This is a genomic window from Spirosoma fluminis, from assembly GCF_054778895.1.
In genome coordinates this window covers 689782-747452 of sequence record NZ_BAAGZD010000041.1, presented here as the reverse complement: position 1 = coordinate 747452, position 57671 = coordinate 689782, and the positions used below count along the sequence as shown (strand labels likewise).

Here is a 57671-nt window from a genome sequence, read left to right as displayed (position 1 = left end):
CCTGAGCAAGCAGTGGGCAGCTTCAACACGACGATCAGCGACAACTCGTACTCGATCACTGATCTGAAACCACTGACAGATGACCAGAAAGCGAAACTGCTGGCTCCACCAGCACCCGCTAAGAAACGCGCACCACGCCGTCGGGGTGGTAACAGCGGTCGCCGGTCAGATGCTATGTTCGGTGTTGAGTAAATAAAAAGAAGCACATGTAAAAAGCCGGGAGCCAACGCTTCCGGCTTTTTTGTTTGTATGCGATTGATAAGCTACTACTTCAGGATAGATACTTCGTACTTCCTATGTTTCCCTTCCCAAAGGCTACCTCTATCGTACTCCTCCTGCCTTCTTGGGGAGGAAAGGAGTAGTTAAGCGTAATACGATACGTATTTAAAAACCGGTATAATCACATGATGAGAAATCTGGTCTGGTTTATATCAGGTTCTATACTTTCAACCGTAGGGTTGCCGGTTGGATGGACAAAACATGTGGAAAATAAAGTCTTAGGAAGCTTCAACAGTTTTCTGACACCGTAATAAGGCCTAAGCGGTAGTTCGTAGTTGTAATACCCTCCTGCCAGGATTCATAACAGATATAGCACCCGGAAAACTAACTGTTTCATATGTGGAGCAGATCGTGGCCACTGGTTGATAATGCGACGTGCGAGGACAGTTCAGAAAAACTACTCTTTAACGACTGTAAACGAAGCTATTCCTTCAAACGATTTTACTCGTTCTGAGCGGGCTCCTTTGGGCTTTGCGAATACATACAGCGTAGAGCTACCCCGCTGTAAGATGGGTACAGCTAACTGGTAACTGTCACCTGATCGCCGAACGTTTACGGGTACATGCGTTGCTGTTGAGCCACCCAGGCGACTGACCGAGCATAAGAACTCAACATCAGTGGGGTTCTTGAGAGCTAACGTCAGCACATCGCTAGTACGTATTGTTCCGCTTTTAGGAAAGTTTGTGTCGAATCCCAGGCGGAAATAAGCGTCATAAAACTTAGGAAATTGGTCGAACTGACCTTTACTGATAGGTGAGCCAAGCAACTGCCATCGGGCGTCGGCCGGGAGATGGTTCGCTGCAAAGGCCACTGGCTCAGTCAGAAAGTAAAAGTCATTGGGTTGCAGTTCGCCATCAGCGCTTTTCTTCGCCGTTGTTTGCGCCCAGGCAATATCAAGTAAATACCAGTCGCCATCGAGCTTGACCGCGTTCCATTCGTGATCTATGCGCTGAATGGGCTGTCCTGCCTCACTGTCGTTGGTACGAGAATATCCTTTGACGTTCGCTACTTCAATGCCAGCTCGATTTAGTAAATGTTTATACAACAGCGCAAAGCCCGTACAGACTGCTTTTCGGCTACGTAACACCCGGTTTGCGTACTCGACCTCCGACGAATACCGTTGCCCGCTAAAGGCCGATTCATCGTAGCGTACATGGGATGTAATCCAGCTGTACACAGAACGGGCTTTCGCCAATTCACTACGGGCTGGCGAGGTCAGATAATCGCTTAAGGTGTTTAAAGTCCGGGCGCTCGATTCAGGTGTTGCCCGAGCGTAGGCGTCGATTGTACTATAGTCGATTTCAACGTACTTGGATGGTCGCGGAATGTCAGCTCCAGGCCCGGATGGAACTGTAAACGCAGCGCTAAATATAAAGATTGTAAAAGCCAGAACTGGCCGTGTTATGAAGTGTCGCATCCTCCTGTTCAGTATCACAATCTGATAACACAAACGTGCTATTTTTTATTGCAGATACCCCTCAGGGTTTAGTCGTCTACCCGATGCTCCGTTTTATAGCTTATTACGTATGTAAAAGCTCATTAGGGCTTATTGGGCAAATGCCATACTAGGGCACAAAAAAAGCCGTCTGATGGTCAGGCGGCTTAGTGTGGTATAATTTTAGTTAGTTGCGCTTACTCATTTCATCCCGAATCTTGGCCGCTCGCTCGTACTCTTCGTTGCCAAGGGCCTCTTCGAGCATGCGTTGCAGCTCTTCAGAAGACGCATTTTTTAATTGATCACTGAACGAACGGGTTGACGACCGGCTCGACGAACGAACCAGTTCTTCCTGCTCTTCGTCATCTTCGTTACCACTCGCCGTAATGCCAGCCTCCGAGAGGATCGACTCATTAGTATAAATTGGTACGTCAAAGCGAATACCGATCGCAATGGCATCAGATGGGCGAGCATCAATCACGCTTTCCCGAACCCCGTCAAAACAGACGATCTTGGCGAAGAAGATACCTTCGCGCAGGTCAGAAATCATGATCTCTCGGACCGTGAACTTGAATTGCTCGGCAAACTGCTTGAACAAGTCATGGGTCATCGGCCGATTCGGCACAATTTTCTCGATTTCTATAGCAATGGCCTGTGCTTCAAACATGCCAATGATAATTGGCAGCCGTCGGTTGCCATATTCTTCACCCAATACCAGCGCAAACGAGCCCGATTGCGATTGGCTAGGCGATAGTCCTAATATTTCCAGCTTAATCTTGTCCACAACGCGAAATTAACAGTTTGGCGGTTTGATTGTTCGGTTATGCGCTTGTTTTTCGAATTCAATATAAGCAAGCGAACCATCAAACCGCCAAACCGCTTTATAATTCCTGCACCGCTTTGGTCAGGCGTGGCAATACGTCGAATACGTCGCCGACGATGCCGTAGTCTGCCGATTTGAAAAAGGGTGCTTCCGGATCCTTGTTGATAACAACAATTACCTTTGAGGAGTTTACGCCCGCCAGGTGCTGGATAGCACCAGAAATACCGCAGGCAATGTATAAGTTAGGACTGATTTTGATACCGGTCTGACCTACGTGTTCAGAGTGGGGGCGCCAATCCAGATCGGATACTGGCTTCGAGCAGGCCGTAGCCGCGTGTAAAGCTTTGGCAAGATCTTCGACGATTCCCCAATTTTCGGGTCCTTTTAATCCCCGGCCCGCCGAAACCACCAGATCGGCTTCGGGCAGTAATACATCGCCCGATGATTTTTCGGTGTTTTTAACCGATATAACAAAGTCGGCGTCGTTGAGCGTTGGCGCAAAGTTTTCAACCGCTGCGGTAGACTCGGTTTCCTGGGGCGCAATGGTGTTCTTCTTGATCGCCACAATCTTCACATTTGCCTTCAGGTCATTGTAAGCAAATGCCTTACCCGTGTAAATGCTGCTCTTCACCCGGAACCCATCCGACAGATCCGGCAGCTCGACAACATTCGCGGCCAGACCCGCTTTTAATTTTCCGGCCAGTCGAGCCGTCATGGCATCCGCTAATGAGGATTTGGCCAGCACAATCACCGTAGAACCTTCCTGCTGGGCAGCCGCAGCGACAACCGTTGCGTAGGCCATGCCGTTTGGTTCATCCAGTTTTGCGTCGGCCGCGTGCAGGACTTTGCTGGCCCCGAAACGTCCGGCCGAAGCCAGTTCACTGTCGTCAGCCTGCCCTATCACAATGGCAGTAGCCGACGTACCTGTCATTTCGGCGACTTTGGCACCGTAAAATATGGCCTCCTGAGAGGACTTCTTGATTTTACCTTCGTCTAATTCAGCGAATATCAGTACGGACATTTTCTTAAGAAGTTATGGAGTTTTAGGGTGTATAGGTTCGTAGTACCAGGGAGCAACCTGTGTAACTATACAGCTTTACAACTCAGTATTAGATGATTTTAGCTTCGGTACGTAGTAACTGGATGAGTGTTTCGGCCTCTTCGGCTTTGATCATCTTCACGGCACCCCGTGGCGCAGGCAGTTCGTAGCTGCCGACCGTGGTAAGTTTATCCGTACCAACGGGTTCAACGATTTTGAGCGGTTTCGTGCGAGCCGTCATGATCCCGCGCATGTTCGGAATTTTCCATTCGGCAATAGGCTCCTGGCAACCAAGTACGAGGGGTAATTTAGCTTCCAGCTCTTCCTTACCGCCTTCAATTTCGCGGGTAATCTTAGCCGTATCGGCATCAATGTCGAGCAGCATTACCGGCGAGATGGAAGGCATACCCAGCATTTCGCCCACAATGCCGTGAACCTGACCACCGTTGTAATCAATGGATTCGCGACCCATCAGAATCAGATCGTAATTATTCTCTTTAGCAATGGCGGCAATCTGTTCGGCTACGAAATAAGCATCGGTGGGCTCGGCGTTTACCCGAATAGCATCATCGGCACCGATGGCCAGGCATTTGCGGATAACCGGTTCCGAGTCGGCTTCGCCTACGTTCAGCACCGTTACGCTGGCCCCGAGTTTCTCTTTGAGTTCAACGGCCCGGGCCAGCGCGTAGTCGTCGTAAGGGCCAGTGATGAACGTTACACCGGCTTTATTTAATTTGGTGTTGTTATCGGTAAAAGCAATCTTGGTGGTAGTGTCGGGCACACTCGTCACACACACTAAAATTTTCATTGGCTATGCGGTTTTAGTTCGTGGAAATTGGTTCGTTACCGACCAATTTTACGGGGCAAAAGTACAAACAGTCTTAAATAAAGTATGCATGCATACTATTTTTCTTCTTTATGAATAACGAACGTATCCAACAATTAATTCGATTTGTACAGGAAGAACCCGGTGAGCCGTTCAATGTTTACGCGCTGGCTATGGAGTATTTGAATCAGCAACCCCAGCAGGCAAAGACGTACTTTGATCAGCTATTGACGCAACATCCCGATTATCTGCCAACGTATTACCATGCCGCGGCTCTCTACGCCGATTTAGACGATCGGGATCGGGCGGCTAGCTTGTATGAAGAAGGTATAACGCTAGCCAGAGCGCAGCAAAATCAAAAGACACTACAGGAATTGCAGCGGGCTCAGAAGGCGTTTGAAGATGATGAAGACGAGTGGTAGTGACTAATTACCTGTTCCTGCTAAAGACAACTGATAAGAATTAATGCCCACGGCCATTACCGACGTTGGCGGTTTTTCTTTTGTTGGACCAAGTCCTGCTTAAATAACAGCGGTACGGTTGCCTGCTCTGGAATTGAATAGCTGATCGATAAGTATTTAGCGTTCAGAACTTTGGGCAGGTACACAAAGCCGCGTACCGATTCGCCGGGAGCCAGGGTGTTGGCTTTAAGCGCCAGTTCACGCCAGCGGTACTCTTCGTAATCGAACCGTTCCATCCGGTTGGCGAAGGTGCTGTGGTCGATAATGCGCTTGGCGGCAATGCCCTGATAGGCCAAATTGTGCGTAACGCGATTGTTGATGTATTCGCCGTACGAACGACTTTTATTCGACGACGATACGTCCGAGGCAATAACGGCTACCATCAGAACGGTGTTGAAAATTTTCGCCCGCTTCAATCGCTTTTCTTCGGCTTTCCGCTTCATGCCGATGCGACCCGATTCGTAAGCAGGGTCGGCGGCAGCTTTGGACAAGACCAGAGCCGGATTTATTGGATCGGTCAGCGTATCCTGGGCAGCGCCTAAGGCGACGAACCGAAAATCGGCCGGATTAACTTCAATGGAGCGGTCTGTGCGGTTCTTGACTTCCACATCCAACGTAACGAATTCCATATCCTCGCGCTCAAACGAAGCCACAACGCCAATACCGTTACGTTCCGCTTTCGTGACCGGCCGACCTTCAATGGTGGTCACATCACCCGAAACTGGTTCGAGTTTATAAGTCGTTACGGTAGGGGCGCAACTGCTAAGAAGACCAACCATCAGAAGAATGGCGGTTGTATTTCCGAACGTAAAGAAAGCTTTCATAACCTACACGTTGCCAGGGTTACAGACCTGCTTGCTGGCTATAAAGATACGCGGTAAGTTAATTCGGTTGCAACTCAATTGCCAGAAAACAAAAGCAATCGACCGATAAATAAAAACAAACTTAACTAGTTGTCATACAGCTGGATAAAAAGAGGAAATTCGGTAGCTCAAGTTAATTGTCTGACTATGTTTTACCGCAAGTTTGCTCCCGCTTCTCACTTGTCGCCTTTTGTGGAATGTTACTTCGTATGGAGGAAGCAGGACCAGTTAACGCGGCCCATGCAGATTGACTCCCCGCCAACGGGTTTTGCCTCCATGGTGTTTAATTACGGGGATACGTACCGGGTAAGAAACGCCAAGCATGATTCGCTGCTGGCTCCATCCATGTTTCTAACCGGGCAGGCTACCGAAAACTATACACTCGAGTTAAGCGGCTTCATCAACATGGTCGGCATCGTCTTCAAACCGGCGGGTATCTCGTCGCTGTTTGGCTTGCCTATGTATGAATTTACGGACGAGCGGACGAACTTGATCGACGTATTGGGCAGGCCAGTTCACATCTTGTACGAGCAGCTTGCCGACGTGATCGATCCGGCCGGATGCGTGCAGCTGCTCGACCAGTTTCTGAGTCGGCAGTTGCTCAGAAAAAGCGATCCATTCAATCGGACCGATTACGCGGCTAACTTAATCGTTGAGCAGAAGGGCATTGTGCCTATAAGCGCATTGATGGAAGATATGTATGTGTGTCGACGGCAGTTTGAGCGGCAGTTTCTGCAGAAAGTCGGTGTGAGTCCGAAATACTACGCCCGAATCCGGCGGATTAGTTATCTGTGCGCTAAACTGGCCAGTCAACGCTGGCAGGTAGCCGACTGGCACGACATTATCTACCACTGCGGCTACTACGATCAATCACACTTCATTCGCGAATTCACCCAGTTCATGGGAAAAAAGCCCACAGTATACGTCAAAGACAACGTTGAGCTGATGAATTACCTGAACTGATCAAATGTCGTATTTGTACAATTCTACGCCCTGAACACCCGGTAGCTTTGTCGTCATAATCCTCACTTTTTATGATCATGAAGCCAGTCATCATTCTTTTAGTCAACGTAGTATTATGCATGTCAACGGCCTACGCTCAGAAGCGCTGGACCGAAGCCGACCGGAACTATACGGTCGATAATCTCAAACGCACCCGCGACGAGTTAACCCGCGAAACCGAAAACCTGACGGATGCACAGTGGCATTTTCGCGAGTCGCCCGACCGCTGGAGTATTGCCGAAGTGGTAGAACACCTGGCGCTTTGGGAGATCATCTGGGCGCGGGAAATCAGTATGGGTATTCGCAGCACACCCCGCCCGGATCTGATTGCAACCAGCAGCCCCGACAGTTATTATATGGATTTCATCATGGAAACGAAAGCCCATAAATCACCCGACTTTTCGCGGCCAACGGGATTCATCCAGGGTAAAAACAATCTTCTGTTTTTTCAGCGATTGCGTAACCAGGCCATTGCTTTCGCCGACACGACGCAGGCGGATATGCGGGTGCAGTTTGAGCTGACAGCCACAAAGTACCCGCGTAATATGCACCAGGTGTACATCTATCAATGGGGGCACGTAGACCGGCACTTGCGGCAGATTCGCACCGTGAAGCAGCATCCTAAGTATCCATCTGTCAATATAACCAGCAAATAAACCAGGGAAGATTAGGCAAACTTACACTAAAGTACCGCGTCGATTCCGGCCTTGTGCTCATGTTATGCTTCAACGACGCTGATCAGATTCAGAGCTTCACTATCAGTTTGGAACACGCTAGTTTCGTAACCATTAAGTAATCCATAATTATGGCAAACGTGTTGAGCAGACAAAGAACCTGGGTCGGTTTTTTTGCTAAAAAAACCGAGGATGCATTTATTGCAGGAACAGATAAATACGACGGGATGATGTTCCGGATGGACGATCCTAGCCATAACATCCTAACATTTACCAGTGAAAACCTACGTTTAGGAGCCGGTGTAGGAGGTGTTTTTAGCTTTGGAATTATTATTTTCTTCAATGTTGGCTACAATTTAGGCTGGGTGGAAGGACAATCGCTGGGCCACGGGTGGAGTTTGGGGACTGATCTGCCGGTGGGGTACCCGGCTAAAATTCGAACGGTTCTCAAGGGGATTAAAGCCATAAAGGATTTTCACGAGATGGCTATGCAGATAGTTGAATTAATGTCACTGGCCGACCAACTCTGGGAGACTTCATATCAAGCTAACAGCAATCCTATCATTCACGTGGCGACGGAAACCAGTATGAGTATGTCACTCGGTCTGATGCGGAGCTTCAGTGGTAAAATTGATATTAAGATAGTACGTGGCAAGGGCGGTATCATATACAATTTCTAATTGTGGATTAGGAGTACCTATCAACGTCATTCCGTTTAATGCGCTGCAAAGCTATTTTTTACTTGTTAGCGCTTTGATAATCAGAGGGCTATCTTTAGGTGTGCCGCTGGTTATCACCTCAGTATATTGAATATAGCTCATCTGCCCGAACAAAATAACTACCAACATCTCAATCGTTGCACATCGTCTGAAACTGATTCGATTTGTTAGGTCATTACGTACTCATCAACTGCTCAGTAGACCAATTGGTAAGAACGTAACGACTGAAGTTCCGAACGTGATAAAAACTTTCATCGCCTGTACGTTATCCGGCTGATAGGCTTAGTTCAGACTTGTACAGATACACAATAGGTTAATTGGGCTGCCCACCGGATGTATAAAAACAGAGATATCTAACCAACAAATAAACCAGGTAAACTCATGCAAACTGTACAGCAAGATACTTCCGAATTAAGCCGCAAGGGGGCATGTCTGGCCTTTTTTACCGCCTACGACGATCTCGATACCGCCCGGATGATCGGGCTGGCGGCTCCCGATGCGCTCGTGCATTTTCTGCCGATGGGCGAGGACGGTCGTGGCTCGTTCTGGGAGTTTGGCAAGACCGTCTGGGATTTACTGATCGACTGCTTTCCTGACCTGAGCAACACCGTCGACAGCCTGAACACACAGGACCATACGATTGTAGCCAACGTAACAATCAGCGGTACGCAGGCGAACGATTTCATGGGCATTGTCAATCAGGGATGCCGGTTTAACTCGGACCATGTGTTTGTGTTCCGCTTTAACGACGCTGACCAGATTCAGGAACTGACCATTCACTGGGACCATGCCAGTTTCACAAAGCAACTGGGTAGCTAGGCAAATCCGTCCGCTTGCCTGACCCGTGGCGAGAGCCAAAGCATCTGTTGTTTCAAAAGCCAGATTACTTACCTACGCCAGGTGTATCAGTCAGCTATATTGCCGGCCAGGTACATCTGGCGTAATCTTGTTTTTGGTCGAATAGGCTTTTAAGACGAAAATAGTGATCAGTGCCTGGGGGTATTAGTCTTTAAGCCAGGACGTTATTAAACAATACGTTCAGGCTGATACCATGACCAGTCGCTAAAAGGTTTGTCGATTAAGGTCGTAAATACTACATCTTTGATCGATAAAGTTATTCACGCCTGACCTACGGTTCTGCTCTGTCCAATTCCCCTTACGAAAGGGCTATATGGGCGATACGGAGTGGAAAACGATTCCAACATAATGAGATGTTTATGGGTGCGCGGCTGGACTGCGTAGAGTTTAATATGTGCGCTGACTGACCGTTTAATCAATTATTCAGTACGTCTTATGCCGAACATCCTGATTGTTGACGACCATCTCCTGTTTGCCGAAGGCGTAAAATTCCTGATTGAGCATGCCATTCGGTACGAGGTAGCGGGCATTGTACATACCGGCTCGGCCGTTGCGCCTTTTCTGGCCAGCCATTCAATCGACATCGTATTGCTGGATATCGACTTGCCGGACATCTCGGGCTTTGACCTGGTGAAATTGATTCGGCACCAGCACCCGCACACAAAGGTGATTGCTCTCTCTATGCTGCATGATCTGCACGCCATCCAGCGGATGATGGAAGCGGGTGCTGCTGGCTACTGCATCAAAAGCGCTGGCCAGGAAGAGTTATTCACTGCTATTGAAAACGTATGTGCTGGAGGAAACTACCTGCCTGCGGCTTATTTTAAGCTGCTGACGGCACAAAAACGAAACGGGGAACGCCTGCTTACCGATCGGGAAACGGAAGTGATTCAGTTTATCAGCCGGGGGAGCACTACCAACCAGATTGCCTCAAAACTTTTTCTCAGCACCCGAACGGTGGAAACGCACCGCAAAAATATCTACCGAAAACTGGGCATTCACACCAACGTCGAGCTGACGCTGTACGCCAAGAGTAATCACCTGATCTAATAAAAATGGCTCGTTACGTCTTCATCGTCTTTCTGCTGGTTGTTTTCGGGGCTGAGGCTCAGCGGAAGGCGGTAAAGCCGCGTACAAGCGTAGAATCGCCTACTTCGCCCTTTTACTTTGAACACCATACGCAGACAAACGGCTTATCGCAGGGGAGCGGCTATGCCATAACCAGTTTTGATGGCTTTCGCTGGTTTGCCACCCAGGACGGTCTGAACCGCTTCGATGGCTACAATTTTGCCGTCTTCAGGGCCGACGGAGCCCGTTGCTTAAATGCCAATTTCATTCAGGCCTTACTGGCTGATCGACGCGGTCGATTGTGGGTTGGCACAACCCGGGGCTTGAATCTATATACAGCTAAACCCGGCTCACCCATACAGTTTGATACGTTCAGCAGGGTGTTTCAGGTCAATCACCTGGTCGACACCACCTCCATTGAAAAGTTGCTTGAAGATAAGACCGGGGGGATCTGGATCATAACCGACGAAAAGGGATTATACCGCTTTGATCCGCGTACCAAAGAGATCAAGACGTATCTGCCCGGGCAAAATACGTTGGCGGACTTTGCCCTAGCGCCCGATGGAACCCTATGGGTGGCTACCGACCGGGAAATTTATTACTTCGATGCTGTTCTGGACCGATTACAGCCGGTCGGCGTCGAGAAAACGTATCGGCTGCCGACCCGGGCAATCCTGCGGGCACTAGTGTTCGATACCAGCGGCCGTTTGTGGATTGGTACGTATGGAACCGGTATTTACGTCGTCGATAAGCCGTTTCAGCCTACGGCTATTCGTCAGTATAGCGCCGGGAAAACCGATCAGCACCTGAGCAGTAACGAGGTTGTCTGCTTTTTACGCGACCGGGCTGGGAGGATCTGGATCGGCACCCGTACGGGCGGTATCTCGGTGTATAGTCCGGTTCAGCAGTCGTTTACCCACGTCAGACACAGCGAGAACAATCCGCAGAGCTTGGGCGAGAACTACGTATTGTCGTTTTACGAGGATGAGCAGTCGATCGTCTGGGTCGGCCTGAGTGGGGGAGGTATCGATAAATATGATCCGCGTAAGTATTCGTTTCACCGCCTGCAACACGATGCCGATCAACCGCAGTCAAGTCTGGTTGATAATATGGTTTTCTCCCTGCTTGAATACGGCGATGATCTGTACATCGGCACGCAGACAGGTGGCCTGAGCCGGTATAACCTAAGCACAGAAAAACTAACAACGTTTCTACCCGACCCGGCCAATCCGAACAGCCTTCTGCACGGGCAAGTCTATGATCTGTCGGCCGATTCCAGCGGACGGATCTGGTTGGCGACGGGTAAGGGGCTGTGTGCGTACACGCTCCGTGATCAGTCGTTCCGGGCGTACCCGGACGATACGTCGGGCGGACTGATGTATCTCTATGCCGTGCAGGCGTTACGTAATCAGACCGAAGTCTGGACCGGTGGCGATCGGGGATTGGCGCGATTTGACAGGCAAACCAAACGCTGGAAAAACTGGGCCGACATACCGGCCCTGGCGGTCATTTCCCGGTACGTGATTCGCCTGATTCACGAAGATAACCAGGGGGGAATCTGGTTAGGCACGTTCGGCCACGGTTTAATTCGGTACGACCCGGCTACGAAGACAGTTGCCGCCGTAGGGGTGGGGAACGGCTTATGGTGTACCAATATTTTTGGTCTGCTCGAAGATGGGCCGTTGCTTTGGGTCGGCACCGACTGCGGGCTTTTTGCCGTGGAAAAAGCGACGCTGACGGTCCGCCAGCACGTATCAACCCGGCAGGGTAAGGCGGCTTTCCGGCTCCCCAACGATGTTATTTATGGAATGTTGAAAGATAACCAAGGGCTTCTCTGGCTGAGCAGCAACAAGGGTCTCACCTGCTTTTCACCGATCCGCGGTGTTATCAAAAATTATGACATAAACAACGGATTGCCCAGCAACGAGTTCAACGCTGATTGCGCGTATAAACGAGCCGATGGTACGTTGTTCTTCGGGGGCGTGAAGGGAATCAGTTATTTCAGACCGGAAGCGCTGCAACGAAATCAGTTCAGGCCCCCCGTACGCATAACCAACGTAACGGTGCTGGACAGTACGTATGCGCCGAATCAGGAAAAGCTGATACTTGGCTACGACCAGAACGTTGTCAGCGTTCAATTTACCGCCCTGAACTTTTCGAACCCCGAACAGAATCAGTACCTGTATCGGCTGGAGGGCATCGACAACGAATGGGTAAACGCCCAGTACCGACATGCGGTCAACTACGCCAAACTGCCGCCGGGTGAGTATGTATTCCACGTACGCGGCAGTAATGACGATGGGGTGTGGAACGAGCAGGGCGCGTCGATGGCCATTATCATTAAGCCGCCTTTCTGGGGGGCGTGGTGGTTCCGCCTGGTGCTCATCGCCTTGCTGATTGGTGGGCTGTATGGTGTTTACCGGTACCGGGTTCATCGGCTGAAGCTTAACCAGGCGCATGAGCTGGCCGTTTCGGTGAGAACGCAGGAACTCGAACGGCAGCGCTTTGCCAAAGAACTGCACGATGGGGTAGGGGCTAATCTGGCGGTTCTGAAAATGTATCTGACGTCGCTGGGCAGCCCGGCCCTGCCCCTTGATGAGCTGAAACGTCGCTCGATTGCTGTTCTTAAAACCTCATTGGATGAGATTCGGAGTATTATTCATGATATGCATCCGCGCAGCCTGACCGAGTCGGGACTGGTGCCCACAATTGCCGAATTAGTGGCACTCATCAACGAAAGTAACCGCCTGAACGTAATGTTTGATGCTGATGAGGACGTTCCGTTGAGACTTCCCGAAAACGTGGAGATTAATCTGTTCCGCGTCGTGCAGGAACTGGTGCAAAACGCCTTGAAACACGCCAACGCCGATACTGTCTGGCTTGATCTGCGCTATACTACGAATACCCTTCGGCTGACTTACCGCGATGATGGCTGCGGGCTAGACAAACCCCTGACTGACCAGATCAAGGGTAACGGGCTGGTAAATATCCGGCAGCGGATAACCCTGCTGAAAGGCACCTGCCAAATTCAGTCAGTTCATAATCAAGGCACTACCGTTGATATATCGGTGCCGGTAGAAAGCTAATTGCCGCTACGCTCACTGCATTTACGTAGAAGTACGTACCGAAATACCGTCATCTTGGTATTTCCTTCCCACGGCTATACCCTGACCTTTGGTTGGTAAAATCATCAGTTCACGATGAAGTCAGGGAAAGATTATTACGCTCTTATCTGGCTGATTATCTCGGTTCTGGCCGCAGTTGTGGCGGTGGCGGGCCTTCTGCTGCTTTAACGCCCTGCGCTTTTTCTGGTGTGTGCAATGACAACTAGTTAAATTCTCATAATCATGAAGGGGTATCAAAATGACTATCTGAGTGAATTCGAGCAGGAGTTCGAAATGGATGGAGAATCGACCGGAAGCTACAACGAATTTGAACTGGTAAACGACGAGTCGGAGATTGATAGCGAGTGGGAGACGGACCAGGAGTTTGAAAGCCCAACAGGAAGCGACAGTGAAGCCGATTACCTGTCCGAGTTTGAAGCTGACGGTGAATTTGAATCGGACAATGAATTTGAGAACACGCCCGAAGGCCGCTACGAAGCCCGCTTGTATGAAATCTTTACCAACAATTACGAAAACGAATTTGAGTTCGAGAACGACTTCAACGAGGTCATGCACGAAGTCGAACGCGATTTCTTTTGGAGCAAGCTGAAAAAATGGGGAAAGAAATTAGCACCACTAGCCAAAACCGCCCTGGGGGCCATTCCGGGAGGTGGCAACCTGATGACGGCAATTAAACAAGTCACGAAAGACCCGCGGGGCCTGCTGAAAACACTGGCCATGAAATTTGGTCCGCAGGCGCTCAATGCCATCGTGCCGGGGGCCGGTGTTGCTCTGGGGGCGGTGCTGGGAAACCAGGAAATGGAAACCGATGAGGCAGCCCGGCAGGCGGCCCGGGATACTGTTGCCCTAGCCAAAGAAGCGTATACCAACTTTGCCGATGAGATCAGCCGAACATCGTTCAGCCGAAGTATGCCCCAGGCCAGGGCCCAGATGAATCAGGCGGCCAAAAACGCTTTTCGCAAAGCGCAGCGTACCGTTCGGCTCGGTTCGGCAACAGCACGCTACAAACGCGTCGACCGTAAGGTGAAGGACGCCAACAATGGCCTGTATAAGATCGTGACCATCACCTACAAACGTGTGTAACGGCAACTGCTGAACCGTCTCATCCTGTAGCCATGTCATCTGGTGGAAACAAGGTCAAAAACACCGAGCCGAATTGATGCGTCGCTGTTGCTGAAGATAGACTCGCTCCGAACCCGGGCGCGTTTACTGACCAGCCTGCGGAAGATGCTCGCGCTGCAGCCGCATCAGGACATTACGGCCGAGCAGTGGGAAGTGCTGGAGTCGCAGTTAGGTACCGTCTCAACCAAGATAAGGCAGCAGTTGCGCGTTTACACCGACAAGTATTTTTCGGAACGTAACGACCCGATCATCCGGCAGACGCTTATTAACCGACTGGGCGAACTGGAGGTTGAACTGACTACGGCTTATGGGTTCTATGATACGTTCATGGATATTCTGACCCAGCGGCTGAGCAACGATATTGGTCCGCTGCTTAAAGGCTGCGATGCCATTGCCGCCCATGCACTCCAGCGGGGCAACATTGCCGACATTACGGTACCTCCTTTGGTGTATTGCGACCGAGGATTTGGAGCCTCGACCCTGCGCGAAGGAGTTCGTATAAACCAGAATACATCGAACCCGATACCGGTCATTGCCATCCCCTACAGCCGGATCAACGAGAAATATAACCTCATTTCCATTTTTCACGAGGCTGGGCATCAGGCCGTCGTCAAGCTGAATATGGTTGGCCTGTGGCAGCAGGTGTTTTACGAAGCGGTAAAAAAAACCGCTGCTACGCCCTTGCTGTGTAATCTGTACGCGAACTGGTCGAAAGAAATTGTGCCGGACTTCTGGGCGTTTTGCCTGTCGGGAATGGGGCAAACGTGCAGCGTACGCGACGTGTTGATGCTGCCGACCAATATGATGTTCAACGTATCGACCCTTCAGCCCCATCCGCCTTCGTACCTGCGGTTTCTGATGTCGACGGACTGGTGTCGACAGCTCTGGGGACGGGGCGACTGGGATGCCTGGGAGGAAGAATGGGTTCGTTTGTATCCGCTCGGAAGCCTGGACGAAACCACCCGCCAATTGGTTAACGGAGCCCGGCAATGCATACCCGTGGTTAGTAAGGCCCTGTTGACCACCCGATTCAGGAAGCTGGGCAATAAGCCGTTAACAACGTTGTTCGCCCTCGATACGTTGACCCCGCCTTTTCTCAAAAGCATGGCAACACCGGTAGGCATAAGCAGTGATCAATTTAAAAGACAGCCGATCGGCGTTCAGTTGGCGGTGTTTCGGCTCATGCGTGAAACCCGAACTGTTCGGCAAACCGATATTGATCAGCAAATGGACGAGTGGTTAAAAAATCTGGCGCAGAAGTAAATCGTAAACCGCATAAAAATTAAGACAATGGCAAAGCTATTTCAGGAGCCGAAGAACACATTCTTTTGGAACAATATACAGACCTGGGCAATCCGAAGCCAATACAATGAACTGTTGAGCCGCGTCCTGCTCGAATACGGCAACCAGTACGGTGCTAATCTGCCGACTTTTCTGAATAAAAATTACTGTTTAACCATTGGCGCGTGTTCGGGCAGCGTGATTTACAAAAATGCCCTCGACGAAAAGAACGATGTCAGCACGACCGCAGCCATTACCGACGCGAAAGCGACCTTAACTGCCAAACAGGACTATCTGGGTAACGCCAAACTTGACCTGCAAAACGCCAAAACTGCCCTGTTGGGACTTGGAAACAGCAATAAGGTTACCGGCAAAGCCCGTGAGGTGGCCGAACAGGAGATCATCGAGAAAGAGGAAGAGGTGCAGAAAGCCAAAATGGCGGTGCGGCAGGCGTATTACGAGGGGTGTTTCGATGCTGGCCCGACGGACTATTTCCTGAACCCGAGTTTTCGCTACGAACGCGTCACCTCAATCCCGACCGACCAGCTGCCCCCTACGTTAGATATCGCGTATCGGACCAACGGCCTGACGGTGGGGGCTGTGATGTGGCTGTATTATTACGAGCGGATGGGTATTTTCAAAATTCTCGGTGCGTTGATGGACGATTACAATTACCGGGGCAAGTACACGATCTCAGGCAGTCGCGTCAATGACAAAGCCGTTGCCATCGCCTATTCGGAGTTGATGGACATGATCTGCACGCTGCATCGACTGGGCATAAGCTCGAACCTGCGCGATCGCATCTGTACGTACCAGCGCGTACTAGGCGTATCCATTGAGAACAACCTGGGTATTGAGAGTGAGCGGAATACCGGGTTCATGAACACCTTCAACAAGCTGATCGATTACATGCTGGAGTATTATAAAACCAAGCAGTTGGCGCAGGCCATTCAGGCGCAATCGGGTACCATACTACCCCGCTCGTCGGTCGCTACGCAAACCTCTATCCGTGACACCATGAACGTATTGAAACAGCAGTTCGAGCCTTTCCAATACGGCCGTAACCAGATCAATACGTTTCTGGGCATTGCCATGGTACATGCGACGCTTTGCCTGGTCAACATGCTCAAAGCCGAGATCGGCATTCCGACGCAGTACGATAAGCCCGAGGAATTTATCCCGGCGGCTTACGATATTATGGTTGGCAAACGTTCACTGACCTTGAATGAAAGCAACCGCTTTATCGTTTACGACAATTGTGCCTCGTACGGCTACCGCCTGCTGACTGACATCGAAACGGCCGACCTGACCCAACTTACGACCATCGCGACCGGCTCTACGCTCGATGTCTGGCTCAACGACGTAGAAGGTCTCGTGGAAGGCTATCGCAATGCCTACGGTACCGTACCCGAAAAAGCCGCGGCTATGGTATGAGTTTATGACGTATCAATACAACCTGATGTACATTCGTCTCTACAGAAAGCTTCAAGATCTTATAATTGTCAGTGAATTATGGAACGGAATCTGATTGCCAGAGAGGCAATAGCGTTAACTGGAAGAGCGTATGACTTTGAGGCAAAACCCAAAGCAAAAGCGGCTCTGTCAGCGCCAACCATCGGGTTTGAGTTTGATATCAATTACGGTGCTAGCGAAGTTGATCCGCCACCAGCCGATGTGAGTTACGAAACGGATGGCAAGAAGATCACGACCCACACTACGAAAGCTGACGGATTTCGGCTAAAAGGAGATGGGAACCGAATCGAAATCGGAACTAAGCCATTTGAGGTAACGGCCGCTGGCAAAAAAGAAATGCAGGCAACCTTATTGGCTATCGTAAAGCTGACCGAGGAGTTCGATAGTCTGTGTCGTAAGGCAACGCTTCACCCCAATACCAACACCGCTCCTTACAAAACCAATAAGGTTGGTAAAAAGATAGTAGGCCGCCCCATCAGCATTTATCCAAAGTATCTGATTAAGGGTGAAGTGTGTCCGGTTTCGAAAGCCAGCTATGACATACAATCAATATTTCCGATTGAGGGCCAGTACACGTATTACAGACAGAAGATTTTTTCGGTGGGAGCTTCCGCTCAGGTAACAATGGCGGTGCCGTTATCAAAAATCAGCGAGCTTGTTGTACATATTCAAAGCACAGAAAAGTTCGATAAGTCAAAGTTTCCGCTCTCGGGCCATTCCAAATATCGGCTGGGACTGCGGAGTGATGCCGTATACAAAGCATTGGAAGCTGTTCAGAAAAGCCGACGGTATCACATTCGTCGTAAAACTAAACTCTCCGACGGGACTCTAGTGACCGAAACTAATTATACTAAAGATTTAGAAGGACTGGTGATATTGATGGTCAGTTACCTCGTTACGGGTGTTTTGCCCGTTGACAGTAAAGACTATGAACAGTTTGCGAAAGCGTATCTCCCGCTGAATGTGAAGAATCATTTCCGGCTTGTTTTTGCTGACTTATCCGACCCCGAAAAGCAGGTTTTTAAAGAACTTTACTTCGACGGCGTAAAGCAGTTCAATGTGTTTAGACTTGCTTACAAATTTAAACCGGCTGACGATATTTTAGCTTTTGGAAAAGCCAGCGAGTTATTTCCGGCGAAAGCCAGTCTTCACTGGAGCGTGTATACCAAACGTCCGACCTGGTTTGATTTTATAAAAATGATTGTTGACAACACGCCGTTGACGCAGGCCAAAGACTTCGCGGGTTCATCCTGTTCGGTCAAGTCGGTAAAGGGCGACGAAGTCCTGTTTGTTCCCATATCGAAATCACTGGATTATACAAAAGGAAGCAAAGTTGTATTGATCGAAATGAGACGGTTAGGCCTACGGATGATTGCCAGTTCTGAATGGACTAAATTGACTAATACGTTGTTTAGCCTGGCCGAAAAGCTAAACAAATAGCGCCAGCCACACATTGCGTAAGCCAAGAAAGCCTGTTACACCTACCAGAACAACCATAGCTATATTTTGCCATAGGCTATTGCGGTAGCCATCAGGAAGCACATTCTTGTTGTTAACCGCGATCAGAAGAAAGGTAGTCACAATGGGCAAAAGCAAACCATTGGCCGCTTGAGCCAGCACGATAACGGGTATGGGCCTGACTCCTAATAGGCCAAAGAGTAACCCAATACCCATTACGCTAAGCCAGATGGTACGATAACCGGTTGAGCCCTCTGGCAAGCCCAGGATGCTGTGCCCGGTAATCGCAGCGGCAAGCGGGGCCGTCAGAGCGGACGTGAAACCGGCTGCAAACAGACCAAACGCAAATAAGAAACCGGCCCAGTTGCCTAACCGCTGGCTAAGCGTCTGAGCGACTGTTTGAAACGTAAAGTCGCCGGAAACGAGCGTACCGGACATAAGTATAGCCATCGAAATCAGGCCGCCGATCACTACCGCCACGCTGATCCCCCAACGCATCTCTGCCAGCGACTGATCTTTACCGATACCGGAACCCAGGAAAAGATTATAGGGGACAATCGTAGTTCCGATCAGGCCAATGACTAACACCGCGGAATCGGGCGGGAGGGAGGGAATTACTAAGGCAGAGGCAAACGCCCCGATCCCGGGCGACGCACTGGTCGCTACATAAGCGAAGGCAATCCCCATACTAAACACGATAAGACCAAGCAGGTTGGCAATAAGCCGGGTTGAGCCCTGCCAGAGTAGCACGATACAGACAATACCGACGCAAACGGTAAGGATCTGCGCTGAAAAACCAGTGAGAAGCTGTAAGCCGGAAACCGCTCCCAGAATATTGCCTGCCTGGTAGGCCGCACAACCAAGAGCTACCGCACCGAACAGAAGCGTCACAAGCCAGCGAACGCGCGGTCCGTATATTTGAACAAGTAGTTCGCCTAAGCTCAGGCCCGATCCAATGGTGATTCGGGCGGCTGCTTCCTGTAAGACAATGGTGCCGAGGGTAGAGAACGTCAGCGCCCACATGAGTTGCAGACCGAACTGAGAACCAGCCATGGCGCAGGTTGTGACCGAGCCGGGTCCAATAAAAGCCGCTGAAATGACGGACCAGAACAATACGCTGCCAAGACCAGCGCGGAAGGAAAGGGCTTTAGGCACAACAAAAAGAATGAGCGGTGGTTGATCGATGCTGGAAATTTAACCAACATTCATCAACCACCGCTCATGAACAGTATGTAGTTCGTACTACGACAGATATTTACGAAGCATCCAGGCCATTTTTTCGTGGGCTTCCATCAAACCCGTCAGGAAGTCGGCCGTACCAGCGTCTTTCAGTTCCTCATCGCATTTGTCGACATCTTCGCGCAGTTCACGCGTGATCTGTTCATGGTCGCTGAGCAGCCGCTCGAACATGTTCATGGTCTTTACCTCACCACTCTGATCTTCCTCAAGGCTGGTGCCACCAATGAAGTCGGCCATGGTCGAAAACGGTTTGCCCCCTAACGTACGAATACGTTCGGCAACCTGGTCGATCATTTCTTCGAGAGCTTTGTACTGCTCTTCAAAAAACTCATGGTACTCTTTAAAGCTTGGTCCCGCTACGTTCCAGTGATACTTACGGGTTTTAATGTACAGCACGTGCAAATCAGACAAGTATGCGTTGAGCATCTCGTTGTCTTTTTTCAGTACGTCCTGATCAAGACCAATGTTAGGCTTTATGTTTTTAACAGCCTTATCCTGTGTTTCTGGTTTGTTCAAATCGGTAGTCATAACAATGAGTCGATAAGTAATAGTCAGATAACCCGTCTGCTCTGAAATTGTTGCCGGAACTTATAGAAGCGTTGTCACTAACCGGGCTTTATTAATTCTGAGCGATGTCAGACCTGATTTTGCTCACATAGTCACTGCTTCCATGCCTTGCTGCGCGGTAGCCACTTCAGCCAGGGAAGCGAACTCGCTTTTACCTCTAGCGTTGTGCGCCACCAACCGATCGCTCATGGCCCTGCCAGCTGGTGGTCTATTTAGCATATATATCCAAATGGATGACTATAAATCTATAAGTTGGTTTCTAATTTTTTTCTCTTTTATTTAGCTTATTCCTCTACCTAACCATGACCCGATTCCTTCCGCTGGCAGCTGTTCTGTTGCTGGTTTTCGCTCCCCTCTGGCTACGGGCGCAGTCGGATTTGTTGCCTGCTTCGCTGAACAACGCACCCGACTCCGTTAAGCTATGGACCCTTCGCCACATCGGCGATTCCCTAATAAACGCGGGTCAGATGATGCCCGCCCGAAAAGCCTATGAGCAGTCATTGACCCTGGCCCAGGCAGTTAATGATCTGGACGATATCGGGCTGGGTTACCGCGCAATAGGCTACTGGTACCGGACAACGGGGGATTCCAATGAGGCTATCCGCTGGTATCTGAAAGCCTTGGATACGTTCAAAAAAAGCGGTAACCGGCAGAAACAGGCCCGGACAGCGGCTTTTATTGGGTTTACCTACGATGGAATAAACAAGCTGCCCGAAGCCCGGCGCTATCTGCTGTACGGTATCGAACTGGCGAAACAGGGGGGCTATGAACATGAACTGAACGAGTTGTACAGCTACATGGCTAACCTGGAGGGGCACAGTCAGCACTTCGACCAGGCGATGGTCTATACGCAGAAAATTCTGGCGTTCTATAAAGCACAGAAAGATACAGCTACCTATTACGGAGCGCTGTTCAATCTGGCTATACTCTACAAAAAACAGCAGCAGTATGCGCGGGCCGAACAAACGTTTCGGAAGGTGCTGGCCTATGCCGATCAGTATAAAGATGATTATGTACGGGGATACGTGTATTCCAGTCTGCCCGCCGTGCTGATCCCTCAGAACAAGCTGGACGAAGCCGAACAGGCCTGCCAGCGGGCACTGGCCTGGGTAGATAGTACCGGTACCGCCAAACATACAGTTCTGGACGAGGTGAACGGGTACCTGAGTCAGATATGGGAAAAACGGGGCGACTACCGACAGGCTCTTTTGTTTTATAAACGTCAGGTAGCCAGCCATGACAGCGTATTCAATGCCACCAAAAACCAGCAGGTGACCGAGCTGGAGACTCGCTATCAGACCCAACAGAAAGAAGAAAATATTAAGCAGCTGGCCGCTACAAATGCCTTGCAGCAACAACAAATCTGGATTGGCGGCAGCAGCCTGATCCTGATGACGCTCCTGCTGGGCGGGTTGTACTGGTTCTATCGGCGTCTGCAAAAAAGCCGGACCAAGATTCAGCAGCAGGCCGACCAGTTGGCGTTGATGATGCGGGAACTGCACCATCGGGTTAAGAATAATCTGGCCATTGTGTCGAGTCTGCTCAAATTACAGTCGAACCGGCTCGATGACGAAAATGCCGTGCAGGCCGTTCGGGTTGGGCAACAGCGGGTCGAGGCTATGTCGCTAATTCATCAGCGGCTCTATCAAACCGACAGCGTAACGACCGTTAACATGCGGGAGTACCTGGCTGATCTGGCCGAAAGTCTCATGCTGGCTTATAACTATCAGCCCTCCGAGTTTGACCTACAACTCAACATCGAGCAGCAGGATATGGACGTTGATATGGCCATGCCGTTAGGGTTGATCGTTAATGAGCTGGTAACGAATGCCTTTAAGTATGCCTACACCAACGTAGTATCTCAGCGGCCTTTGTTACGTATCGACTTACGACGGCAGACGAGCGCACCCCAGCCGACGATTATTCTGGAAGTGCAGGATAACGGGCCCGGTATTGATCAGGCGGACTGGCAGCGAAAAGGTGCGAAAGCCTCGTTTGGCAAGCGGTTGATTGCTTCCCTCAGCGAACAGTTGGAAGGTGAGTTTGAGTTACTCAAGCAAAATGGAACGCTGTTCCGGCTACAGATGCCTACCGTTCGTTCGTAAGGTTGAACTTAGTCGCCTGGATACCCCAGTCAACAGTTTCGAATGTCATTAACAATAGGGTTATGAGTCCTGATGAACGTATCAAAATTTTGATTGTGGAAGACGAGCCTATTCTGGCCATGGAACTAAGCGATACCCTGGAAGCCGAAGGATACGACGTAGTGGGTACGGCCAACAATGGGCGCAAAGCCCTCGACCTGTTCAAACGCCAGCCCGTCGACTTATTGCTGTGCGATATTACCATAAAAGGCGACTGGGACGGAGTCGAGACCATTCATCATCTGATTGCAGAGCGGCCCGTACCAGTCATCTACCTGACGGCGCTAACCGATCGGCAAACGCTGGAGCGCGCTAAACAAACGTACCCGGCGGCCTACCTCACCAAACCTTATCAGCTGCACAGCCTTCGGACAGCCATCGAACTGGCGATTTGTAATTTCACCGCCCGGCCAGCCGCTGCTTCCGTTAGTCAACCCTTGGCTTCGCCCTCGTCCGGCCGCGATCCGCTCGGCCGTGAAGCGATCCTGCAAATCAACGATTACCTGTTTATAAAGCAGAATTATCAGTTCGTAAAAGTTAGCCTGGGTGATTTACTGTATCTGGAAGCCGACAGTATATACACAAATCTGTTCACAAATGGTCGTAAATACGTACTTCGGCTCACGCTGAGTGGCGTACTGGAACGTATCAACCAGCCCGAATTCGTCAGGGTTCACCGTTCGTATGCCGTTAATATCAACAAAGTTGACTCATTCAATGAGGCCGAAGTCGGAATCGGACCGCACTTGATTCCGCTCGGTCGAAGCTATAAGGATGAATTTTTACAGCATTTTATGCACCGGTAAAGTCTATTCCCAGACGTAAGTCAGGCGATCTGTAAGAACTCATTAACCTAACCGCAAAGCTGGTCGTGGAATTATAGCAGACGGTAGGTAAACCAACCGCGCAGGGTTTTACGCAGCCGCCAATCCTGTCTGAATGACCGGTATCAGTTTTCGGCAGATGTAACGGGTACGTTGCCGGTATTCGCATACCAATTGCCGTCGTTCACAACATTTTCCAGCACAGTCTACCCATAGGCTCTACCTTTGAACTGGTTAGTTCATAGCGCTGACTCCTGTGTTGACTACGTATTAGTCCGGTACTATTCTAGTTTGATAGACCACAGCTCAGTAGTCTGTCTGGACGTAGCGCCTGCCAGTCGGTTTAGACCACAGCTTGTCCGGATAAATGAACTATAGTTCATAAATTGTCAGATGACAAAATCAGGGTTTGGTTGTGCCGGAAATTAGGCGTATCCTTGATAAATGTGGAAGAGCGTATCCAGAATTACAAGAGAGAAAACTGGCCTGACACAAAATAAACTATTCCCAACCTTACCTGCCTGAACATCCGGCTATGGATTATACAAATCTTCTTTTACGTCAGAATCCGGTGGCCATTGTGGGTATGGCCTCCGTGTTTGCCGACGCGAAAAACCTGGAAACGTACTGGACCAACATCATCCAGGGCGTGAACAGCATTAAAGACGTACCGGAAAATCGCTGGAAGATCAACGATTATTACGACCCTGACCCGACGGCTGCGGATAAAACCTACTGCAAGGTCGGCGGCTTTATTCCCGAAATTGACTTCAACCCGCTGGAGTTTGGCATGCCTCCGAATCTGCTGGAATCTACCGACACGGGGCAACTGCTAAGTTTAGTCGTTGCCCGGGATGCGTTGATTGATGCGGGCTATGCGCCGGGTTCGGCAAGATTGGACGCTAAACTCCGCGAACGAACAGGGGTTATCTTAGGCGTTGGGGGTGGGCAGAATCTGCTGCTGCCCTTAAACTCCCGGCTGGAAGCGCCCGTCTGGCGAAAAGCGCTGGAGTCCATCAGTATGCCGGAGGCCCAGATTCAGCAGGTTATCGACAAAATAAAGGCGGCTTATATACCGTGGTCGGAAGATACGTTTCCGGGTCTGCTGGGTAACGTAGTTGCGGGACGTATCGCCAACCGCTTCGACTTCGGTGGTGTCAATTCCGTGGTCGATGCCGCCTGTGCGGCATCGCTGAGCGCGGTTAAAATGGCCCTGAGCGAACTGATTGAAGGGCGGTGCGACATGATGCTGACCGGCGGAGTCGACGCCAACAACTCGCCGTTCATGTACATGAGCTTCAGCAAAACTCCGGCATTCTCACGGAAAGGCCAGATTCGGCCGTTCGATGAGGAGTCGGATGGCATGCTCATCGGCGAAGGGCTGGGCATGATTGTCTGTAAACGACTGGCCGACGCCATTCGGGATGGGGACCGGATTTATGCAACCATTCGCGGCATAGGCGGATCGAGCGATGGGCGCTTCAAAAGTATCTACGCGCCCCGCCCGCATGGCCAGGCGATCGCCATGCAACGGGCCTATGACGAAGCAGGTTATGATCCGGCTACGGTTGGCTTGATCGAAGCGCATGGTACCGGAACGATAGCGGGCGACCTGTCGGAGGTGACCTCGACGAAGATGGTTTTCGGAAAATCGAACTTAACCCCCAGTCATATTGCCCTGGGAAGCGTTAAGTCGCAGATTGGCCACACAAAAGCGGCTGCCGGCATTGCCGGACTGATCAAAGCGGCCCTGGCGCTGCACCACAAAATTCTGCCCGGCACGATCAACGTAACGCAGCCTAATCCGCAGTTGGGACTGGCTGATTCTCCCCTGTACATCAACACCCGAACCCGGCCCTGGTTCCGGAAAGCAGCGCATCTGCCCCGGCGGGCTGCGGTGAGTGCCTTCGGGTTCGGGGGCGTCAATCTGCACCTTACACTGGAAGAACTTAGCGAAGAGTCAGCCAAAAACTATCGACAGTATACGCTGCATCACCTGATCCTGCTGCATGACTCGACAGAGGCTGGCTTGTTGGCCAGTTGTCGGCAACAACTGACGTCGCTAACGGCCGAGGAGGACGATTCTGAATTGAAGCGGCTGGCGCATCAGTCGGCGGACGCAAAAATTCCGGCTCATAACCCCCGCCTGGGGTTTGTTGCCTCTTCCGTTGAGGAGGCCCGCCAGAAAATAAGCCGGGCAATTCAGTTTCTGGAACGTAATGCCGGACAGGCAGAATGGCAGCACCCCATCGAAGGCATCTGGTACCGTAGTGCCGCACTGCCTACCGATCAAAAACTAGTCGCTCTGTTTTCGGGGCAGGGGGCGCAGTACGTGAACATGGGCGTCGATCTGGCCAGTGCTTATCCACCCGTTCGAGCGGCTTTTAACCAGGCGAATCGCTTTTTTGAGGCCAAAGGCCAACGTCTCCTGACTGATGTTGTGTTCCCCGTTCCGGTTTTCTCTCCCGAAGAAGAGCAGCATCAGGAAACAGCGCTTCGACAAACCCAGTTTGCCCAGCCCGCCATCGGGGCATTAAGTGCCGGTCTGTATCAATTACTGACCCAAGTCGGCTTCAGAGCCGATTTATACGCGGGCCATAGTTACGGCGAGTTAACCGCCCTGTGGGCAGCCGGTGTGCTTGACGACGATGCGTTTTATGGATTGTCGAAAATTCGGGGCGAAGCGATGGCTGCGGCTGCTACGGGTCAGCCGAGCGGCATGCTGGCCGTGAAAGGAGAACGTAACGCCATAGAGCAGTTGCTGCAGGGCTATCCAGACGTGTGGTTGTCGAACATTAACTCACCCGCCCAACTGGTGCTGGGCGGAGCGACCAGCGAATTGGTCCGGTTTCAGGAAGCCGCAAAGGCGAGCGGATTCCAGGCCACGCTGCTGCCGGTGTCGGCCGCGTTTCATACTCCCTTAGTGAGTCAGGCGCAGCGGCCGTTTGCCGATGCGATTCGACGCATTACGGTTTCACCCGCTTCCGGTCTCGTTTTCTCGAACACAACTGGGCAGGCCTACCCTACAGATCCGCAACAGGTCAAGGATATGCTGGCGAGCCATATTGCCAAGCCGGTACGTTTCAACGAACAGATCGAGTCCATCTATGCCCAGGGCGGGCGGGTGTTCGTTGAATTTGGGCCAAAGAATATTTTGGGTAATCTGGTCAGGGAGATTCTGGCAGAAAAGGCCCATACCGTGATCTCGCTGAATGCCAACGCCAAAAAAGACGGCGATAAACAAGTACGCGAAGCGGTTGCTCAGCTTGCTGTGCTGGGTGTAGCGGTGCAGGGCTTCGATTCGTTTGCGCAGCCTTACGCAGAACCGGCCGCCAAAGCCAGCCTGACCGTTAAAATCAGTGGCCATAATTTCGTTTCCGAAGCCACGCAGAAGCGGTACGCGCAAGCCCTGAGTATACCCGCAATCGATCTGAATCCTATCCTTCAAACTGACGACGAAGACGAACTTATGAATCCATTATTAACCCAGATGCAGGCTGACATAGCCGCGTTAAAGGAACAGCAAAACCGAATTGAGGCTCTGTTAACGACTTTAGTCCAATCGAACAATACCCCTCCTGCCAAGGAGACAAACGGACATTCGACCTCGGTTCGACCTGTTCCTCAGCCTGTCAATGGGTATCATCATGAGCCTATAGGGTCGCCCAATGGAAAGCATGAGACAAGAAACGGCTCGACGAACGAAGCCGTAATTACCCAGCAGGTTGTCGCCGAACCTCCCGCGGCCCCCGCGCCGACAGCCGGTATCGACCGCAAACGTATTGAAACGAGTTTGCTGTCGGTGGTGGCTGAAAAAACGGGCTATCCCGCTGAAATGCTGGATTTAAGCATGGATATGGAAGCTGACCTGGGCATTGACTCAATCAAGCGGGTGGAAATCTTTGGCACCATGACCGAAGCTCACCCCGCCGTACAAGGCGTGATGCAGCAGGAACTGGCCGAACTGCGCACCTTGCAGCAAATTGTCGATTACCTGGCTTCGAAAATGAAGAGTGGGGGAGTGGCCAACGGGGATGCCGCACCGTCTCCGGCAACGGAAGCGGTCAGCGGTTCAGGTCAACCAGCCAACGGACAGATTTCTCCGCCCGTTAACGTACCACCGGTCGCGGCCGAAATACCCGTAGCGAACGACACAAAACCGGGCGTTGATCATAAGCGTATCGAGACGAGCTTACTGTCGGTGGTGGCCGAGAAAACGGGTTATCCGGCTGAAATGCTGGATCTAAGCATGGATATGGAGGCTGACTTAGGTATTGATTCGATTAAGCGGGTGGAGATTTTCGGTACCATGACCGAAACCCATCCGTCCGTACAAGGAGTGAAGCAACAGGAACTGGCCGAACTGCGTACGCTGCAGCAGATTGTCGATTATCTGGTCACGAAAATGACGACAGGGCTGGAGGGCGCTGGCGTAAAAAAGTAAGTTCCGGTCCGGTTACCGAGCGTCAGGCAGAAACCCAATACACGCCCGGAACCTATCCGAACGTACCTCGTTCGGTGGCTACGCTGCGCTATCTTCCGGAACCGGATGAGCTGGTTATGCCAGCGGAAGGGCTAACCCTGGTCGTCAATGACGGATCGGACGTAACGCCTGCGCTCTGCGCTGAATTAACCGCAAACGGACATCAACTGGTCGTGTTGACCTGGGGAACCGATGTTAACCGATCAAAGCAATCGTTTCCGGAAGGCGTAACCGAGTACGTGCTGACCGATCTTCAGGAAGAAACGATTCAGAGGACGCTTGCCCAGTTTGGTAACTCGGTCAGTCAGCTCATTTACCTGCATCCCCGGCAAACGACGCCGGTGAACGTACTGACGTTTGCGACAGAAGCGGAAAAAGCCCTTCTAAAAGCAGCTTTTCTCATTGCTAAATGGGTAAAACCGGCTCTGAATCAGGATCACTGGCAAACACGACCGGCTTTTCTGATGGTCGTTCGGCAGGATGGGGCGTTCGGACTGCTTAATTCGGGCCATGATGCTATTCTGGGCGGAGGATTAACCGGCTTGACGAAGTCGCTGAATCTGGAGTGGCCGGGCGTATTCTGCCGAACCGTGGACGTATCGCCGAACCTGACTCCGGCGGCAGCAGCCCAAAAAATTCGTCAGGAGTTGTACGACGCTAATCAGTGCCTGCTCCAGACGGCCTATACTGCCGATGGGCAGCGGCAAACACTTGTCGCCGAGCCGGTCGCACCGTTTACTGAACCAACACGGACTGCTCAACTGGATCAGAACAGCGTATTTCTGGTAACGGGCGGAGGGCGGGGGATTACAGCCAGTTGCGTCAATCAACTGGCGGCTACGTTTCAATGTACGTTTATCTTGCTGGGTCGAACCGAGTTGTCAGCTGCCGATCCGGCCTGGGCCGATGGACTAACTGACCCGACCGAGTTAAAACGGCAGGCGATGAAAACGCTACAGACAGCGGGCGAAAAACCGTTGCCCCGCACAGTAGAGCGCATGGTGAGCGACGTACTGGCTCAGCGGGACATTCGGACAAACCTGACCGAGCTTCAAAACCAGGGTGCGCGGGCGTTTTACCGGGCCATCGACGTTACCGATGCCGCAGCCGTACAAGCGGTTCTGGCCGAGGTAACGCCATTAACCGGTCCCGTCACGGGTTTGATTCATGGAGCTGGACGACTGGCTGACAAGCGGATTGAGCAGAAAACCGGCGCGGATTTCGACGCGGTTTTTGACGTTAAAATACAGGGACTGGCTTCAGTAATGCAGGCGCTTACCCCGGCCGCTCTTCGGCATATCGTCCTGTTTTCTTCAGTAGCCGGCTTTTACGGCAATGTCGGGCAAACGGATTACGCGATGGCGAACGAGGTCCTGAATCGATTTGCCTACCTGTTCCGGAAGAACTTTCCGCTGGCGCATACCGTGTCGATCAACTGGGGAGCCTGGGACTCGGGTATGGTCAGTCCGGAACTGAAAAAGATGCTGCTGGCTCAACGCGTATCGTTTGTCCCGTCTGACGAAGGACCGGCGGCAATGATCGACCAGTTGAGTGTGCAGGCCAGCGAGCAGGTGCAGGTCATTCTGGGCGGTACCTTGCCCGTAGCCAAAGCGGAAACCAACACGCCGGTGCAGACCTACACTGTTCTCCGTACGCTGACGCCGGAGGCTAATCCGTTTCTGGCCCACCACGTTATTCAGGGGCATGCCGTTCTGCCCATTAACATGGCGAATAGCTGGCTGGCGCAAACGGCCGAAAACCTGTATCCTGGCTTTAAGCTCTATCGCGAGAAAAACGTCAAACTGTTCAACGGAGTCGTCTTTGACGGTACGCAGCCGACGAATTTTCAGGTGGTTATTCAGGAGCAGCAAAAATCTGAGAACGAGATACAGGTGCTGGCTACGATTCTCAGTCAACCCCGTACCGACGAAGGACCGGCCTTTCAACTGTCCGGGCCGCATCAGCCTACTGGTCGGCCCCTGCCCCGCTATCAGGCGCAGATTACCCTGGTACCCCAACGGCCCGCGGCTCCGGTTGAAACCCTCCCTGACCTTACCGCTCCGTTCCTGGCCGATGCCTCGGTGCTTTATGAGGACGGTACGTTGTTTCACGGCTCCGATTTTCAGGGCGTAAAGCAGATCATTTCGCTGGACGAACAGGGCGTTTTGCTCTTGTGCGAACATCCGGGCGTAACATGGGAGCGACAGGGCCAGTTTCCGATATCGACCATCAACGGCTTTCTGACGGACATCATGTACCAGGGGCTGCTGATCTGGGTACGTCGGTTTCATGGCTCTGCGTGTTTGCCCCTGCGTACGGATGGGGGCGAAATTTTTGGGGAACTATCGTCTGGACGATCTTTCTACGTATCACTTCGGGTCGTGAAATCAACTGACTTCACGATGGAGGCCGACCTGACCGCTTTTGATGCACTGACGGGAGAAGTATCCATAAAAACCTACCGGGCTAGCGTCACCATCAGCCGGGACTTACAGTGGACGCAAGCGGATTCCTTACTTCGTCGAGCCCAATGAGAACAGAACAGTCAGGAGAGAAAATTGCCATAGTGGGTATGGGGGCGCTGTTCCCCGGCGCTACGTCGCCCGAGCAATTCTGGGCGAACCTGGTTGCGAACGAAGCGTTTATCAGCGAGGCAACGAGTGCCGATTTCGGTGCCGACCCAAAATGGTTTTTTCAGCCGGAAAAAGGCGGATTAGATACCTGCTACTCGCTTAGGGGCGGGTTCATTCGTGATTTTCAGTTTGATCCGCAGGGCTATAAGCTAGATGCTCAGACGCTGCTGAACCAGGATCAGCAACTGCACTGGGCGCTGTATGTTGTTCGGGAGGCCCTCCGGCGCAGCGGCTATTGGCAGCACGCCAGCCTGGATCAGTGCGGAGTCATTCTGGGAAACCTGTCTTTCCCGACACGTCAGTCGCGGCAAATTCTTTCCACGATTTACACCGAAATGGTCCAGCAGACGCTGGAAACTCTTGCGGTCGAACCCGTACCAGTAGCTGGCCCCTACGCAACGCAGGGAGGTAGTTTTCGGGAGTCGGTTCTGGTTAGTACGCCTTCGGCGTTGGTTGCTCAGGCGGTGGGTTTACAAGGACCGCATTATTCGCTGGATGCTGCCTGTGCGTCCAGTCTGTACGCTATAAAACTGGCCTGTGATGAATTGCGGGCCGGGAAGGCGGGTATGATGCTGGCGGGTGCTGTTAGCTGCGCTGACCCGCTTCTGATTCATATCGGATTTTCGTATTTCCACGCGTATGCGCCATCAACGGAGGTCTCGGCCCCGCTGGATGAGCGCTCCAGCGGACTCACCTCGGCCGAAGGTGCGGGAGTTATCCTGCTGAAACGCCTGTCGGACGCCCAGCGTGATGGCGATACGATTCACGCGGTTATCGAAGGAATCGGCTTGTCGAACGATGGTAAAGGTAAGTTTTTGCTCACGCCGAATCCCAAAGGTCAGAAACTTGCCTTTGAACGTACCTATGCGCAGCTAGGCCCCGATCAGCGATCAATTGACTACCTCGAATGCCACGCGACCGGAACCCGGCTCGGTGACAAAACCGAACTCAACAGCATCGGTGATTTTTTTGATCAGAAGCCTCCCTTAATTGGCTCTGTAAAGCCAAACCTGGGCCATTTACTGACGGCGGCTGGTATGGCCAGTACGTTGAAGGTCATTCTGGCCATGCAGCAGCGTATGATTCCTGCTACGATTGGTGTCGACAAACCCCTTGCGTCGGCGGATGGACGAGTGGGGGCGGAGCAGCTGGTGCGCCAGAACCAGCACTGGCCGAACCAGGCTAACCTGATCCGGGCGGGCGTCAATGCCTTTGGGTTCGGGGGGACTAATGCCCACATGGTACTGTCAACGCCCGCGCCCGGTACGTTCCCCGCCCCAACCCCCGTTGCCCAGCCCGCTGAGCCAATGGCAATTGTTGGGATGGATCTGCACATGGGGAGCTGCGCGAACCTGGATGAGTTTTACCTGTCGCAGCTCCTCGGCCGACAGCACTTCGACCCCCTGCCGCCCGAACGCTGGAAAGGCATGGACGCGCTCCGCAAAACCATGACGGATGCTGGTTTACCCCCTGTCAGCGAGCTGAGAGGAGCCTGGGTCGAAGCCTTCGATATTGACCTGCTGCGATTTAAAATTCAGCCGAAAGAAGCCGAAGGGGCTACCCACCAGCAGGTATTGATGCTGAAGGTAGCGGATCGGGCCATTCAGGATGCTAACCTGCATACCCTCGATGAAAAAGGGGCTAACGTAGCGGTCATCATCGCGATGGAAACCGAACTGGAAATCCACCACCGGCTGGGTCGGTGGCACATGGGCTGGCAGGTTGACCAGGCTGTCCGGCAGGCAAGTCTGGATGTGACCGAATCGGCAGTAAGCAGCCTGACGGATGGGTTGAAAAATGCAGTTTTTTCGGATTACGAAGGTCATTCGCTCAGTGAGCATACCGGATTTATCGGAAATATTATTGCCAGCCGGATTGCGGCCCTGATGGATTTCACTGGGCCTGCGTTCACTGTATCATCGAACGAAAACGGGGTATACAAAGCCCTCGAAATCGCGCAGAATCTACTGGCGAACCGAGAAGTAGATGCCGTTGTGCTAGGGGCCGTTGATCTGGGTGGGGGACTGGAACGTGTATTGGCCCGCCAGGCTGTTCATCCGGTCCATAGTGGCCCCGTATCGATGGGGTGGAACCACAGCACCCAGGGCTGGACCATCGGCGAAGGGGCCGGTGCCATTGTGTTGAAACGGGCCGATGAGACTGCGAATGACCGCGTATACGCCCGAATCGACGACCTGGTCATCGTGCAGTCGGACGAAACGCACTGGCGGGGCGCTGTCTCGGCCAAGGCTGTTGCTCAGGCTGCTGATCTGGTGTTACGTCGCCAGCAGCTTCGTTCGGCCGACATTGGCTACCTGGAGGTATCGGCAAGTGGTGTGGCAGAACAGGATCAGGCTGAAATTAAGGGGCTGACCGATGCTTACCGGGCTGGTGACGCTACGTTAACCTGCGCGTTAGGCAGCAGCAAAGCGTACATTGGCCATACGTTTGCCGCGTCGGGTATTGCGTCGATCATTAAAACGGCCCTCTCACTTTACCACCGGTTTCTGCCGGGTGTTCCGAACTGGGAAGGCCCTTCGTCAGCGGCTCCGTTTGTTCATAGCCCCTTTTACGTCCCCGATGGGGCACGTCCCTGGGTTCCCGAGAAAGGGGCAGCTCTTCTTCGGGCGGCCATCAGTGGGCTGGCATCCGACGGTACCAGCGCCCATGTCCTTTTGTCTGAAGGCACTCATGCCCAGTCCGGCGAACCGTCGACGTACCTGCTTCGGGGTGGCGAACGGCTTTTTCCCGTTCAGGATGCTACGTTCGACGGGCTTCTTCGCCGGCTGGGCGATATGGACAATGAACTGGCGACTACGTCTTTCCGACACGTTTCGGACCGGCTTTGTGGGGCATATAAGCAGCCATCGGAGGGCGGTCAAACGCTGGTGCTGGTGGCGGCATCGGATGAGGAGTTAAAAAGGGAGATTAAATTCTTTCACCTGAAATTTACCGCACAGCCGCACCCGGTCGGCACTTTGCAAACCCCGGCCGGCAGTTATTACACGGCCAATCCGTTGGGAAAACGGGGTAAATTAGCGCTGGTGTACCCTGGTTCGGGCAGTATGTACGCCGGGGCTGGCGCAACCATCTTTCAGGCCTTCCCGGACTTATACGAACGCCTGAAAACGCAGGGCTATGACCCGGCCGATGCGCTTCGGACGGAGGTATACCCGCGTTCGCTGTTTGCCTTGAGCCCGGCCGAGAAACAGGCGAGGGAACGTCAGTTGCAATCCGATGCGTCGACCATGATGCTGACGGGATGTACGTTTTCGGGGCTCTTTACCAAAATTCTGCAAGATCACCTGGGCGTTCGGGCCGACTCGGCCCTGGGGTATAGTATGGGCGAAACCAGCGCGATGTGGTACTGCCAGGGCGTCTGGAGTACAGTCCATGTGGAAACGAAATTCTGGCAGGCTCCGCTGTTCCGGGAAAAAGTGGGGGGGCGTATGCGCCTGCTGGCGGAACTCTGGCAGGTACCGGAAGCCGAAGCGCGGCAGCGGTGGGCGTCCCGGCTGATCTCTGTGCCTAACGGTAGGCCGGGCTATGCGTCGCTGGCCGACTGGTTCCGGCGGGAGGTAGCCCCCCGGGAGAGCCGGGTGTTTTTGTCCTTTATTAATACCGATACCGAAATCATTATTTCCGGCGACTCCACGGATCTGGACCGCGTAGTAACGACTCATCAGCTGACGGCTATGCCGTTAACCATTAACAACGTCGTCCACCATGACTTTTGCCGACGGGTGACCGACGAGTTGATGGCGATGCATCACCTGCCCATCGAACACAAACCGGATAAAACTTTTTATTCCAGCGTAACTACCCAGCCGCTTCGCATCGACAGTGATGTGCTCGCCCATAATTCGCTGGAGGTCTGTTGCCAACCCGTCGACTGGCCCCGCACCGTGCGCCAACTGGCTGCCGATAACCACAAGCTGTTTGTGGAAGTAGGGGCTAACGCGACCTGTTCCCGGTGGATTGCCGACGTATTACGGGACGAGGAATATGCCGTTTTGCCCATGGATCGCAAGGGGGGGAGCGTGCTCCGCAATCTGACCGGACTAGTCGCCCGGCTGCTGGCACATGGCGTACCGGTGCAGTTAACTCCATTTTTTGAAACCGAAAAAGTTGGCTCATCCTGCCGTAAATCGTTAGTAAAAACCTTATGTACAGGTGGTCCGCGCTTTGAATTGCTGCTGTTAACACCGGAAAACAGACACTATTTTTTGCAGAAAATCAAACGACCCGAACCGGTCCTGATTGAAGCGGAGACGGCTACTCTGCCCCAGATGGTTACTACGTCGGTTCGGTCAACCCCCTTTTCACCCGCGCCACCCATGACCTTATCCGTACCGGAACCTACCCTTAAATCACCCGTATCGACTCGCCAACGGGCTGAAAACGGCCTGTTGCTACAGGATTATTCGGAACCCAACTATTTAGGGAATAAACCCGTAATCTGGAACGAAGCTGATCTGTTGACATTTGCTACCGGCCGCATTCAGGACGTATTTGGGAACGAGTTTGCCATTGTTGATACGTATCGTCGTCGGGTGATGCTGCCTATGCCGCCGTATCTGTTGGTCAGCCGGGTGACGCACCTGGACGCCGTGCCGCAGGTGTTCAGACCGTCCCGGATCACAACCGAGTACGATATTCCGTACCAGTCTGCTTTTGCCACCGACGGGCAGATTCCCTGGGCCGTCGCCGTTGAATCGGGCCAGTGCGATCTGCTCTTGATCAGCTACCTGGGCATTGATTTCCAGAACAAAGGCGAATACGTATACCGCCTGCTGGACTGCACCCTGACCTTTACCGACGATTTGCCGTTTGAAGGACAGACCCTGCGTTACGATATTTCCATCGACCGTTTCATACGCAACGGAGCTAATCTGTTGTTCTTTTTCCATTACCGGTGCTACGTCGAAGACCGACTGGTTCTGAAAATGGATGGCGGCTGCGCCGGGTTCTTTAGTAACGAAGATCTGGCGCAGGGGCAGGGTGTTGTGTTTAGTCCGCAGGAGCTGAGCGAGCGGGCCAGTCGCCCCCGGCAGTTCTTTACGCCCCTGCTGGACTGCGACAAGTCGGCTTTCTCACGGGAGGATTTGATGGCGTTGGTGAACGGTGATCTGGTTAGCTGCTTTGGCCCTGCTTACCTACCGTGTGGCCGCAATCCATCGCTGCGGCTGCCACCGAAAGAAATTCTGATGCTGGACCGGATTACACGGGTTGACCGGCAGGGGGGAAGTGCGGGTGTCGGATTCATCGAAGCTGAGAAAGAGCTACGTCCCGACGACTGGTATTTCCCCTGCCATTTCCGCGATGATGAAGTCCTGGCCGGTTCGCTACAGGCCGAAGGGGGTGGACAGCTCCTGCGTTTCTTTATGCTGTTTCTGGGTATGCAGCGGCTGACGAAAGATGCCCGTTTCCAGCCAATTCTTGATTTGCCCCAGAAAGTTCGGTGCCGGAAAGAGGTGCCCGCCCGACCGGGTAAACTGGTGTATCAGATGGATGTTAAAGAGATCGGACTGGTCCCCGAACCCTACGTCATTGCTGATCTGACCATTCTCTACGAAGGCCAGATTGCGGTCTTCTTTGAGAACCTCGGGCTGCGGCTCCAGGAGAAAGACCAGCCTGCCTACCGGAAGGAAATGCTGCCCCGTGAGGGCGGAGTTTACGTTAAGCCGATGCCGGTACCGGTTTTGTTCAACGAGTATCAACTGACCCAGTTTGCGCTCGGTCCCATTTACAAATGTTTCGGCGAAGAGTACCGGCTGTTTGAAGGGCGGGCGCTTTCCCGTCAGCCGAATACGGATCTGCAGCTCATTTCCAGGGTATTACGGATAAATGGCGAGCGAGGTGTGTTCCAGAATAAGCCGGAAATCGTGGCGGAGTACGACGTGCCGGCCGATGCCTGGTACTACCAGCAGAACGCAGTGCCCGAAATGCCTTACTCCATCCTGATGGAGATTGCGTTGCAGCCCTGCGGATTTTTGGGCGCTTATCTGGGCTCTACCCGGCTTTTCCCGGAGAAAGACCTGTTCTTCCGGAATCTCGATGGGGAAGGCGATCTGTTACGTTCCGTCGACCTGCGTGGCAAAACGATTACCAATACCGTTCGCATGGAGAGCCATACGGCCCTGAACGGTACGGTGCTGCAGCGCTATAGTTTTGAGCTGCGCGTCGATGAGCAACCGTTCTACCGGGGAACGGCCTCGTTCGGCTTTTTCACCAAAGACGATTTGTCGAGTCAGGCTGGTCTGGACCGGGGTACGCACGTAGCGCCCTGGTACGAAACACCACCGACAGAGGGACTGAATCGCCTTGCCTTCAGGCTGGATTCGCTGTTCGGGCGGATGAAACTGTTCCGATCGTCTGATCCGGCATCCCCGCAGCTTCACCTGGCTGGCGATCAGCTCAATCTGCTGGATACGGCGCTCATTGTCAAAGAAGGCGGCAACTACGGCAAGGGCTACGTGTTTGCCCGGAAAGCCATCGAAGCGCACAACTGGTTTTTCACCTGTCATTTCTACCAGGACCCTGTTATGCCCGGCTCGCTTGGAGTCGAAGCAATTTTGCAGGCGATGCAGCTCTTTGTGCTTCAGCAGGGTCTGGCTGATGGGCTACGTAACGTTACGTTCCGGCAGGTCGCTCCGCACAAAACGGTGTGGAAATACCGGGGCCAGATTTTGGCGACCGACCCTGAAATGCGCCTGGAGGTGCACATCAAAACGATTGACCGAACGGCTCAGTCGCTGACACTCACCGCCGACGCGAACCTCTGGAAAGGGCCGCTCCGCATTTACGCGGTGACCGACATCGCCATCGCTGTCAGAGGATTACAGGTAGAGTGAATTTGAGATCAACAGAAATTAACGCTATTGAGTGGATCAGGCAATGACTGCGAATGAGGTAAGTGCGAAATCGATGCCGTCGAACGGGATCACCACCGATCAGGGGCCGATAACGGCGAAATGGTTCGGCAGCCAAAAGGAGGTCAGTTTCGATGAGTCAGGAATTCGTCGGATACTTGAAGCCGGACATCAGCCGTGTTTCTGGGTGCGGGATAAACAAGGGCGAATCGGGGCTACAACCACGATCGGTACGACCGACAGAACCCAACTCTGTTCCATGGAACTCCTGGCGACTTTGCCCGCCTACCAGCCCGAGCAACTCGGCGCCCCTTCGTTCCGGCAGACCTACGGGGTCCGCTATAACTACATGGCCGGTGCGATGGCCAACGGTATTGCTTCCGAAGAACTGGTGATTGCGCTGGGTAAGGCGGGAATGCTGGCTTCGTTCGGAGCGGGTGGGCTGGTTCCGTCCCGGATTGAGCAGGCCATTGATCGGATTCGACAGGCCCTTCCCAACGGACCGTATGCGTTCAACCTGATTCATAGCCCCAGCGAAGAAGCCCTCGAACGAAAAGCGGTGGACCTGTATCTGCAAAAAGGCGTACGGGTTATCGAAGCATCGGCTTTTCTGAGCCTGACCGAGCATGTGGTGCGCTACCGGGTGGCGGGCATCAGCCAGGGTCCCAATGGGACGATTCAGTTAGCCAATCGGGTTATTGCCAAAGTGTCGCGGTTAGAGGTAGCAGCCGCTTTTCTTAAGCCCGCGCCGGAAAATATACTGAAAACGTTGGTCGACCGGGGAAGCATTACACCGGAACAGGCTCAACTGGCAGCACGAGTCCCCATGGCCGACGACATCACCGTTGAGGCTGATTCCGGAGGGCATACCGACAAACGATCGCTGGTTTGCCTGCTGCCCGCTGTGCTGGCGCTGCGCGATCAGATTCAGGCTGAGCAGGGTTATGCACAATCCGTTCGTATTGGGGCCGCCGGGGGCATCAGTACGCCACAAGCCGTAACCGGAGCCTTTGTGATGGGCGCTTCGTACATTGTAACAGGCTCTATTAACCAAAGCTGCCGGGAAGCGGGCACCTCCGATCACGTTCGGGCTATCCTGGCGAACATCGACATGACCGACGTAATGATGGCACCGGCCGCCGATATGTTCGAGATGGGCGTGAAACTTCAGGTTGCCAAAAAGGGAACACTCTTCGGCCTGCGGGCGCAGAAGTTGTATGACCTTTATAACGCGTACTCAAGCTGGGAGGCTATTCCGGAAAACCAACGCGCTGCGCTGGAGAAAACCGTGTTTGGCGATTCATTCCAGGCTATCTGGCTGCATTGTATCGACTTTTTTTCGGAGCGCGACCCCGAACAGATTCGTATAGCGACCGACAATCCCAAACGCAAAATGGCCCTCGTATTTCGCTGGTACCTGGGGCTGTCGTCGGTATGGGCGAACCGGGGGGTAGCTGGTCGGGAACTGGATTATCAGATCTGGTGTGGTCCGGCGATGGGGGCGTTTAACGCCTGGGTCAAAGGCTCGCGGCTTCAGGCGTGGGAAAACCGGCGGGCGGCCGACGTAGCGTTGCAGCTGCTAATCGGCGCGGCTTACCTGAATCGGATTCAGTACCTGGCCCTGTGGGGCATTCACCTGCCTGGTACTTATAAAAAAGTACGTATCCAGCCAGTCTAATGTTTTGTCATCTCCTTCAGCGACGATGAACCACGTTTTGGTGTGTAAGCCGCAGCACGAAATTACCCCGGATACGCGTCTGCTCGACGAGGGAGAGCAGACGCGTTATCAGCGGTTACGGAGTCCACAAAAACAGCTCGAATTTTTAACGGGGCGCACCCTGCTGAAACAGGAACTGGCTGCGTATCTGGGCGTAGCGGCCCGATCCGTTTTTCTGGCTACTACGGCCAACGGGAAACCGTATTTATCGGCCGTATACGGTTCGCAACGACCGCATTTCAGCCTGTCGCACGCAAACGGATGGTATGGGGTTGGCGTGGCTACACGGCCGATTGGCGTTGATCTGGAAGTGAAGCGAACCATCGACGTAACGCTGTTTCAACATGTTCTTACGCAGGAAGAACGCAAAGCGCTTTTAGCCTTTCCTGAACTTATCCGAAGCGACCAGTTTTTACGCCTGTTCACGGCTAAAGAGGCTTTTCTAAAAGCAACGGATAAGCGCTGGCCCCTCAGCGAAATTCAGTTTGTACCCGATGGCGGAACGTGGCGACTGCAATTGCCTGCCGTGCCGTATCAGTTTCATCTGGCAGAAGAGCCTAACTACTGGCTAACGGTTTGTGTACAGATAATGCCCTGATTGTCCGGTAAATCGACCCTTCTTACTTTCTCTGCTTATTGGTACTTCCGGCAACGTGAGCGACTGGCTGACGGCTCAAGCCGCGTTTTGCTGGCATCTGCCGGTGAGAAGCCACTCTCGATATACACTTATTTCTGCGGTTGACATACCAATTTTTGTCGTTCACAACATTTTTGAGCGCAGCCTTTCCGGACAATCTACTTTTGAACACCTCATCTAACCAATGAACCCGGCTGACTCGTATGGATAAGCTGTATCAACACTGCTCTAGCTTATTGGTCGTTAAACACCTTCAATCGTTCCTTGCTTACGGACTGGCAGGGGGCGGCTGCGTCTGGCTCTGGGTCAAAGCCTTCAGCTACGGCGTAAACGGCGTTAATGGATCGATAAGCGCCAAACGGGCCAGCCGGTTTCTGGACTCAGACAGCCGGTTAGCAGTTCAGGCTCGACTACTGAGAATATTTGGCGTATTCAGTATTTCGCTCCCGCTCGTGTTGATGGCGGGTTCGGCTGCTTTCGATGGCTGCACAGTCGTGCTGGCTTCGGTCAGTCATTATTACTACACCACCATGGGACTCGTGTTTGTGGGCGTGCTGTATACAACGGGGTTATTTTTGTTTCTTTACAAAGGCGACAACCGCGCTGAGGTTATTGCGGCTCGCTTCGCCGGCATCTGCATCAGTATCGTTGCCTTCCTGCCAACCTCAAAAGACATGTATGGCTGCTGCTCTTATACGTACCAACCCAATGCAGTAGGTGAGGAATTGCACAAAGCGTTTGCCGCTTTTTTCTTGCTGACCATGGCTATGCTGTTCTGCCTGTTTGCGCGCAGCAACCGTTCTGCCAGCCAACAGGCACGTAGCCGTAACCGCCTGTATCGCACTAATGCCGCTACCATTACGGTCATCGTATTGGCCATCGTAGCCATGTCGAAACCAAGCTGGCTAAATCAGGAAACTCAACAGCAGGTACTTTCCTGGATGGCTACGTACAAGCCGATTTTTTGGCTGGAGTGGCTGGCTCTGGTGGCTGTTGGTACGTCCTGGCTCATCAAAGGGCAATGGTTGCTGACCGATCCGATGCCGCAATCGGAGTATGTACAAAGCCCTAAAACGACGGCGGCTAAACTAAGTCCATTTGCGTCAGTGCGGTTCTAATACCGCACCTTGACCCATTGATTTGAAGAACAGACCGGATAAACAGGGCTGGTTGTATATTTACGAAAAACAACCGCCATGCTACGCCTAAAGCTTTATCCCAATGAATTCAAAGGCATGATCAGTTTTTTGTGGCAGATCACGCAGGGCCAGCAGAATTTGGATCTGGTGTTTCAGAACGTGGCTATGCTGGTATTGCTCGATTATAGAGCCAGTTGGAAACACCACCGGCTAAGTGCCTGGCTGGACCGTCGGGCCGACAAACTCTATCTACTCAATCTGCCCTTGTCGGTGGCGAAAGCGCTGCACCAGGCCATGCCCGAAAGTCGTCTGGAGCCTGATCAGCAGTTGTTTTTAAACAAATTAGATCAGGCCGTGGTCAGTCACCGGGCTCCGTCGCGGCCGTTTCTATTGGGCGAGTTAGTATGAAATTTCTCTGTATCCACAGGCTGGTGTAGGGTTTCATCTGGTAATCCCAATACGTAGTAGATCAGAACTATACGTACGCGTTACCAACTACGCCGAACAAAGCAGCCCCTAAAGGGATTACCTGATAGGAACGTACTGGTAGCCAGTGCGAACGTCAGTCTTTGTTTATTACGTAACGTTATGACTCCATCAACACCATCGGTTGCCGAGGCCACTTCTGCGGTACGCGAACAACTCATCCAATTCCTGACCGGGGGCAACGCTCATCAGTCGCTCGACGGGGCGCTTAACGACTTGCCAGCCTCGCTGCGCGGGGTGAAGCCCGACAAGCTTCCGTATAGCATCTGGCAACTGGTCGATCATATTCGCATTGCGCAGTGGGATATTCTGGAGTTTTCCCAGGATGCCAATCACCAGTCGCCACCCTGGCCGGAAGGTTACTGGCCGACGGAGGCCGCACCCGCCAATGAAGTCGTTTGGGAACAGGCTTTACAGCAGATTAAGCAGGATCGGGATGCGTTCATTGCCTTATTGAACGACCCCGAACGTGACTTATACGCTCCCTTTGCGCACGGCGATGGCCAAAATCTACTCCGCGAAGCGTTGTTAATTGGCGATCATACGGCGTATCATGTGGGCGAAATCATCCTGATCCGGCGCTTGCTGGATGCCTGGAAAAGCTGAGCGTGCTCTGTTTACCGAAGTAGCCCCGCGAATACTTGTTTGGTGTAGGCCAGATCCTGCCGGTGCGCTTCAACGGGCCCCATCGTGTTTGGAGAGCCTTTTTCCAGGCATTGCTCCAGCACCAGCAGCGGACGAACACCCTGCGCTTTGAGGTCATTGGCCAGTCGTCGGTAGTCGATGTCGCCATCGCCGAATGTCTCCTGCCAGATCCCTCCCTTCGATTGCCGGATGTGCACTTCAACAATCCGTTTACCGTACAGCTTCACAACGTCGAACAGGGCGATCTGCGAGTTACCCGAGCCCCGATACACCCAGTGGGCATCCAGGCAAAGCGAAACATGTTTAGGGTCGGACGCTACCAGCATGTGATGAAATTCGCGGGCGGCCTGCCGATGCTCGGGAGCATGGGTGTGGTAGGCCAGCACCAGGCCGCGTTTACGTAACTCAGCCCCGAGCCGGTCGAGGTTTTTAACCTGCTCATGGAGGTCCGCATCGCTCTTGTCGTCGTCGCTGCCCCATTTAATCGGGCTGGGGTTCGTAACAATAATACTGGTTCCCAAGGGCTTGGCGGCATCGGCAATGGCGAGTACCGAATCGATGGACTGCTGAGCGTCGTCGGCGCGGTGGAGCGTGCTGTTCACGTAGAGCGACGGCATCGTCAGTTTATATTTTGCCAGATAAGGCGCTAGCTTGTGCACCTCATCGGCGTTGTTGAACGAGGGCTCGTAGGCCGTTAAACCCGTTTGTAGGTACTCCGCGAATGAGGCATCCGGATCGGCCATCCACTGCTTCTTTTCCCGACCGTAAAACGTACCCCAGGTATACGCATTGCAGGAGACAGATTTTGGGGGTTCCACTGATGCCGCCAGCAGTAATTGACGGCCAGTCAGTAACGTAGCGCTGCTAAGGGCAGCCAGCGAACCCAGAAAATGGCGACGAGTTGATGACATGAGGTGAAACTGTCGGAGTTAGCGATTAGATTAGTTAAGCGTTCAGGCCGGGGAACTTAAGTTTTTTCTGCCATTTACGCCAATCTTCCCCATCAAAGTAAGCAGATTCTGCGGGCTGCGTTTACCTGGTGCCGTTCGCTGGCAAACGTCTGCATCCTAACACATGAAACAAAGTCAGTAGAGCGCAGTTAGTATAGAACTCTCTTAAAACGTTACGTGTGAAAGCCTTACTCCTACTGACCGCTGTATTCTATGCGTGGGCCGCTGTTCAGTTTATTCTGTCAAAGAAAGCCCTTTTTGGGCCGCTGAAGTAGGCTGAACGGTTTTTTTAAGTGCCGGTTTGTCAGCACTTACTTACGTACGATTCGTTGTCGACAAAAATTTATGATGACGTATGCCGGTTTTATCGTCTTAATACTTGAATCAAACTAATCTTAACGTTACAAGCATGAAATACATCTTCCGTTTGCAATGGGGGTATTGGATCGCCTTTCTGGTTTTAGTTAGTTCTGGGTACTGCCAGGCTCAGCATGAGCCGTTCCGGGGAGCCAATATGATTATCCTTTCAACAAGTCTGGCCGATAAAGAAGCTTATCAGACCATTATGCAGATTCTGGCCGAACAGCCGATTGGCGTAACGGTCAATACCGACGGCTTGCTGATCCGGTCTGGCGAGAATTCGTCGTTAGCGGCCAAAGGGCTGGTGTTTGAAGGGCAGTTAGTGGTCAACACCGGAATCGTTAAGCTTTCAGGCCGCATTTTCGATATGGCAGATAAAACCGGGGGGAGTGCCGCCGGTAAAACGATTGCGATTGCTTACACCAAAAGTCGTACATCGCTGCAAACCATTGGCTTTTTGTATATGGATGAACTGGCCAGGAAGTTACAGGCGGCCCTACGGGGACCTATTATGTATAAATACCAGGAAAGTATTATTTAGAATCGACGCTATCTGTAGTACAAAAGCCTCAGCACGATTAATGCTGAGGCTTTTGTATGCATACAACCCGCTTGTAATCGCTGTAGAACGACTTCTATTTTTTCAGAATTACCCTCACCTGACTCAGTAAACCCGATGGCAGCAGTGGTGAATCAGGCTGGTAAAAAGGCATGGTTGTGAACGTCGTCCGTTGTTTTGCGTCGAGTTTCGCATCGCCAACCAGTCGATTTACCCAAAGATTAGTCACCCGCACTTCCAGCGTATTGGCACCGGCTTTCAGCGCATTCGTTACGTCCAGCGTAAACGGCTTTTTCCAGACGGTCCCCACATTCTTTCCGTTAACGATAACTTCGGCCAGGTTCTTTACGTCCCCTAGATCGAGTTCATAGCGACCACCTTTCACTACGTTGGCAAGGGTAAACGTAGTGTTGTAAGCGGCAGTGCCGGAGAAGTACTTGACATCGGCGTCGGGGTGTTCTGACCAGGACGTTAATTGCGGAAACGTAACGAGTTTGGCTTCCGACCGGGTTTTGAACGTGACCGTCCAGGGCGACGAAAGGGTTAAGACCGGTGTTGCCGTAACCGCTGATTTGGTATACGCTGTTGCGGTGGTCTTATCGTTAAAGACAATAAAATAAGCGTCCCACGATTCAAAATGAAGAGGTACTACTGTCCGTCCGTTTTTGATCTGGTACGACACCTTTTCAACCGCTCCCGTCTGCGGATTCCATAATTCGGGGACTTTGCCCGTTACCCGGAAGCTAACGCTGGCATCGTTCGGGTTTTCGCTGCGGTTGTTGAACCAGTAGATATCTTCGTTTCCAGTCTGGCGGTGTACGTAGAGCACTTCGGCTTTAGCGTTGCTGATCAGGACGTCTTCCGGTACGTTAATTGACTTCAATACGTCAGCCGCGGGTTTGTTTACCGATACGGTTGCTTTACCCCATATTTCGTTGAGCAGGGCTGCAAACTCCGTTGGGTTGTCGCTTAAGCTAGGGGATTTTTCGGGTTTAGCGCCGGTAACATGAGCGCCTGCTTTGACCAGGTCTCTGATTTTCCTGAGTACGGGTACGGTCATCAGTTTCGCTGTCTCGTCCAGCACCAGTACGCTGTAGGCCATACCCGTCGGCGTGACGAGCTTGCCATTCTTCACCTGCACCCGGTTCATCAGGGCCGACGCGTTAATGAAATCATACTCGTAACCGGGAATGTTCGGTAGTTTGGTGGCGAATGTGCTGGTGATGTTATGGTTCTCTCCGTAGTAATACAGGACATCCGCTACGAATCTGCCTTGCTGCAACAGATACGAACTGCGACCCAGGTAATCCATCCAGGGTTTTGCCTGTTCAGCCCAGGTTTCCTGGCGGGTAAAATACTGGCCGAAGGGCCCCAGGGAAAAGCCAGGCTTTTTATCGTCGAGCGGCTGGTGCACGGAGGTATGAATCACGAAGCGATTGAGTCCCGAAGCCATCTCCATATCGGCCGTTCGTTTGAGCTTCTCGGGGTGGAACGTAAAGGCGTTGCCGACGGAGGTCATGGACTCGGCCGCCACCAGGTTCTGGCCGTAGATGTGGGCCACCGATGCCGACTCCCGGATATCAGCTTTGCTTCGTATTTCCTCGTCAGCGCCAGCCGCTAAACTGCCGGGCGTCCACATGGCCGACATGGGAATATCGGCGTTCCGTTTTACGTCCATACCGTCGGCCAGAAAGATCCGTTTGTTCTCGTGCGACTCGGTATAGCGTTTCATGCCGCGCTGGTGCAGGGCTTCGCCAATCACATCGTAGTGATTTTCGGCGATGAGTTCGCCGATCGTCCGGCGAAAGTCCCACAGAAAGCTTTCGCTTACTTCGGCACTTTTCACGACGCGGCCGGTCAGGACCGGAATCCAGGGCTTAAGGTCATAGCCACGTCGTTTGGCAAACTCCTCCGGCAAGGCTTTGGTCCAGGTCATGTGACCTGCTTCGTAGCTGTCCAGCACCATGTACTGCAACCCTTTAGCACCCATCTGCCCACCCGTGGCATCCTTGTACATATCGAGATACGTATCAATGTATTTTCTGACGGCTGTCTTGTCGAGTTTATCCACTTCCAGACCGGTTGCTTCGGGCGAGGCCGGATGGTTCTGGCGTCCCGTTAGCGAATAGCCCAGCCGAATAATAATCCAGTTGCCCGCGGGGGGCGTCCACGCCAGACGACCATCAGGGGCCATTCTGGCGGTCAGATCGACTACTTCTTCGGCAGGAATGGCGTCGGTCTGGGTGATGGCTGGCAGTGGTCCCGTTTCTTTCCAGGGCGTAAAGCCCGCTTTATCTTCGACCAAATGGATGCGGTCGGTATTGTGCAGCACCAGTTCTGCTACGTCGACCCCAGCGGGTTTGGGCACTTCAGGTTTAGCGCCCATCATGGCGGCAAAGCGGTTCACCTCGGGCGGTAACGTTTTAAACGTAAACCGGAAGAACTTAGCGGTCGTGGGCGGAATGCTTACGGTATTTTGAGGAACAATACTGCCCGGAACGGTGGCAACCTCCCGGAACGTAATGCCATCGTCACTGACTTTCAGTGCCCGGTTTTCAGGACCTCCGTTGAACTCTTCCAGACCAACATGGCTGGCCCCCACGATTGAAAACGCTTTGAAGGTCTGGGGCGTCTCGAATTCGTATTGAATCCACATATCTTCGCCTACGGCGGTGGGGGGGAGGTGCTTCGTCGTATTCAGGTCCCCATCGGTCAGCTCGTTTACACTAAACCTACCACCACTGGATGTTACGTTCGGGTTGAATGCCGTGAGGGGTTTATCGGTATTAGGTACGCGGTACGCGATAACAAGGGCATCCTGGTAAAAGGTGGGTAGCTCGCCGACGGCTCCGCCCAGCATGGTCGCTTTGGGTAGGGCGACATGCTGAAAATTGCCCGTGGTTGCCGGAGGCTGCGGCAGAATACCCGAAAAGGGTTGCCCGCCACTGACGCGCGTTTCGGTCCAGACGTATTTCTTCATGCCGTCCTGCGGCTGCACCCAGGGACCACCCGTAACGCTCCAGCCCGGTGAGCCGGCAATGGCCATCTCAAGCTGTAACTTTTGCGCCAGATCAGTCGTGAACTTAAACGCGTCTTTCCAGTCGGGAGTCATAAAAACCAGCTTCTTCGGAACAACTAAGGGCGTGAACAAACTAGCGTCGAAGTTCTGAAAACCACCGATTCCCACGCGATTCATCCATTCGAGGTCCTTCTGAATGCCTTCTTTGGTAACGTTGCCGTTCATCCAGTGCCACCAGACTCTTGGTTTAGCCGCATTGGGTGGCGTTTGAAAATTGGTTTTAAGGGCAGAGCCAGGCTGCGCCTGCCCTGGCTGACTGAGCAACAACAGCGCCAGCAGTAGTCTGGTCGCTTCAGGAATTAAGTACGATCGTTTCATGGATAAGGTAGGGCTTAATCAGGAATAGAGATTGAAAGGCAAATGGTTAGGCAGGATTACCTTATGGGTGGACTAGTTCCTCAAAACGGGTAAATATAAAATGAGGACGGAGCTAGGTTTCCGTCCTCATTTTGTCAAGCGCATTCCGGTCTGCTTAATTTTTCAGACGCTTCGCTTTTGCATCAAACATATTCATCAGGCTGCCTTTCAGGTTGTCATCATCGACTTTCGTCAGTTCAAGGGTGACATCATAGCCCTGCGCCGTAAAGGCCATAGACAACTTATCGGTACTTTCTTCGATGCTGGTGAGGGGAATCTTTTCTCTGGATGCATCGGTGGGGTCGGCTAGCTCACCGGTGAGTTTGCCGTCTTTCCGGACGAGGTTCGTAACAAATTTGGCGTCACCGTTCGGCGTTCCCGTGACTACGATCTCCCATTTGTCAGCAAAAAAATCGGCGGGAGCGGGTGCCTGCGCTATGCCTTTGGCGGCAACGAGCAGAATGAACAGAGTGAAAAATAAGCTTACTTTTTTCATGGATCTACTTGATTAAGGGCGAGAACGAATAATGGTTCATGAGTCATCTATCGCGGTACGCCTGGTCTGTCAGGCGTACCGCGGTATGGTCAACTTACCGGCTTGACAGGTTAGCGCCGTTGAGAACCGCTTCCACGGCCATCACAACCATCAGGCTGCCGCTGGGTTCGCTTGGGTTCACGTACACCAGGTACACATCGTGCGGTTTGTTGTCGAAGCCAGCGGGCAGCTTGACCGGGGCCATCAACTCGGCGGGTTTGAAGTCCATCTTGTCGGAAGCCGCCAGGAATGGTGACTCCCCAATGAGCTTACCCGTCGGGCTGTCCAGGCGTACCTCAACCTTACCCCCTTTCGCATTGAGTTGGGGCTTAGGCGCTACGGCCATGATCTTGAACGCGGTTACGCCGTTTAGGTCCACCTGCTTGATGCCCATGTAAGCACCCGATTTCGACGGGATGGCCAGGTTGTTGCCACCGAACGACATCTTGTTCACGTTGTCATACGTGTCGAAGCCGTGCGCATCGACCACTGCATTCCGCAGCACGAACGTTTTCTCGGCCCGCAACGACGGCAGCCCTTTGGCTCCTTTGTCGGCGTACGATGCCCGCACGATGTAAACGCCTTTGCCTTTATCGCCCGAAGGCAGTTTGGCTGTATAGCTTCCTTTCACCGGCAGCGCGTTTGCACCGGCGGCTTCGCTCGACAGGCTCAGTACGTACTTGACCATCTCGGAGGCATCGGCGGTCGACAGCTGGGGGTGAGCCGACATGGGCGTTTCGCCCCAGACGCCCGCACCGCCCGTGATCACTTTCTTAGTCAGCCGCTCCAGGGCCGAGTTATCGCTTTTGTATTTCTTCGCTACGTCGATGTAAGCTGGCCCTATCGACTTTTTCGCTACGCTGTGGCACGCCTTACAGTCGCTGGCTTCGAGCAGTTTCTTGCCCGTAGCCGTGAGCGCGCTGGCATCGGCCGAGCGGTGGCCCTGCGCAATAGCGATCTGATCATAGCCCTCGGCCAGGTAGTCGATGTTAACGGCTACGCGCTCGGGGTCAATACCTTTACCCAGCGTACCGTCTTCTTTGTCGCTGACCTTTACGTCGTAGCTGAACGGTTTGTTCGCTACGTAGAACGACTTGTTGGCACCGGGCATATCCACCGTCAGAACGGGGGTTTCATTCCCTACCGTTATGTCCATTGACTGCGACGTTACTCCGCCCTTGCCGTCGTTGACGGTCAGTGTTGCCTTATAAACGCCGGGTTTTGCCAGTGTCATAGCTGCGTCGGGCGTGTTCACAACTTTCGTGAAGCCGTTTTTCGAGGCAATTTTCCAGGAATACGTCAGCGCATCACCGTCGGCATCGGTAGTACCCTGGGCGTTGAGTTTCAAAGCCAGCGGAGCCGAGCCACCCAGTTTGTTGGCCGCTACCTGCACCTGCGGCTTACGGTTGCCGCCATTGTATTCGATGCGGATCAGGCGGGCATCGTCGTTGGCCGTGAACCAGCCGGAACCGTATTCCAGCATGTACAGATCGCCGTTGTCGGCAAACTCCATATCCATCGGGTTGCTGAATTTATAGCTGGGCATGAACCGCTCCATCGACTGGAAATTGCCGTCCTTGTCCATCGTTACGGCCATCACCCAGCCGCGCATCCAGTCGTAGGTGATCAGCTTGCCGTCGTAGTAATTGGGGAAAGAACGGGGCGCTCCGGCGAAGTTATCCGAGTAGAAAACCGGACCGGCCATGGCGTTACGTCCACCGGCACCCACGAGCGGAAACTCGGGAGAGGCATCGTACGGATACCAGATAAACGCTTTCTGAGCGGGCGGAAGCACGTTCAGGCCCGTGTTGTTGGGCGACGTATTGCTTGGTGCGTTCACGTTCCACTTCTCGCCGGAGGTATTGGCGGCAAAGTCGTATTTGTTGTAGGCTTTGTTATCGCCCACGAAGTGCGGCCAGCCGAAGTTACCCGCCTTGCGCGCCTGTCCGACTTCATCGTGACCGGCCGGGCCGCGATTGGCATCGGGTTTGGCGGCATCAGGACCAACTTCACCCCAGTACAGGTAACCCGTCTTCTGGTCTACCGAAATACGGAACGGGTTGCGGTGGCCCATCGTGTAAATTTCGGGGCGTGTCTGGGCAGTACCTTTAGCAAACAGGTTGCCTTCGGGGATGGTATACGTACCGTCGGGCTGGGGTTTGATGCGGATGATCTTACCGCGTAGGTCATTGGTATTGGCCGATGATTTCTGGGCATCCCAGGCGCTGCGGCCTTCGCGTTCGTCGCTCGGGCTAAAGCCGTTCGAGCCGTGCGGGTTGGTATTGTCGCCCGTTGAGAGATACAGGTTTCCCTGACGGTCCCAGGCAATCGAACCGCCCGTATGACAGCATTCTTCGCGCTGGGTCGCTACGTCGAGCATCTCTTTCTTCGACTCCATCACCAGTTCATCCCCTTTCAGTTCAAAGCGGGCCAGTACGTTTCTGGATGCGTTGGGGTCCGAATAGTACAGGTAAATCCAATGGTTCTGGGCAAAGTCAGGGTCTTTGCTCAGGCCCAGCAGGCCATCTTCACCCATCGACTCCTTGCCTTCTTTGTTCACGTATTTAACGCTAACAGGCAGTTTGGCGATGGTTTTCAGTTCTTTGGTTTTGGTGTTGTACAGCCGCACCTCGCCTTTGCGCTGGATGAACAGAATCCGTCCGTCGCCCAGTACGCTCAGTTCCATCGGCTCATCGAGCTTCTCGGCCAGAACCACCTTGCCGAACCGGTTTTCTTCCGGACGAGCTTTCGAAAAGTCAAGCGATTTTGGGCTGTCGCCACCGGTCGTATAATTAATTCCCGCCCACAGGTGGTTCAGAAACAGGGGTTCGGCGAACGTTTCGTCGGTATGACCCATGGCTGTATAAAACGCACGGCCACCGTCGTACTCCTGATACCAGCTCATGGGATGGAAATCCGGATTCTTCCCACCCGTGTAGCTCTTATCGTCAATTTTCAGAACGACATTAATCTTCGGCGAGATGTCTTTGAAGCTGTAAAATTCATCGCTGCGCTCAAACTCGTCGGGCATGCCTTTGGTAGCCCAGTGGTTTTTCATTGCGACGATGAACTTGCCCTTCTGCACGTTATTGGGCATGGGGTGGTCAAGGAAGTAAGCACCGGCCAGTTTGCCATACCAGGGCCATTCGTACTCTGTATCGGTAGCCGCGTGGATACCCACGTAACCGCCACCCGCCTGTATGTAGCGCTCGAACGACGATTGCTGCTCGGTGTTGAGCACGTCGCCGGTGGTGCTCAGGAACACGACGGTGTTGTATTTCTTCAGATTCGACTCGGTAAACTGCGAAGCATCTTCGGTGAAGCTCACGCCGAACCCTTTCTCCGTCGCCATTTTAGCCAGCGCCTTTTTGCCGGCTTCAATGGACTGGTGCCGGAACGCAGCCGTTTTGCTAAAGACTAATACGTTGATTTTGGGCGATTGAGCATACAGGGGAAGGGAAGCAAGCCATACGCTGCATAAAAGTGCAATGGCTATTAAGCGGTTAGCTTTCATTTGGGAGACGGTTAACAAACGATTATTGAACAAATGTAGCAGGAAATCTTTTATTGTCTTTTTAGTAGACAATAAATTTTATTCAACTCTATATTTGCATAGTCATAAGATTAAAACTTGAAAGCCCGGTTTCCCTTATAAGTCTTCGTAAAAGCTGATTAACGTAGTGTTAGAACGTTCTTTACTCATTAGCATGCTACGTTATAGGTTGAAAATGGGTCTTATAGGAGAGAGGTATGCTGCTTACCCGATACGTTCTGATGCACCAGCGAATAGACAATCCGCTCGCTGGCTTACTGAATACACCATGAATGCGCTAAGTGAACAAAACTATATTCAACAGCTTTCAATCGACTGCGTCATTTTTGGCTATCAGGAACGTAAGCTCAAAGTGTTAGTGCCTAAACTGGATTTCAAGGGCGATTTCTGGGCGTTGCCAAGTGGGTACATTGATCAGAATGAAAGCATTGACCAGGCCGCCCGCCGAATTCTGGAAGGCCGAACCGGGATCAGGAACGTTTATCTGGAGCAGTTCCGCATATTTGGCGATACCGAACGGAGTAATATCCGCTTCCTGAAGCGAATGATCGAGCTGAATGAGGAAAAGATTGGGGGAGGTCACTTCATTCAAAAAGGATTTGACTGGATAACCCGCCGGTTTATTTCCATCGGCTACTACGCCCTGGTGGATATAAACAAAGTCATTCCCCAAAGAAATGAGATTGACGAGTCCATCGACTGGTATGATATTAACCAGCTGCCCCAGCTGATCATGGACCACAACGAGATGGTGAAATGTGCTCTTGAAACGCTTCAGCTGAATCTCGACCAAAAACTAATTGCCTTCAACCTGCTCCCGGAAACGTTTACGATGAAGGAAGTGCAGGAACTCTACGAAGCGATCTTCGATAAGCCGTTTGCCCGGAATAATTTTCAGAAGAAGATCCTGGACCTGAACGTATTGGAGCGCCTGGACAAAAAGTTTACCGGGGCGGCTAACAAAGCGCCCTACCTGTACCGCTTCCTGAAGCAGACGTAACGTTTACGGCTTCCGTATCGTAAATTGTTGGTGCTAAGCCGTAACGCCCGGCGTCGGACCCTCCGCTTACGTTCCTGTGAAGCTGCGAGCTGCTTTATTTCTTGGCTGTTTATGGCCCGTCCTGTTCAGCGGCCTGGGGACTAATCTTTCGTTTCGGCGTTTACTCAGGATGGTAATACCGGCAGCTGGCGCGTGGTCAGCGAAGGCAGTCAGACCGTACTGCTGCTTGCGTATGGCAACGGGCGGGTGGCCCCACTGGCCGTGACTACCAACCGCGGTGGCAGCGGCATCCTGCTCAACGGAAAACGATACCTGACTCAGGCCAGCCCGATGTGTCCTTAACCGCGTAATGTCGCCCTGTTGTCTGCTGAACGCTGTATGTCTTTTCCGAACAAGGTTGACCGAGTTCACGCATACGATTGAGCAAGCCGCTCGGCCAGTTCGCTGATTTCCTGATGTTTGACTAGACCTTGTACCCAATGAACCGGAATAGATTCATCGCTATAGTATAAACCGGCAAGACCACCAGTGACAGCACCTGTAGTATCTGTATCACCGCCCAGATTAACCGCTTTCAGCACCGCTGATGAATAGGTCGAGGTGGTCAGGAAGCACCATATACTACTCTCGAGCGTATCTATTACGTATCCTGAACTCCGAATTTCATTTTCTGACAAAAGGAAGATATTATTTTGCAGGAGCCGGTCAAATAAGGCTATTTCTTCGGGCGAGAACCTATGGGTAGCAATGAATTGATTGATTGTTTGCTGAGCTTTTTCGTAGGCCGTCAATTTGTCTACGTTCGTAAATACAGCTAAACACAATTCAACGTAAATAAAGCACGATATAACTGACCGGAAGTGTTGATGAGTGATGCCCGATACTAGTTTAACAACCTCAAATCGTTCATTGATTGAGTCTACATTATGTAAGTGGAAAACGATAGGAAGTATGCGCATGAGCGAGCCATTCCCATTGCTAAATTCAGACATTCCACCCGATAATTTCGGAGATGTGCCGCTGAACAACCGGTCGATGGCTTCGCTGGTTGCATTGCCAATGTCGAAGACAGTATCATGAGCGCCCCAGTAGCCGTGATGAGCCCACTGAATGAAGCGTGTGGCTATATCTGATAGGTCGAAGCCATTGCATAAGCTTTCTGCGGTACAAAATACCAGAGAACTGTCGTCGGAGAACGTACCCGGTGGCTGGTTCCAGGTGCCATAGCCTATATAATCGGTTATAGGTCTGCTGCGAAGGTAATCTCTTGATTTAAACTCAACGGGGACACCCAGTGCATCACCGATGGCAGCCCCTAAGAAAGCTCCCTTTATTCTTGAAATCATAGTATTGGTGGCGGTTGTGGAAAGTTGGTTTTGGCTGGCTTCAATACAGATCGTAAAAGTAAACACAATAATTACCTCACCTGATTGGCACAGGATTCGCTAACTGAACGAATGGCGAAATTCAAGCGGAGTGGTATTCGTCTTGTTCCTGAATAGCTTGCTAAACGACTGAGGGTGTTCGAAGCCCAGCATATAGGCAATTTCGCTGATCGATAAATCCGTCGTCGACAATTTTTCTTTGGCCTTGTCGATGAGTTTGTCGTGAATATGTTGCTGGGCGTTTTGTCCGGTCAGCGTCTTCAGCAAACTGCTCAGGTAAGTCGGCGACAGATTGACTTGCTCCGCCAGGTACCCGACCGTCGGTAAACCGGTTTTTAGCCGCTCATCGCTATTAAAATAAGCCTCCAGTACGGCCTCGAATCGGTCAAGTATGCTGTGGTTGATAATCTTTCGGGTAATGAACTGACGCTGATAGAACCGGTCGGCATAATTGAGCAGCACGTCGAGTTGAGCGATTATAATGTTCTGACTGAACTTGTCAATGGGAGTCTGGTATTCCCGCTGAATCTGCTGAATGATGCCCAAAATCATCAGTTCTTCCTGCTCCGACAGAAATAAGGCTTCATGAATGGAATAATCGAAGTACTCATGCTGCCGGATCGTTTTGGCCAGGGGTGTATTCCACAAAAAGTCGGGGTGAATCATCAGTAGCCAGCCCGTATGCTCATGTGATTCATCAGCCGTAACGGCAAGCACCTGACCGGGCGCCAGGAAGACCATCACGCCTTCGTCGAAATCATACGCCTGCTGACCGTATTTCATCCGACCGTTGAAGTTCCGTTTCAGCGCAATCGAATAAAAATTGTTAACGATGCTTTTCGGTGTATCCGTTCTTCGTGGTTTGACGTCGTCGAATCGGATCACACTAATGAGCGGATGGGCGGGTTTAGGCAAACCCGCAAACTGATGATAGGCGGCTATTGTATCAATTCGGTGCAGCGACTCCGTTGACATAAGTTGGTTAGATATGTAGGAGTGAGAAGATAGAAGCGTGAAGTTTTAAGACTCAGGCTGTAGGACAAGTGCCTAACGCGTACTCCTTTCTTCACGCTTCTTGATCACTAATTGTACAACAATGATAACCCTTCTTTGAGTGCAGTCGGTTTTCGGCCGAGCAGTTTTTCCAGATCAGGGCTTATGGCGTCTTCCTGTCCGTTGGCGATGTCGGTTATAAAGCCCGTAATTCGACGGGCCACGATAGAAGGCAAACCACGTCCGGTTAATTGCGCTTCAAAGGTGGCTGGCTCTGCTGGTGTATAGGGTACTGGCTTGCCGGATAGATCCGTCAAAGCAGCCGCTACGTCATAGAAGGAATACGATTCGCTACCGGTGAGCTGGTACGTTACGTTGCCTTTAAACTCAATAGCCAGGGCGTTGGCCATTGCTTCGCCCATCTCACTGCGCAGCGCAAGTGCAACCCGGCCCCGCCCGGCCGGTACGTAGATACCACGTTCGAACACGGCCTCTCCGCCCACAAACTGCGGAATGGCGTCGAGGTACAAACTGTTCTGAAACAGCGTATAGGCCAGCCCGCTTGCTTTAATGTAATCTTCCGTTTGAAAGTGCCCGTCCATCAACCGGTTGACCAGCGTAGTCCGGTCTTTCAGCGCCCGGCTCGTATACGCAATCCGCTGAACCTGTGCGTTTCGGGCCGCGTCCACGACCTGCTGATGCTGACGAATCCGGTTTTCTTCATCCGTGCCGGCAATCAGCAAGACGGTTTTGATACCCTGCATGGCGCTGTCGAGCGAGTCAATATCGTCGTAGGTGCCAACGCGTACGGATACCCCCTGTTCAATCAGGTTGACAGCTTTGTTTTTGTCCCGCACGAAGGCGGCAATCTGGCTGGCGGGCAACGTTTGCAATAGCTGTTGAACGACTGCGTTGCCTAAGTGGCCTGTAGCTCCGGTTACTAAGATCATGATGACGTTGTTTGGTTTTCTGATAACAAAGGTCCGTCATAGCTAACCCACAGACGTAGCCAGATTGATGATTGTTGTAGCCGAATTAACCGTACAGGATAGCTTTTGCAAAGGTTGATAAAGACCGTACTTCTAACGTAAATCGCTGGTTTGGGATTGAAAGCTGCGCGAAGCCGAGACGCAGTATACCTCAGTCAGCACTTACCTTAACTTTTTCTATTCGGGCGTAAAAGCCCCGCAAACGGCTCTCTACCTCAATTCATCATTTGCCGTCGAACTACTTGTATGTCCAGCGATCTACACCACCAAACTTCTAAAAACCGACTAACCCTGTTCTGCAGCTGTAGCTATCATTCTTTGGGCCGAAGGCTGCAAGCTCATACTTAGACTCATTGATCGTAACCCTAATCAGTAGAACAGACAAGCTTGTGCCTTAGAAACCTAAGCTCTCTCCTCCATGAAAAATAAAGATCAGCCGTTTATATGGCTACTCGAGCAGTATGCGTTTAGCGCCATTGGAAAATACATCGATCAGGCTGATAGCCAAACCCAAACCCAGCTTATCAAGCTTTACAGTGATATTTACGATCAGCTTGCTCTTGAATCCGCTGAGTCAGAAGAAATAGATCATCCCCTTAGTCAAGAAAGTGACCCCCAAAGCGCTTATAAAGGGAATACGGCGCGCCTACTTAGGGGCTACCACTATACCGTTGAATCCACTAAGTTGAACATCCAACAGATGGATGAACTCATTGAACAAACCAATCAATGTCCCGGCTCGTCGGCTCATCGCGACCATTTGCTCCATCACTACCAATCTATCCGGGCTGGCTTTGTCGTCTGCCTGGAAACAACGCTGGCTTTATGCCAGCATGAGCTATTCAATCGCTAGTTCAATCTGCATAAATTAGTTTGTTATTACCTTCCTAGTCGGTTAAGAACCTAACCTGGGTTTGACGTTTGCAATAGCCACAGTTACCTTACTCGATAAAGGTCGACTGGCCGACACCTCCACCGCCGGGTGTTTCAATACGTATCCGTTCACCTGCCTGCATCGCCCGCGTGAAAATACCGGACAGTTCCTCTTCCTGACCATCCCCATAAATAAGCGTTTGTCGGCCTGGTTTTCCGGCTTCGCCACCGTTCAGTCCGTAGGGCGAGACAATGCGGTGCTGGCTAAGCAGGGTGGCCTGCACAGGCTCCAGAAACTCGATCTCGCGGATGATGCCATCGCCACCGGTCCACTGACCAGCCCCTCCGGAGTTGGTACGGATGCTGAACTGTCGCAGGCGAACCGGATAGCGTCGTTCGAGTTCTTCGGGATCGGTGAGTTTGGTATTGGTCATATGCTGGTGTACCGCCGAACGTCCGTCTGCCCCGTCGGTTGCACCGGCTCCCCCGCCGATGGTTTCGTAATACCCGAAAGCGTCCGGGGTCGCGCCCGACTTGCCGAACAGAAAATTATTCATGGTCCCCTGGCTACAGGCTGCCAGATTCAATGCTTTCAGCAACGTATCAACTAACCGCTGACTGACTTCTGTATTGCCGCCCACAACGGCCGGACAACGGGCCGGATCATCGGGGAATATCGGGTTGAGAAACGACGAATCGGGTAGAATCAAATCGACCGGTGCCATCAGCCCTTCGTTTAGCGGAATACTTACCGGAGTCGCTGACGCTTCAGCCTGATCAGAGGCTATCCATAATCGGATAACGTACAGTATCGCGCTGTGTAAAATGGAAACGTTCGCGTTCAGGTTGTTGGGGTGAACGGCCGAGGTGCCCGTAAAGTCAAACGTAATGCGACCGTCGTTTATGCGGATGGTTACCCGGATGATATGCCCATCGTCGAGCGATTCCTCGGCAGTAAAGCGTTGCCCGTTGAGAGGTTGGAGAACCGCTGAAATTGCCTGGCTCGCTGATCGTTTCAACTGCGCCATGTACTGATGAACCGTGCCCAGGCCGTGCTGACGTACCAGGGTGCGCAGGGCAGCTTCTCCGGTTCGCAGCGAGGCCAAAGCCGCTTCGATATCGGCGCGGTTCTCGGCTAGCGAGCGC

The 57671-nt window shown here is 52.4% G+C and carries 41 protein-coding genes (2 of these 41 only partly in view); 26 read left to right on the top strand and 15 right to left on the bottom strand.

Features of this window, described 5'->3' with window-relative positions; all coding sequences use genetic code 11:
- Window positions 1-192: the 3' end of a hypothetical protein gene (locus ACYVBJ_RS25065; RefSeq protein ID WP_460985281.1), read on the top strand. It extends 1821 nt beyond the left edge of the window; the window shows 192 of its 2013 coding nt (coding positions 1822-2013); its start codon lies beyond the left edge, outside the window; its stop codon occupies window positions 190-192.
- A 484-nt stretch (window positions 193-676) separates the two neighbouring features.
- On the opposite strand, the gene ACYVBJ_RS25060 is transcribed toward ACYVBJ_RS25065, so the two are convergent.
- From ACYVBJ_RS25060 to ACYVBJ_RS25045, 4 genes are all read right to left on the bottom strand, one after another.
- The gene (locus tag ACYVBJ_RS25060; protein ID WP_460985028.1) at window positions 677-1696 is read right to left on the bottom strand and encodes a transglutaminase domain-containing protein; all 1020 of its coding nucleotides are present in this window, start codon (window positions 1694-1696) and stop codon (window positions 677-679) included.
- Window positions 1697-1901: 205 nt separating this feature from the next.
- On the bottom strand, window positions 1902-2498 hold the full coding sequence (locus tag ACYVBJ_RS25055) for a bifunctional nuclease family protein (protein ID WP_460985027.1): 597 nt from the start codon (window positions 2496-2498) through the stop codon (window positions 1902-1904).
- A gap of 97 nt (window positions 2499-2595) precedes the next feature.
- Entirely contained in the window at window positions 2596-3558 is a 963-nt protein-coding gene (locus ACYVBJ_RS25050; protein WP_460985026.1) for an electron transfer flavoprotein subunit alpha/FixB family protein, read from the bottom strand.
- Between the two features lie 88 nt (window positions 3559-3646).
- Window positions 3647-4384, bottom strand: a complete 738-nt coding sequence (locus tag ACYVBJ_RS25045) for an electron transfer flavoprotein subunit beta/FixA family protein (RefSeq protein ID WP_460985025.1) — start codon at window positions 4382-4384, stop codon at window positions 3647-3649.
- A gap of 110 nt (window positions 4385-4494) precedes the next feature.
- Between ACYVBJ_RS25045 and ACYVBJ_RS25040 the strand changes: the two genes are divergently transcribed.
- Complete coding sequence (locus tag ACYVBJ_RS25040; RefSeq protein ID WP_460985024.1) at window positions 4495-4824, top strand: tetratricopeptide repeat protein; 330 nt, start codon at window positions 4495-4497, stop codon at window positions 4822-4824.
- 56 nt (window positions 4825-4880) lie between these two features.
- Here ACYVBJ_RS25040 and ACYVBJ_RS25035 read toward each other — a convergent pair whose 3' ends face one another.
- Window positions 4881-5687 (bottom strand): hypothetical protein, encoded by an 807-nt coding sequence (locus tag ACYVBJ_RS25035; RefSeq protein WP_460985023.1) that lies wholly within the window; start codon window positions 5685-5687, stop codon window positions 4881-4883.
- Window positions 5688-5873: 186 nt separating this feature from the next.
- Between ACYVBJ_RS25035 and ACYVBJ_RS25030 the strand changes: the two genes are divergently transcribed.
- The 10 genes from ACYVBJ_RS25030 to ACYVBJ_RS24985 all read left to right on the top strand — a co-directional run bounded on the left by ACYVBJ_RS25030 (window position 5874) and on the right by ACYVBJ_RS24985 (window position 18488).
- On the top strand, window positions 5874-6689 hold the full coding sequence (locus ACYVBJ_RS25030; protein WP_460985022.1) for a DUF6597 domain-containing transcriptional factor: 816 nt from the start codon (window positions 5874-5876) through the stop codon (window positions 6687-6689).
- A 77-nt stretch (window positions 6690-6766) separates the two neighbouring features.
- Window positions 6767-7384: a DinB family protein gene (locus ACYVBJ_RS25025; RefSeq protein ID WP_460985021.1), complete on the top strand. Its 618-nt coding sequence runs from the start codon at window positions 6767-6769 to the stop codon at window positions 7382-7384.
- Between the two features lie 149 nt (window positions 7385-7533).
- Entirely contained in the window at window positions 7534-8082 is a 549-nt protein-coding gene (locus tag ACYVBJ_RS25020; RefSeq protein ID WP_460985020.1) for a hypothetical protein, read from the top strand.
- A gap of 420 nt (window positions 8083-8502) precedes the next feature.
- Complete coding sequence (locus ACYVBJ_RS25015) at window positions 8503-8940, top strand: ester cyclase (protein WP_460985019.1); 438 nt, start codon at window positions 8503-8505, stop codon at window positions 8938-8940.
- A gap of 474 nt (window positions 8941-9414) precedes the next feature.
- Complete coding sequence (locus ACYVBJ_RS25010) at window positions 9415-10029, top strand: response regulator (protein ID WP_460985018.1); 615 nt, start codon at window positions 9415-9417, stop codon at window positions 10027-10029.
- 5 nt (window positions 10030-10034) lie between these two features.
- Window positions 10035-13133: a ligand-binding sensor domain-containing protein gene (locus tag ACYVBJ_RS25005; RefSeq protein ID WP_460985017.1), complete on the top strand. Its 3099-nt coding sequence runs from the start codon at window positions 10035-10037 to the stop codon at window positions 13131-13133.
- Between the two features lie 261 nt (window positions 13134-13394).
- Window positions 13395-14255: a hypothetical protein gene (locus tag ACYVBJ_RS25000; protein ID WP_460985016.1), complete on the top strand. Its 861-nt coding sequence runs from the start codon at window positions 13395-13397 to the stop codon at window positions 14253-14255.
- Between the two features lie 42 nt (window positions 14256-14297).
- Window positions 14298-15557 (top strand): hypothetical protein, encoded by a 1260-nt coding sequence (locus ACYVBJ_RS24995; protein ID WP_460985015.1) that lies wholly within the window; start codon window positions 14298-14300, stop codon window positions 15555-15557.
- Between the two features lie 27 nt (window positions 15558-15584).
- The gene (locus ACYVBJ_RS24990) at window positions 15585-17009 is read left to right on the top strand and encodes a hypothetical protein (protein WP_460985014.1); all 1425 of its coding nucleotides are present in this window, start codon (window positions 15585-15587) and stop codon (window positions 17007-17009) included.
- Between the two features lie 78 nt (window positions 17010-17087).
- Window positions 17088-18488 (top strand): hypothetical protein, encoded by a 1401-nt coding sequence (locus ACYVBJ_RS24985; RefSeq protein ID WP_460985013.1) that lies wholly within the window; start codon window positions 17088-17090, stop codon window positions 18486-18488.
- Here the strand turns inward: ACYVBJ_RS24985 and ACYVBJ_RS24980 are convergent.
- The gene (locus tag ACYVBJ_RS24980) at window positions 18477-19661 is read right to left on the bottom strand and encodes an Nramp family divalent metal transporter (RefSeq protein ID WP_460985012.1); all 1185 of its coding nucleotides are present in this window, start codon (window positions 19659-19661) and stop codon (window positions 18477-18479) included. The genes ACYVBJ_RS24985 and ACYVBJ_RS24980 overlap by 12 nt on opposite strands.
- A gap of 87 nt (window positions 19662-19748) precedes the next feature.
- A complete protein-coding gene (locus ACYVBJ_RS24975) occupies window positions 19749-20273 on the bottom strand; it encodes a Dps family protein (protein ID WP_460985011.1) in 525 nt (174 codons plus the stop codon).
- A 341-nt stretch (window positions 20274-20614) separates the two neighbouring features.
- Between ACYVBJ_RS24975 and ACYVBJ_RS24970 the strand changes: the two genes are divergently transcribed.
- The 10 genes from ACYVBJ_RS24970 to ACYVBJ_RS24925 all read left to right on the top strand — a co-directional run bounded on the left by ACYVBJ_RS24970 (window position 20615) and on the right by ACYVBJ_RS24925 (window position 41853).
- The gene (locus ACYVBJ_RS24970; protein WP_460985010.1) at window positions 20615-22417 is read left to right on the top strand and encodes a histidine kinase dimerization/phosphoacceptor domain -containing protein; all 1803 of its coding nucleotides are present in this window, start codon (window positions 20615-20617) and stop codon (window positions 22415-22417) included.
- 62 nt (window positions 22418-22479) lie between these two features.
- Entirely contained in the window at window positions 22480-23262 is a 783-nt protein-coding gene (locus tag ACYVBJ_RS24965) for a response regulator (protein ID WP_460985009.1), read from the top strand.
- 553 nt (window positions 23263-23815) lie between these two features.
- Complete coding sequence (locus tag ACYVBJ_RS24960; protein WP_460985008.1) at window positions 23816-27724, top strand: beta-ketoacyl synthase N-terminal-like domain-containing protein; 3909 nt, start codon at window positions 23816-23818, stop codon at window positions 27722-27724.
- A 74-nt stretch (window positions 27725-27798) separates the two neighbouring features.
- Complete coding sequence (locus tag ACYVBJ_RS24955; protein ID WP_460985007.1) at window positions 27799-30297, top strand: SDR family NAD(P)-dependent oxidoreductase; 2499 nt, start codon at window positions 27799-27801, stop codon at window positions 30295-30297.
- Entirely contained in the window at window positions 30294-37250 is a 6957-nt protein-coding gene (locus tag ACYVBJ_RS24950) for a beta-ketoacyl synthase N-terminal-like domain-containing protein (protein WP_460985006.1), read from the top strand. Before ACYVBJ_RS24955 ends, ACYVBJ_RS24950 begins: the two co-directional genes overlap by 4 nt.
- Window positions 37251-37293: 43 nt before the next feature.
- Entirely contained in the window at window positions 37294-38946 is a 1653-nt protein-coding gene (locus ACYVBJ_RS24945) for a PfaD family polyunsaturated fatty acid/polyketide biosynthesis protein (RefSeq protein WP_460985005.1), read from the top strand.
- A 25-nt stretch (window positions 38947-38971) separates the two neighbouring features.
- Window positions 38972-39583 carry a 4'-phosphopantetheinyl transferase family protein gene (locus tag ACYVBJ_RS24940; RefSeq protein WP_460985004.1) on the top strand — a complete coding sequence of 204 codons (612 nt, stop codon included), beginning with the start codon at window positions 38972-38974 and terminating at the stop codon, window positions 39581-39583.
- A gap of 242 nt (window positions 39584-39825) precedes the next feature.
- Complete coding sequence (locus ACYVBJ_RS24935) at window positions 39826-40740, top strand: hypothetical protein (RefSeq protein WP_460985003.1); 915 nt, start codon at window positions 39826-39828, stop codon at window positions 40738-40740.
- A 78-nt stretch (window positions 40741-40818) separates the two neighbouring features.
- Window positions 40819-41169 carry a hypothetical protein gene (locus ACYVBJ_RS24930; protein WP_460985002.1) on the top strand — a complete coding sequence of 117 codons (351 nt, stop codon included), beginning with the start codon at window positions 40819-40821 and terminating at the stop codon, window positions 41167-41169.
- Window positions 41170-41349: 180 nt separating this feature from the next.
- Complete coding sequence (locus ACYVBJ_RS24925; protein WP_460985001.1) at window positions 41350-41853, top strand: DinB family protein; 504 nt, start codon at window positions 41350-41352, stop codon at window positions 41851-41853.
- An 11-nt stretch (window positions 41854-41864) separates the two neighbouring features.
- Here the strand turns inward: ACYVBJ_RS24925 and ACYVBJ_RS24920 are convergent, their stop codons facing one another.
- A complete protein-coding gene (locus ACYVBJ_RS24920) occupies window positions 41865-42803 on the bottom strand; it encodes a sugar phosphate isomerase/epimerase family protein (RefSeq protein ID WP_460985000.1) in 939 nt (312 codons plus the stop codon).
- 448 nt (window positions 42804-43251) lie between these two features.
- On the opposite strand from ACYVBJ_RS24920, the gene ACYVBJ_RS24915 reads away from it, so the two are divergent.
- Window positions 43252-43743 (top strand): hypothetical protein, encoded by a 492-nt coding sequence (locus ACYVBJ_RS24915; RefSeq protein WP_460984999.1) that lies wholly within the window; start codon window positions 43252-43254, stop codon window positions 43741-43743.
- Window positions 43744-43837: 94 nt separating this feature from the next.
- On the opposite strand, the gene ACYVBJ_RS24910 is transcribed toward ACYVBJ_RS24915, so the two are convergent.
- The 3 genes from ACYVBJ_RS24910 to ACYVBJ_RS24900 form a co-directional block, all read right to left on the bottom strand.
- Window positions 43838-47158 carry a glycosyl hydrolase gene (locus tag ACYVBJ_RS24910; protein WP_460984998.1) on the bottom strand — a complete coding sequence of 1107 codons (3321 nt, stop codon included), beginning with the start codon at window positions 47156-47158 and terminating at the stop codon, window positions 43838-43840.
- Between the two features lie 154 nt (window positions 47159-47312).
- Entirely contained in the window at window positions 47313-47693 is a 381-nt protein-coding gene (locus ACYVBJ_RS24905) for a hypothetical protein (protein WP_460984997.1), read from the bottom strand.
- A 94-nt stretch (window positions 47694-47787) separates the two neighbouring features.
- Complete coding sequence (locus ACYVBJ_RS24900) at window positions 47788-51246, bottom strand: ThuA domain-containing protein (RefSeq protein ID WP_460984996.1); 3459 nt, start codon at window positions 51244-51246, stop codon at window positions 47788-47790.
- A 307-nt stretch (window positions 51247-51553) separates the two neighbouring features.
- Between ACYVBJ_RS24900 and ACYVBJ_RS24895 the strand changes: the two genes are divergently transcribed.
- Both ACYVBJ_RS24895 and ACYVBJ_RS24890 read left to right on the top strand, forming a co-directional pair.
- Window positions 51554-52285 (top strand): NUDIX hydrolase, encoded by a 732-nt coding sequence (locus tag ACYVBJ_RS24895; protein ID WP_460984995.1) that lies wholly within the window; start codon window positions 51554-51556, stop codon window positions 52283-52285.
- A gap of 192 nt (window positions 52286-52477) precedes the next feature.
- Window positions 52478-52627, top strand: a complete 150-nt coding sequence (locus ACYVBJ_RS24890) for a hypothetical protein (RefSeq protein WP_460984994.1) — start codon at window positions 52478-52480, stop codon at window positions 52625-52627.
- A gap of 65 nt (window positions 52628-52692) precedes the next feature.
- Here the strand turns inward: ACYVBJ_RS24890 and ACYVBJ_RS24885 are convergent, their stop codons facing one another.
- The 3 genes from ACYVBJ_RS24885 to ACYVBJ_RS24875 form a co-directional block, all read right to left on the bottom strand.
- Window positions 52693-53631 (bottom strand): ADP-ribosylglycohydrolase family protein, encoded by a 939-nt coding sequence (locus tag ACYVBJ_RS24885; RefSeq protein WP_460984993.1) that lies wholly within the window; start codon window positions 53629-53631, stop codon window positions 52693-52695.
- Window positions 53632-53730: 99 nt separating this feature from the next.
- On the bottom strand, window positions 53731-54645 hold the full coding sequence (locus ACYVBJ_RS24880) for a helix-turn-helix domain-containing protein (protein ID WP_460984992.1): 915 nt from the start codon (window positions 54643-54645) through the stop codon (window positions 53731-53733).
- 107 nt (window positions 54646-54752) lie between these two features.
- On the bottom strand, window positions 54753-55613 hold the full coding sequence (locus ACYVBJ_RS24875; RefSeq protein ID WP_460984991.1) for an SDR family oxidoreductase: 861 nt from the start codon (window positions 55611-55613) through the stop codon (window positions 54753-54755).
- Between the two features lie 457 nt (window positions 55614-56070).
- Between ACYVBJ_RS24875 and ACYVBJ_RS24870 the strand changes: the two genes are divergently transcribed.
- A complete protein-coding gene (locus ACYVBJ_RS24870; RefSeq protein ID WP_460984990.1) occupies window positions 56071-56505 on the top strand; it encodes a hypothetical protein in 435 nt (144 codons plus the stop codon).
- A gap of 88 nt (window positions 56506-56593) precedes the next feature.
- On the opposite strand, the gene ACYVBJ_RS24865 is transcribed toward ACYVBJ_RS24870, so the two are convergent.
- Window positions 56594-57671, bottom strand: partial view of a hydantoinase B/oxoprolinase family protein gene (locus tag ACYVBJ_RS24865; RefSeq protein ID WP_460984989.1) — the 3' portion only. 2819 nt of this gene lie beyond the right edge of the window; the window shows 1078 of its 3897 coding nt (coding positions 2820-3897); its start codon lies beyond the right edge, outside the window; the stop codon is at window positions 56594-56596.

What these genes read in the sequence shown, in the direction of transcription:
- ACYVBJ_RS24985 (WP_460985013.1), top strand. Translation starts at nt 17,088, where the DNA reads ATGGAACGGAATCTGATTGCCAGAGAGGCAATAGCGTTAACTGGAAGA.
- ACYVBJ_RS24875 (WP_460984991.1), bottom strand. Translation starts at nt 55,613, where the DNA reads ATGATCTTAGTAACCGGAGCTACAGGCCACTTAGGCAACGCAGTCGTT.
- ACYVBJ_RS25010 (WP_460985018.1), top strand. Translation starts at nt 9,415, where the DNA reads ATGCCGAACATCCTGATTGTTGACGACCATCTCCTGTTTGCCGAAGGC.
- ACYVBJ_RS24920 (WP_460985000.1), bottom strand. Translation starts at nt 42,803, where the DNA reads ATGTCATCAACTCGTCGCCATTTTCTGGGTTCGCTGGCTGCCCTTAGC.
- ACYVBJ_RS25015 (WP_460985019.1), top strand. Translation starts at nt 8,503, where the DNA reads ATGCAAACTGTACAGCAAGATACTTCCGAATTAAGCCGCAAGGGGGCA.
- ACYVBJ_RS25035 (WP_460985023.1), bottom strand. Translation starts at nt 5,687, where the DNA reads ATGAAAGCTTTCTTTACGTTCGGAAATACAACCGCCATTCTTCTGATG.
- ACYVBJ_RS24950 (WP_460985006.1), top strand. Translation starts at nt 30,294, where the DNA reads ATGAGAACAGAACAGTCAGGAGAGAAAATTGCCATAGTGGGTATGGGG.
- ACYVBJ_RS25045 (WP_460985025.1), bottom strand. Translation starts at nt 4,384, where the DNA reads ATGAAAATTTTAGTGTGTGTGACGAGTGTGCCCGACACTACCACCAAG.
- ACYVBJ_RS24960 (WP_460985008.1), top strand. Translation starts at nt 23,816, where the DNA reads ATGGATTATACAAATCTTCTTTTACGTCAGAATCCGGTGGCCATTGTG.
- ACYVBJ_RS25040 (WP_460985024.1), top strand. Translation starts at nt 4,495, where the DNA reads ATGAATAACGAACGTATCCAACAATTAATTCGATTTGTACAGGAAGAA.
- ACYVBJ_RS24885 (WP_460984993.1), bottom strand. Translation starts at nt 53,631, where the DNA reads ATGATTTCAAGAATAAAGGGAGCTTTCTTAGGGGCTGCCATCGGTGAT.
- ACYVBJ_RS25005 (WP_460985017.1), top strand. Translation starts at nt 10,035, where the DNA reads ATGGCTCGTTACGTCTTCATCGTCTTTCTGCTGGTTGTTTTCGGGGCT.
- ACYVBJ_RS25060 (WP_460985028.1), bottom strand. Translation starts at nt 1,696, where the DNA reads ATGCGACACTTCATAACACGGCCAGTTCTGGCTTTTACAATCTTTATA.
- ACYVBJ_RS25020 (WP_460985020.1), top strand. Translation starts at nt 7,534, where the DNA reads ATGGCAAACGTGTTGAGCAGACAAAGAACCTGGGTCGGTTTTTTTGCT.
- ACYVBJ_RS25030 (WP_460985022.1), top strand. Translation starts at nt 5,874, where the DNA reads ATGTTTTACCGCAAGTTTGCTCCCGCTTCTCACTTGTCGCCTTTTGTG.
- ACYVBJ_RS25050 (WP_460985026.1), bottom strand. Translation starts at nt 3,558, where the DNA reads ATGTCCGTACTGATATTCGCTGAATTAGACGAAGGTAAAATCAAGAAG.
- ACYVBJ_RS24945 (WP_460985005.1), top strand. Translation starts at nt 37,294, where the DNA reads ATGACTGCGAATGAGGTAAGTGCGAAATCGATGCCGTCGAACGGGATC.
- ACYVBJ_RS24970 (WP_460985010.1), top strand. Translation starts at nt 20,615, where the DNA reads ATGACCCGATTCCTTCCGCTGGCAGCTGTTCTGTTGCTGGTTTTCGCT.
- ACYVBJ_RS24880 (WP_460984992.1), bottom strand. Translation starts at nt 54,645, where the DNA reads ATGTCAACGGAGTCGCTGCACCGAATTGATACAATAGCCGCCTATCAT.
- ACYVBJ_RS25025 (WP_460985021.1), top strand. Translation starts at nt 6,767, where the DNA reads ATGAAGCCAGTCATCATTCTTTTAGTCAACGTAGTATTATGCATGTCA.
- ACYVBJ_RS24990 (WP_460985014.1), top strand. Translation starts at nt 15,585, where the DNA reads ATGGCAAAGCTATTTCAGGAGCCGAAGAACACATTCTTTTGGAACAAT.
- ACYVBJ_RS24965 (WP_460985009.1), top strand. Translation starts at nt 22,480, where the DNA reads ATGAGTCCTGATGAACGTATCAAAATTTTGATTGTGGAAGACGAGCCT.
- ACYVBJ_RS24895 (WP_460984995.1), top strand. Translation starts at nt 51,554, where the DNA reads ATGAATGCGCTAAGTGAACAAAACTATATTCAACAGCTTTCAATCGAC.
- ACYVBJ_RS24905 (WP_460984997.1), bottom strand. Translation starts at nt 47,693, where the DNA reads ATGAAAAAAGTAAGCTTATTTTTCACTCTGTTCATTCTGCTCGTTGCC.
- ACYVBJ_RS24975 (WP_460985011.1), bottom strand. Translation starts at nt 20,273, where the DNA reads ATGACTACCGATTTGAACAAACCAGAAACACAGGATAAGGCTGTTAAA.
- ACYVBJ_RS24935 (WP_460985003.1), top strand. Translation starts at nt 39,826, where the DNA reads ATGGATAAGCTGTATCAACACTGCTCTAGCTTATTGGTCGTTAAACAC.
- ACYVBJ_RS24910 (WP_460984998.1), bottom strand. Translation starts at nt 47,158, where the DNA reads ATGAAACGATCGTACTTAATTCCTGAAGCGACCAGACTACTGCTGGCG.
- ACYVBJ_RS24940 (WP_460985004.1), top strand. Translation starts at nt 38,972, where the DNA reads ATGAACCACGTTTTGGTGTGTAAGCCGCAGCACGAAATTACCCCGGAT.
- ACYVBJ_RS25000 (WP_460985016.1), top strand. Translation starts at nt 13,395, where the DNA reads ATGAAGGGGTATCAAAATGACTATCTGAGTGAATTCGAGCAGGAGTTC.
- ACYVBJ_RS24925 (WP_460985001.1), top strand. Translation starts at nt 41,350, where the DNA reads ATGACTCCATCAACACCATCGGTTGCCGAGGCCACTTCTGCGGTACGC.
- ACYVBJ_RS24900 (WP_460984996.1), bottom strand. Translation starts at nt 51,246, where the DNA reads ATGAAAGCTAACCGCTTAATAGCCATTGCACTTTTATGCAGCGTATGG.
- ACYVBJ_RS24915 (WP_460984999.1), top strand. Translation starts at nt 43,252, where the DNA reads ATGAAATACATCTTCCGTTTGCAATGGGGGTATTGGATCGCCTTTCTG.
- ACYVBJ_RS24870 (WP_460984990.1), top strand. Translation starts at nt 56,071, where the DNA reads ATGAAAAATAAAGATCAGCCGTTTATATGGCTACTCGAGCAGTATGCG.
- ACYVBJ_RS24930 (WP_460985002.1), top strand. Translation starts at nt 40,819, where the DNA reads ATGCTACGCCTAAAGCTTTATCCCAATGAATTCAAAGGCATGATCAGT.